The organism is Duncaniella muricolitica, from assembly GCF_910574735.1.
GTDB lineage: Bacteria > Bacteroidota > Bacteroidia > Bacteroidales > Muribaculaceae > Duncaniella > Duncaniella muricolitica.
The window spans coordinates 1-46,683 of the sequence record NZ_CAJTCF010000027.1 but is presented as its reverse complement, the minus strand read 5'-3'; the positions used below and the strand labels follow the sequence as shown (position 1 = coordinate 46,683).

The following is a 46,683-nucleotide window of genomic DNA, read 5'->3' as shown; positions in this document are numbered from 1 at the left end:
TATTCAATAGTTTTGAATACCATAAAGTTACAAAACTTTATGGACATAAAAAAGCCTCAGCTTGTGAAAGTTGAGGCTTTTGCTATTTTTTTTGAGAAATAGTTCTGCAACAACCTCTCCTGTCGCTACATTTACTCCTATGATATATGCACTGATATTTCGGCTTGCTTTTTTATTTGTTTAAGGCGCATGCGACGCGACATTATCGCACCTTTTCGAGCATCACGGGCCGTAACTTTGCGATATAACTTTTTAACACCGTTTTTGTCATGAAAAAGTCAGCTATCCTCCGCCCTGTGTCAAATAAAGCCTATATGCGTTTTGTCGAACGAATCCATATCGTAGTCACAGACTCAGCCAAACGCCGGGCCATGCTTGCCGCACTCGACAGCTATCTTGACGGCAACAGAGATACATATGACAGTGAACTCACGCCCGATTGTGTGATGGTGTTCGGCATGCTGCGTTTTGAGATAGACCTTGCCATGGCACGTTCGGCCAAGGCCCGTATGCGTGCACGCCGCTCCGAAAAGCCTGCCGACACACGCCAAAATCTCTCTCCGAAGAATGTGAAAACCGACAGTAACCACGCAGCCGCCCGGGGTGAAAATGTCGTGGACACAGAGGCCGAAAAAGCTGAATCCAAACTGTCGGCGTTGCTTAAATCGCGTCGTGCCCGCCGTATAGCCGCACGTATGACAAAGCCCAAGACCCGCTGGGGCCGGCTTGGCTAATGATGAACGACATACTGTGACAGCCCCCGTCGGCTAATATTGCAGGTAGATGAACGGCACGATGTCGCTTGAGCGCACCTGAATGGCCACAAAGAGGATGAGTGCGAGCGCGATGGCCTGGACTATGACCGGTGAGGCCATGAATCCGCGCTTGACGGGCGAGGTCACAGATGAGGGCAATATGTGCACAAAGTAGCCCACACACATGGCGAGCACTATGGTCATGTAGCTCTCGATAAACTGTGGCGCGACGGAGAGATGAAAGTCGTGGATAATCTGGTGCCACATCATGCCGACATCCTCCATCGAACGGGCGCGGAAGAGCATGAAGATGGCCGAGACAAGCAGAAAGGTCACTATCATGTTGACAACACGATAGACAGGGGCCATTCTCGACGGCACGCTCACCATCTCCACCTGCCCCGACTCGGTGACTACGGTCTCGGTGACAGTGCCGGCCGGGAGGAGTCCGCGGGTCATCTTGTGGATTACGAGCAGCACTCCGTGAGCAGCACCCCATATCACATACATCCACGACGCTCCGTGCCAGAAGCCGCCTATCACCATAGTGGCAAACTGATTGAAATATGAGCGGGCCTTGGAGCAACGGTTGCCGCCGAGAGGTATGTATACATAGTCGCGCAGCCAGGTGGAGAGCGATATGTGCCAGCGGTGCCAGAACTCGGTGGGATTGGCCGCCTTGAAGGGTGCGTTGAAGTTCTCCTTGAAACGGTAGCCGAGCAGGAGGGCTATGCCTATGGCCATGTCGCTGTAGCCCGAGAAATCGCAATAAAGCTGTATGGTAAACCCGAGCGAAGCCATGAGGTTTTCAAAGCCGCTGTAAAGAGCCGGGTTGTCAAACACGCGGTCGACAAAGTTGCCCGAGATAAAGTCGGCGATGACCATCTTTTTGATGATGCCGAGTATTATGAGATATATGCCCTCGGATGTCATCTCGCGCGTAGCCACGGGGTTGGCCTTGATCTGCGGAAGCATATCCTTGGCCCTCACCACAGGACCAGCCAGCAGGGGCGGGAAAAAGGTGAGGTAAAACAGATAGTCAAGCGGATTGCGGCACGCGTCGGAGTGGCCGCGGTATATGTCGACTATATAACTTATGGAGCGGAATGTAAAGAACGAGATGCCCGCCGGGAGCAGCACGTTGATGGGGTCGATATGGGTGGTGAAGAAGTCGTTGATGGTGGAGATGAGCAGGCCGAAATATTTGAAATAGGCCAGTAACCCGATGTTGACGGTGACGTTGACAGCCACGATGAGACGCATCGCCGCCGTGCGTCCGCGCGTGATGGTGCGTGCCATCTGCATGCACATACCGAGCACATAATCGCTCACGGCCACACCGAGAAGTATCAGGCAACACTCGCCCGAGGCTTTATAGTAGAAGTAGAGCGAGAAGAGTATCGTGAACAGCATCCGGGCCACACGCCACGGGCGCAGCATGCGGTAGACGAGCATGAACACGCTGAAGAGCACGAGAAACAGGCCTGTGTTGAACAGCAGCGGCTGACGGCTGTCATACAGGAGAAGATCGGCGAGACGGTCGGTGTCGACTCCGAGACCGTCAAGCAGGCTGAGGAGGGTATTGTATAGCCCGGTGAGATGTGAAAAGAATGTTTCCATTGAGAGGAATCTCCCCTTAAACTTTTAAACTCTTAACTCTAAACTCTTAATACTTAACGCAGAGCGTCCATGAGGGCGTCGTACAGCAGTCGGCCTTCGATATTGTAGCCCTTGACGGTGTGGTGCACGCGGTCCTTGGCAAAAAGTTTGTTGCTGATCCACGAGGAGCTTGCCCCGCGTCCGCCGGCCACTTCATACCAGTCATAGACGGCGATGCCGTGCTCCTTGCCATAGTCGAGGATTACGTTGCGCAGAGGTGCAATGTTGGGGTTGACCGAGTAGGAACGCGATGTGCGGTTGACGGTGCGACGCTTGCCGTTCTTGCCTTTTACCCTGACCTTTCGGGTCGTGGCCACGCTGCGGTGACACTCCATGGGTGTCGTGAGCAGCAACAGGGCGTCGGGATTGGCGGCACGTATGTTTTTGACAAGCCTGTCAACAGAATTTTTGAACGACGTGGTGTTGAGTTTGCCGAATGCTTCGTTTGTGCCGAGCGAGATAATTATCAGGTCGGGCGAAAGCGGTGCAATGCCGGCTCCGACATTGCCTATGCGGTTGTAGGTCTCATAGGCCGCGCCATTGTTGCCTATGGCGTGATAGAACAGTCCGGGACGGTCGCCCGAGAGCATGGCCCCGTAGACGGTAAGGTCGCCGGCCGACGTGAAGTCGATGGTGACATGGGTCTGGGGCGAGGGGAGCATTATCTGGGTGTAGTCGTGCGAGGGGATGGCACGGAAATCGAGCTTCTCGCCTGAGCCTGAGGTCACGCTTTTGACGGTCAGGCTGCCGTTGTGAAAGAGTGTGAGCGAACGGAACGGATCGTAATCGTCACGGTCGGAGGTGCCTATGGTAATCTCGGCCGAGGCTGTCATGGGACATATCGAGGTGCCGGTAAATCCCATGGTCTGACGCCATGTGGGGCTCATGAGCTTGACGGGATTCCAGGAGTTGCGGCTCTGAAACACATAGTCGTTGGGCTGGTTGGTGCCGCTCATCTTGAGCGGGCTCACGAGTCCGCGTCCGGCGTTGCCGAAGTCATATTGCAGCAGTTCGCGTGTGGTGCCCGAACTGATGTCGGCCTGGACGTGCGAGTCGCCTATATGTACTATCGACACCGGGCGGTCGCCGCTGGCGAGAAAAGCGTTGCGTAGCTGTGACCAGTCGGCCCCGTTGAGTATTATATGGTTGGCGTTGCGGTGTATGAACGACGGGATGGCTATGTCGATGTCGGTGGCCTCGTCGGGTATGACCACCTCACCCGTGAGCATTTCGACGGTCTCGGCGTCGGGCTCCGACGGGTTGACGGCAAAAGCTGCGGGGACGGCAAGAGTCCCTGCAAAAACAGCCGACAGGAGTATTTTGGCTAAAGTGATATTCATTGCAGACTGTGGCGGATGGCTTTATAGAGGGCGTCGGCCAGACGTGCGCCCCCCTTGTGGGTCATGTGTATGTAATCCTTGTTGATGAGACCTTCGTCACACCATTGCACTACGGCATCCTCGCCGCCCATGGCCTCGCGGGTGTCCCAGAAGAGGCAGTGGGCGCGTCGGGCCGCGTCGCGCTGGGCGTTGATCATCGCAGGAGCGGTGGCCATTGACCTTACGACGCCTCCGCGCTTCTCGCCGCGGTCACCCACACCCATCACGAGGATGTCGGCGCGCGGGTAGCATTTGCGCACATGGTTGATGACCTCGACCATGCGGCCCGAGTAGATGGAATAGTCCTTTTGGGTCGAGCTCATGGCATTGATGCCAAACTCAAGGATTATGAGGTTGTAGTCGATTTCGGCGGCCATCTCGCGACACAGCGTAGGATTGATTTTGGTAAGCGTTATGCCTGAGAATCCTCGTGACGACATGCAGTCGAGGCTGACGCCGCTCTCTCCGTCGAGCCATACGCCCAGGCCCACGAGCTTGGGCGAGGAGGTCTTGAGCTCAAAGCGTGAGGTGGTCCCCTCAATCTCTATGCACTGAACGGTGTCGGCAGCGGTGATATTGCGCTCTTCCCACTCCGAGTCGGAGGTTTTAACAGAGATTATGGAATTTTCAGGAGCTATAAACATGAATCGTGTGCGCGACCATGAGCCGGTGTGGGCAAAGGCCTTTGTGCCCTCGTAGGTGGCTGTGGCGTTGCCCGAGGGTATGGAGTATTGCTCGGCCAGGTCGAGATAGCGGGAGTCGGCTTTCTTGTTGGCCATATAGGTCTTCCATCCCGAGCCCCCCTGCTTGACCGAGCGGCGAAATCCGGGGAAGTCGGAGTGCATGCTCACATAGCCCACACCCTCGCCGCCGTATTGGGTCTGGAAGAGCTCGCGGAGGTCTTGCGTGAAGATGTCACCCTCGATGTAGCTGTCACCCACTACCGCTATGCGTGCCAGACGACCGTTGTCGAGAGCGTTTTTGAGCTGTATGAGTCCCACCTGGTCGGTGGTGTAATCCTCGAGAATCACGAGGTCGCCCTCGCGTGGAGCCTTGGCCGCGTGGATTATTGTGTCGATGGGCAGGGAGAGCACCGAGTCGCTTGCCGTCAGAGGATTGCGGGCCTCGGCTTCCTGCATGGCCCTGAGCAGTTCGGGGTCTATCTGCTCCTGCTCGGGATTGGTATGGTCTATGAGGTGTATTTCCTTGAGTATGTCGCTTATCAGCGAGAAGTCTTTGATGCGGCCTCCGCTCCATCTGGAGAGGGGGAGAAAAGAGAGGATGGCTATGAAGGCGATGGCGAGGAGTATGATGAGCGTCGGATTACCTTTTTTCATTGTAGGCGTAAGTATGGAAGGGGGGGATGTGTCAGAATTGTGCTTCGATCGGATTTTCGGTTATGTCGTACAGACAGTTGCAGAGGGCCTGCATCTTGCGCGAGGTCTCGTCCCATTCCTCGTCGAGAGTGGAGTGAGGCATGAGTCCTCCGCCGGCATAGATATTGTAGACCCATCCGTCACGGCCGTCGAGTGTGGCGGGGGCTATGAAAGCGCACCGCAGGTTGACAAACACGTGCAGCCGGCCTTCGGTCCTGACGCCAACTATGCCGCTGTAACATCTGCGCTGGTGTGTCTCGAGAGCGTCGATTTCGGCTATCGCTATCGGTCGCGGCCATCCGGCCACCGCGGGCGTGGGATTGAGGTCGTTGATGATGGCTCCGGCACTTCTGACGGTGCCGCGGCCGGTGATATGGGTGCAGAGATGTGTCACGGTGCCGGTGTGGAGGTCGGCGGGAGCTGTGCGTTCCACTTCGAGACCGTGAGAGGCGAGCACATCGCTTATGAATTTCACCACCAGCAGGTGCTCGTCAAGATTTTTACTGTTCCAGGCGTCATTGCCGTCGCCCGGCAGTGTGCCGGCCAGAGCCATAGAGCGGAGTTCGTCCGAGCCGGGCACGGTCTCGAGCAACAGTTCGGGCGTCGCTCCGAGCCACAGGCCTGTCTCGGGAGTGAAACTCATGTAGCGGAACGCTCCGGGCATGGACGAGAAATACTCGTCGGCCGTAGCGGTGACCGAGGTGGCCGAGAAGAGCGATTTATGACGCGAGAGCACCACTTTGCCACCGTCTTTTCTGAGCCGGCGTGTCATTACACGAAAGGCCTCGTCGTAGCTCACGCGGCGTGTCGAGGTGAGATAGGGACGCTCCTGGCAGCCGTCAAAACGGGCCTCGGGATGGGCGGCCACCCAGTCGATGAGGGCGGCCTCATCCATGTCGGACACGACTCCGGCCATGTAAGGCTCGTCGGAGGCAAAGCGGCTTATGAAGAAACTGTCGGCGGCGGCATCCTCCACGGGTGCGTGCGACTCGCCGCTGTCATCGGGGAGCGACGCCATGAAGCGCGCCCTGTCACAGTCGGGCAGAGCGTAGATGACAAAGGGTATGTTGTGTCGGAGGCACTCGTTGACGGCCTCTTCCTGAAGCGTAGTTATCAGCATTTGTCACAGGGCTCCCCTGCAAGTTCAAAGGGGTAGGCCGTCTTGATTTTTATGTTTGCAAATGTACCTTTGGTTAGCGGGACTGTCTTTTGGATGAGCACCTCGGGGTCCACTTCGGGCGAGTCATACTGCGTGCGGCCCACGTAGCAGTCGGCCTCCTCGCGGTCGATGATGACGCGCTGCACGGTGCCCACCTTGGTGTCCTGTATCTCCTGGGAGATTTCCTCCTGCAAGGCCATGAGCCGGCTCAGACGCTCCTGCTTCACCTCGTCGGGGATGGAGTCGGCATAGTGGCGGGCGGCATAGGTGTCGTCCTCCTCGCAATAGGCAAACGCTCCCATGCGCTCGAAGCGTTGCTCACGCACGAAATCCATCAGTTCGGCAAACTCTTCGTCGCCCTCGCCGGGAAAACCTACCATGAGAGTGGTGCGGAGGTGTATGCCGGGCACACGGCGGCGTATTTCGGCAAGGAGCGCGCGGGTCTCCGCGCCCGTGATGTGGCGGCGCATGTTGGCAAGCACCTTGTCGGAGATGTGCTGGAGTGCTATGTCGAGATAGCGGCAGACGTTGGGACGCGAGGCCATGACGTCGAGCAGCTCCATGGGAAACTCGTTGGGATAGGCGTAGTGGAGACGTATCCACTCGACCCCCTCGACGTCGGCTATGGCGTCGACGAGGCGAGCTATCTCCACGCGGCCGTAGAGGTCGCGGCCGTAGGACGTGAGGTCCTGGGCTATGACGTTGAACTCTCTGACTCCGCGGGCCACAAGCATGCGCACCTCCTCGACAATCTCCTCGACGGGTCGCGACTTGTAGCGGCCGGTTATGAGCGGGATGGCGCAGAAGGCGCAGAAACGGTCACACCCCTCGGCTATCTTGAGATAGGCGTGATGGCGGGGCGTGGTGAGCACGCGGTCATAGGGAAGCGAAGCCGGATGGAGCCGGGCCAGGTCGGTGGCCAGCGCGGGCCAGTCGGTCTTGCCATACCAGCGGTCGACCTCGGGGATTTCGGGAGGCAGCTCGGAGGGATAGCGTTGCGAGAGGCATCCCATTACGTAGAGGCCCTGTATGCGTCCGTCGGCACGCAGTTCGGCCCATTGGAGTATCTCGTTGATTGATTCTTCCTTGGCATCGCCGATGAAGCCGCAGGTGTTGATTACCACGTGCTTCTCGGCATCGGATGACAGAAATGTGTCGTCAGGCTCGACAACGTTGTAGCCAACGCTCTCGAGCATCTTCATCAGACGCTCCGAATCGACAAGATTTTTGGAGCACCCGAGCGATATTACAGCTACGGAGCCCGACATCACTTCTTATCGCCGAAAAGTGATTGAACGAACGAACGTTTGTCAAACACCTGCAGGTCGTCGATTTTCTCGCCCAGGCCGATGTATTTTACAGGTATCTTGAACTGGTCGCTGATGCCTATGACCACACCGCCCTTGGCAGTGCCGTCGAGCTTGGTGATGGCGAGCTCGTTGACCTGAGTCGCGGCCACAAACTGCTTGGCCTGCTCGAAAGCGTTCTGACCTGTTGAGCCGTCGAGCACGAGGAGCACCTCATGGGGTGCGTCGGGCACGAGTTTCTGCATCACGCTCTTGACCTTTGAGAGCTCGTCCATGAGTCCCTTCTTGTTGTGGAGACGGCCGGCGGTGTCGATAATCACGACATCGACATTGTTGGCTATCGCGCTCTGGAGTGTGTCAAAGGCCACTGAAGCCGGGTCGGCCCCGATCTTCTGCTTCACCACGGGCACGTCGGCGCGACGTCCCCACTCCTCGAGCTGCTCGATGGCGGCGGCACGGAAGGTGTCGGCCGCGCCGAGCATCACCTTGTTGCCGGCACGCTTGAACTGTGCGGCCATCTTGCCGATGGTAGTGGTCTTGCCGACACCGTTGACACCCACCACCATAATTACATGGGGGCGGTTGCCGAGGGGCAGTGTGAAGTCCTCGAGCGAGGAGCTCTCGCCGTTCTCGGCGAGCATCTCTGAAATCTCCTCGCAGAGCAGACGGTTGAGCTCGGAGGCTCCGACATATTTGTCGCGGGCCACACGGGCCTGGAGCCGCTCGATGATGCGCAGCGTGGTGTCGACACCCACGTCGGAGGTAACGAATACTTCCTCGAGGTTGTCGAGCACGTCGTCATCGACGGTCGATTTTCCGGCGATGGCGTGAGATATGCGGTCAAAGAATCCGCGCTGAGTCTTCTCGAGACCTTTATCAAGGGTCTCCTGCTTCTCTTTCTTGCGCGAAAACAGGTCAAATAGTCCCATATACTAAGGATGTGAAATTGAAATGCAAAGTTAGACAATTTTCAGCATAATAACAAAGAGATACAAAAGTTTCAAAACGACAAAGAGATACAGCCGTGGCGACGGGTGTATCTCTTTGCCTGTTATTTCGAGGATGTTATAATTTCACGGCACCCTCTTGTCTATCGGAGGAGGAAGTAATATTGTATGGCCGTGGTGCGGGGGGAGGAGAAAGTGACGTCGCCGGGCTTTTTGACCTGACGGCCGGGGGTGTCATCGATGTGTCCGCCATTTCCGGGGGTGTTCCAGAGTATGGAGTAACCTTTGTCGGTGGAGACGATACGCTGCGGGAGGCCGGCCGCCTTGTCGCCGAAGGCCACGCGGGAGCCTTTGAGATTTTTGCGTTTGGAGGGGGGAAGTGTGCCGCAGTAGATGGAGTCGGCCTGCGACTTGCCTATCTGGAAGTCCTGACGCACGTCGTAACGGTCTTTTTTGCCCGAGGGTGTCAGCGATGCCGAGCGGTGCTGCTCGGCGAGGATGAGATTACCGTCATAGTCCCAGAAGGATACATTGCCGTCCTTGGCGTTGACGGCTGCATAGAAGCGGCCGGTGTCAATCTTGAGTTTGCCGCCCCCTTCGGTGCGAGCGAGCGAGTCGGGCAAGGTAGAGTCTCCGAGCTGCAATTTAGGGGTGGAGGTGCCGGGACGGCTGCCTATATACTTTGTCACCTCGACCACTCCGGGGGAGATGACCGTGAGTTCAGTGGTGAGGGTGTCGACTGTGATTTTCGCGCCATAGGGGAGCGAGACTATCTGTGCGTGTGTGAAACATGAGCAGATGAGCAATGCCAGGGTAAGATATAACGGCTTCATATGATAAGAGATTGAATGGTGTAAAATAAGAAGGTTGAATATCGCCTCCTGCGTCACACAGGGGGTCGGTATTCAACCTTCAAAATTAATAAAAAACTCTTATATTTCTCTATTTCTCTATGTCACTATGATTCTTTTTTTTATCAGAGAACTTTTGAGAGAATTTCAGAGACCTTCACGGGGTCATGTCCGGCAAAGGCTATGCGTCCCTGCGGGTCGATGAGCACGATGAAGGGGATGCCGCTGAAGTTGTAGGCAGAGGTCACGTCCTTGAAATTTTCCTTTGCCACGCGCATCTGGGGCCAGGTCATCTTTTCCTGCTCCATGGCGAGCTTCCATGCCTCAGGGTCTTCGTCGACACTCACGGCCACGATGCCGAGACGGTCGCCATACTTCTCATGGAGCTCACGCACGTGGGGGATGGCCATGCGGCAGGGACCGCACCACGAGGCCCAGAAGTCGACCATGGTGTAACGGTCTTTGCCGAACTGGTCGGAGAAGCGTCCCTCCTTGCCCTCGGGGTCGAGCGCGGGGAAGTCGGCATACTGCTGACCGCGCACAAACTTACGCGCCTTGTCAATCACGGCCTTTATCTTGGCCACGCGTGCAGGCGAATTGTTGCCGCTCACCTTGGCCCATATGGCGTCGAGCTCGTCGTTGGAGTACTGAAACGGAGCTGACAGTTTCTGCCCCCATCTGAGCATGCTGATGTGATAGGCCGGATGTTCACTGATAAAATTTTCATCGGCCTCGACCTGAGCTTTGTTGGCAGCATCGTAAGCCTCCTTCAAGCGTGCCTTGCCCTCGTCGCTTTTGTCGCGGTTTTCATCTATATAAAGATTGTAGTGGGCTTGTCGGGCCGCTATGTCATAGGGAAACATCGCCGCCTGATACTGCTCATACTCCTTCTGAGCCTCACCGCCCTTGACGGTGACATTCTTCAGTTGATACAAGCCTGAAGTGCCGAAATAAAAGCTGGGGGGTACGCTGTCGATATGTGCGGCCGAGGTCTCGATAGCCATGTTCTCGACCATGAGGGGAAAGAGTCTGTCATTCACACCATCGACCGCCGAGCCATCAAGCGGAGAGATGCGCACCTCACAAAGCATGGGCATCTCCACAGAGCCTTTGATAACAAACTCACCGTCTCGCTCCACGGCACCGTCAATCTTATACCAATTCTTCTGCTCACGGCCGTCAGCGTTGACCAGCTCGACCTTGGAGCCGGCTTTGAGTCCGGGGAATTTACCTGTGATGGTGAAGCCGTCCTGCGCAAATGCCGAGAGGGCCGTCATAGCGCAACCCAAAGTCAATAATACTGTTTTTGTCATGATTATTCGATTTATTTCAGATTATTTCAGATTATTTCAGATTTTCTTCAAGATATTTGTCAATCTCGGCAGGGAGATTGGTCGAGCATACTATACGCCCCTGCGGATCGAGGAGTATCAGGCGGGGAATAGCCGAAAGAAGATAGTGCCGACCTACGGCTCCGAGCTGGTCCTGAGTCAGACGCAACTGGGTCCACTCCATCTTTTCCTTCTCCATAGCCTTACGCCATGCCGGCTCACTCTCGTCACACGAAATACTGTAGACATTCATCCTGTCGGCATATAGCTCGCGAATCTTACGTACGTGGGGTATGGCGTCGCGACACGGGCCACACCACGAGGCCCAGAAGTCTATAAACGTATATTTTCCTGACTCCACATAGTCGGCAAGATGCTTCACGGCCCCCAGGTCGTCAGTGAGGGCAAAGTCAGAGTAGACGCGTCCGAGACAATAATTTCTGCTCCAGTCGAGCGCGCGGCTGTTGAGATTGATACGAGCTGTGTCGGGACAAGCCTTTACGCTCTCGACCATAGCAACAAGCTCGTCCTCGTGATAGACAAATGTCTTCATCATCTCTTTGAACACGAGCACTGACGAGATGTGATAGTCGGGATGCTCTGTGATAAACCCGCGTTTCATGCGGCTCAGTCGGGCAGCGGTCTCATCTACCCTGGCCTTGTAGACAGCCATTGTGTCGGGGTTATCATTGGTTTCGAAATACTTCTCAGCATGACGGTATTCGGCATTTATAGCCGCATTTTCGGCCTCAGAGCAAGCACCGATATATTCGGCAAACTGACGAGCAGCGTCACCGCCCTGAACCTCGACCATGGTCTCTGGTACATATGAGGCACCGACACTGTCGAGAGGCTGCGTGAAATGCACTTTCATATCGGTGTTCTCGACCATAAGGCGAGGTTGTGTCACAGGGAAATTGCTTTTGCGATATACCGACAATCTGCAAAGAGTCGGCATCTTTACCGTCCCTGTAATTCTAAACGAGCCGTCGGTGCTGACCGTCTCGGCGATTTTTTCAGCATTCTCGCGCTCGACATTCATCAACACCACTCGTATGGAATCATTGACTCCGGGTATGGAGCCGCTAATGACAAAGCGGTCAGCGGCCATTGCCGACAAGCCACAGACTGCAGTGAGGGCAAGTGTCAGCGGTTTAATACAACATTTCATAAATTTTAATAATTATGGAATAAACACTATCGTTGAAAATAAGGACATAAGCCACGAGTATATCGCATACGCGCACGACTTATGTCCTTACATCTAAACCAAAAATTTATCAATCTGTCTTTGCGTCACGACACCAACGGACATTAAGAAGCGAGCCTTGCTCGATCGCACTGCGCTGCACACCGTTGTTGCCGAATATCACTTTGCGGTAATAAGCAGTCTCTTTGCCGCTCTTGTTTTCACCGACTGTGGATGTCCAATAGTAGCCATATTCTTTTATTCTATCGAGGTTCTTATTGATCCATCCGAATGACCTGACTCCGATCATGCATCCGCCCAGGAGCAGTCCAAGCTGAGAGCCGGAGTCTTTGGCCATCAACGCCTCACCCACATTACCTCTGAGACCGTAGGTGTCAACATCGTCAGAACCAAGTGCACGTTCAAGATTTTTCCAGTCCTCATCGGTAGGTATTCTCCATCCGTCAGGCACACAAGCCATAGCATCCTCCCAGGTGAGCAAATTACCGTAAACCGGCATATACTCATTAATTACATAATCCTCTTGACCTTCAAGCGGTGTAGTCCACCACTGCTCATCAAAAAACGTGTATTCATACATTGGCACACCATTACGCGCGTTAGATGTGGTCCAGTCAAGATTGCCGATGCGCACCCAGCCATACTCGTTGCCTTCATCGTCGGTCATAGTGCCGGATGCTGTGGGGGCGGTCACCTTGTCATTGTCATCACTACATGAGGCAAAAGCCACAGGCAGCAAAGCTATAATCAGATATAATATTTTCTTCATAATCGAATCTTAGTTAAATTGGGAATGTAATCAAAACACATATCCGAGGCTCATAATGCCATTACGCACAGCATTGTATTTCTGAATAATCATAGGATAGTCGCCATACATCTCCTCCACTTCCTCAGGTGAATAATCCATGACCATAGGATAGAAGTCGTATTCAAAATCATACTGCATGTCGCAGAATGTATCATACTGAGGAGGATTCCATGAAAAATTCACCTGCAGGAAACCATACTCATAAAGGAGTGTCTCGTCAGTGCCATCCCAGTCGGGAATGACATCTGTCACTCTTGTTCCGGCATACTGGCCGGCCAATTCGCGGTATTCCTCAAAGGCATCGTCTCGATAACTAATCATTGACAACAACATGGTCTTGCGCACACTCTTATAGAAATCATCGGCCTCTTCAATCGACATGTCCATGACATCACCTACATTTATAGCCCGACAACTCATATTGGCAAACGTGCCGGCCGGCTGAAGTTTCAGATAATCATATTTGGCGTACAGCAGTTTTTTGGCAGCAAGCACCGAGAACGGACGCAGTGGCTCTGAGAAATGGTCGAGAATACACTTCTCGACAAACTCGGCCGCGGCTATTTTCTCCTCATCTGTATCAAAGAACTCAAAATCATATAGAGAGACGCCATAGTTGGTTATGTTGTAGTTGAAATCAATTGTCTCTTCATGCCACACGTCATCACCGAAAGCATCCTTGCCGACATAAGTACGACGCAAAATATTGGAGAAAAGCAGATTGACCTTAGTCTTGTCAAAAAATTCCCTGCGTAAATCGGCCTCGGGACCGGTCTCGTCATCTGACACGCGATAGTGATTATCTTCTATGCGGGTAGGCTCAAGCAGTTCCTCGTCATCAGAGCAGGCCACACTTGACAGGCCTATGACTGCAAGAAGTCCGTATATGATAGTTTTCTTCATTATATTCTGTATTTAACCTGTTATTTATAAAAATCACCAGTCCCAATCATCATCATCGTCGTCATCCATATCCGGCTCTTCTGTACGTATGATTTTTCGCACAGGACGCGGATTGTTGCCGAGCGAAGCCTGAAATTCTCTAACCGGACGCGGTATGGGCAGAGTGTAGGCGGCATCATTCTTCTCGAGCCGGAACACTTCTATATGATCTATATCATTATAGTTATAGTAACAATGTCCATGCTCTATGATCTTTGACCAGGGATATGGCTGGCAAACGGTGTAACGACGCAAGTCAAACCAACGGTGTCCCTCAAGGATAAACTCGCGAGCACGCTCCTCGCGTATCAGGTCGATAAGGTCGTTCCCTGTCTGGTCGACAGTCACAGGCGAAGAATAGCGTGTGCGCATGAATGATTCCATAGTGCTGCGGGCAAGAGTCTCATTGCCGTCAAAAGCAGAAGCTTCGGCAAGGGTCAGATAAGCCTCGGGAGTGCGAAATAGGAACGTGCTCGATACATCGGAAGTAGTACTCCTCTTGCTGTACTGACCGTTACGCTTAATAAAGACGGGACCGATACCCAACTCCTCTGATTTGCCTATATACAACGTACCGCGCAAGTCATCATGGGCATATAAATTTACCATATCGTCCGAGACAAGATATGCCGGGCTATAAGGCCCCCAAATACTATATCCGTCACTAAATTCAGCCGCTATGGCGTAACCGCCCATAGAAAAAAGAGTCTCGGGCGAAGAAAGATACACACAATCGTCACCGGGACGCTTGCCTCGGAGCTCGAGGAGACGACTGTTGCAGTCAAGCACCTTGGAAGCGTAGAGAGCAGCATTTTTCCAGTCTTGCATATAGAGGTAGACACGGCTCTTAAGCAGAAGCACAGCAGGATATGTGGCACGGTGGAGAGTCTTGACCGGAGCATTAAGAAGCAACTCCTCTGCAAGAGACAGGTCATTCAGAATACTCTCATAGGTCTGTGCAAGCGAACCACGGCTATACTCCTTGTCTTCGATAATCTCACTGTGCTTCACAGGCACACCCGGAGTGGATGCGGCAGTGGCGGGATCGTAAGGCTGGGCATACATATTTGCAAGGAGGAAGTAATATGCTCCGCGCAGGAAAAATGCCTCACCCTTGATACGGCGTTTATTGGCCACATCATCATCGGAATACTCCGGCTGCTCGTCAATAAGATAGGCGACCATATTGCAGACATTTATCCTGGAGTATATCTTATTCCAATAAGCGTCATCGCCTCCCACGTATTTGTAGAGTTCGTTATAACCAATCTCCTGCTGCCATGTATAGTATGAATACATAGATTGAATATAGCCGTGGGAATCCTCTTTATTAAGCTGAGACTGAATAAGTTCATCGCCCATAAAGTGGAGGCAGTCTATGTCATCTCCGGCACGTCCGCTTGCCGACATACCTTTTGGCTGAAGATAGCCACTGCCGAGAAGCACTTCATCAAGGTCCTGCCATCCTTCTACCTTGGCGAGATCCTGGGAATATTCTGTAAGGAAGTCGGAACAGGATGTGAGCCCGAACATAAGAGCCGAGGCTGTATATATGATAGTTTTCTTAAATATTTTCATTGTTTCGGTCAGGATTTAAAATGTGACATTGAGACCAAACGAATAGCTCGGACGGTTGGAAAGCTGGATTGTGGTAAATCCGCCCTGTGTGGGGGTCTGCCCTTTGAGCTTCTTATCACACCAGGTGTGGAGATTATTGCCGGCTGCATGAATCTCGAGACGCGAAAGTCCGAAACGAGCCACCCATTGTTCGGGTATCTCATAGGAGAGATTGATGGTAGCGAGATTGAGATAATCGGCACTGACCACACGCGCATCGCTGTAATCATACATGTCCCAGTAGTTGTCGGCCAATATCTGGATGTTGTCAGCCTCTCCTTCATTGGAGCCGCCACCGGTCGACCAGTGATTGGAATACTTGAAGTAGCTTGAATGGCCATGGGCAATGATTGCGGGAATATTGGTGTAAGCCTCGTCGCCGGGATTGAGCCAGCGGTAAAGATAATCGCGGCTAAGATTGAGTTCGGGGCGTATTTCACCGGCGGTAGCGATTGTCGCACCATCAGCAGTACCTCCCGCGCTATACATGCCGAAAAGTCGAGTCTTGGCACCGAGGCTATAATTGAACGAAGCGGTGAAATAAAGACGCTTCCAGCGGAGACGGGTGCTGAAGCTACCCGACATGTAAGGCTCGCGTGAACCGGTGGCGACAAGCACATTGGTATATGTGTCATACTTGCTAAGTCCTACGAGATCCTGCATATGATCATACCAGTCGTCAAACATGGGTCCGCCGTCAACAGGACTGAGGCCGAGGAAACGATAGGAATAGAATGTGCCCACAGGCTGTCCCTTGACCACAGCGTTACCGTTGAGGAAGTCGGCCAATTCGTAGGATTCACCTGCGGGGAGGGTCTCCATAGAGTTGATTACACGAGAGAATGAACCTGAGATACTCCACTGCCAGTCGTGAGTCTGGATGGGACGTCCTGTAACAGAGATGCTGTAACCGTCATTGGATATATTGCCTCCGTTCACCACGTACGAACTATAGCCGTTGACCGTCGAGATACTCTTGGTCATGAAGGCGTCTTTGGTACGCTTGAAGTAGAGATCGCCCTCGACTTCGAGACGGTTGTTGAGGAAGGCAAGGTCGATGCCAAAGTTGACACTTGTGGTCTTCTCCCACTTGAGATCGGGGTTGGGATTGCGGCTTACTGTTGAGGTGAACTCACCGAAATAGCTGTCCATCGGGCCCTTCTGGATAATCATCACAGGCGACTGGCTGCTGAGCATATTGCCCTGGAAACCATAGGAGGCCTTGAGAATGAAACGGTCAAGCCATGTCTGCTGCTTGATAAAGCCAAGCTGTGCGGGGTCAAACGAAGCCGATACAGACCATATGGGGAGCAACTTGTCATTGGAACGGTCACCGAAGTTGTTGGAGCCGTCGATACGTGCGTTGGCGTTAAGAAATACCATACGACGCCAACTGTAGCTTGCGGTGGCATAGGCCGACACCATATTGGTCTTTCCGTCGGACAGCGATGGGACATTATTGGAAATCCAGGCCATGTAGTCGGGATATTTTTCCAGATCGATACCTGACACAAAAGTCATGCCGCGATCGGGATAGTAACCACGGTCGGTGCGGTTGTAACCCTTATAATTGGATGACTGAGCTTCAAAACCGAGACCGCCGCTGATGTTGTGTATCTCGTCCTCTCCAAAATACTTGTTGGCGTCGAGTTGCAGACGGGCTGTCCAACTGGTGTTTTTAACATGGTTAGTGGTAAGCTGTCCACCCTGAGGCATAACACTGTTGGATGACGGTTCAGCTCCATATTCACTATTACGCAACTCTGACGCATACCATGTACGCTCACCCCAGTAGTTTTCCATATCTGTGTTGCTGCGGGTGTATGACAATATGGCATATGCGCGCAACCAGTCGGTAAAACGGAATTTAAGGTTGGCGTTGAAAGTGAACGACGACTGGTCCTGATGGTTATAACTGTTTTCGAGCTCGTTGAGTATATTGAAGTTAAATCCATACCCCGAGGTGTTTTGCAGCTTTTTGTAATAATAAGGCTGCCCGAGCGGAGTATAGGCCGGGATAGCACGGCTTGACGAATAGGCATAGTTGACAGGGTTGATGCTCTCCTGGTTGTATTTACGTTCATTGACATTACCGTTGATGCCAAATGATGCTGAAAACCATTTGGAGAAGTTGACATCAAGATTGACCATCGCGCTGTAACGGCGATTGGTAGTGTTATTGATCACATCATCATTATCGGTATAGCCGAGTGAGGCGTAATAGGTGCCGCGCTCGCCGCCACCCGAGACACTTGCGTTGTGCTGCTGCGAGAAGCTGTCATGGGTGAGTAGGTCAAACCAGTCGGTATTGACAGTCTCGATATAAGCAAGCTCGCTATCAAACTGCTCTTGCGTGATTTCCTTATTCCACAGACGATACATCAGTCCTTCGTAACCTACCATTGCCGAACGAAAGTTATACTGGTATCTGTCAGCAAACAGTTCGCGCGAGAGTTGGATGCGCTCCTTTGAGTTCATGACGTCGACATCCTTGTCGGAGTAGTGGGGGCGACGCTTGAAGGTGAAGGTGTTATTGTAGCGTATCTGGGGCTTGCCTTCGCGGCCGCGCTTGGTGGTGATAACGATTACGCCGTTGGCGGCCTTGGTGCCGTAGAGAGCTGTGGCCGAGGCGTCCTTGAGGATGTCGAGACGCTCGATGTCCTGGGGGTTGAGGCCTGCGATGGCGTTACCGATACGGTTGACGTAGTCAGGGTCGTTGAGGTCTTCGGCCGAGATGGGCACGGGGTCGTTGACTACGATACCGTCGACTACCCAGAGGGGCTCGCGGTTACCGATGATGGATGATGTGCCTCGGATACGTATCTTGGGGGCTACGCCGGCCTCGCCCGAGTTGGACATGAACATGAGGTCGGGCACCTGTCCCTCGAGCATCTGGTCGATGGAGATAGCGTCGGGACGGATGATGTCTTCGGCCTTGATGGAGGTGATGGCACTGGTGGATGCGCGCTTGTCGATGACCTGATAGCCGGTGACAACGACGTCGCCGAGCACGTTGGTGTCGTCGTCGAGATAGACGGTCATGGGCTTGCCGCTCCATTTGACTTCGGCGCGCTTCATGCCGATAAAGGAGAAGACGAGTGTGGGATTTTTCTTGCCTTTGGCCGAGATTGTGAACATACCGTTGAGGTCGGTAGCTGTGGCGGTCTTGGGCGAGTCTTTAAACCATACGGATGCTCCGGCGAGGGGGTCGCCCTCCGAGTCCATAACCACGCCATTGATGATGCTTGTGGCCGGCTCGCGGGTGTCGCCGCCGATGGTCACGATGTTGTTGTTAATCTTGTAGCTTTCACCAAGTTTTGCGGCCACTTCCTTGATGACCTGCCCGGCGGTGCCGGTGGTGCGGATGGTGATTGCGGGCCATTTGGCAGCCGTCTCGCTCTTGTAGACGATGTTGAGCCCCGACTGTTTTTCGATTTCCTTCAGCACTTTGTCGGCCGACTGGTTTACGCAGTCGAGCGTGACTTGTGTGTCGGGCGACGAGGCAGCCATAGCTGCGTAGCTGAACAATGTCACGGCTACGCTAAGCATTAATGCTATTAACTTTCTCATGCAATTGCGTTTAATAAATGATTGGTTTATAAAAAATAATGATTGATAATTTCTAAGTACTCTATGTCAGAAATTTAAGGTGCGGATATGTTGATGGTATTTCCCTGTTGCCGTATGGTAAGATCTGTAATGGTCGAGAGAGCTTCGAGTGTCGGGCCGAGGGTGTCGTATTTGTTGAAGCTGCCCGTTATTTCTATCTGCGAGTAGTCGTCGCTGTCATAAATGACTGTCATGCCATACCATCGGGCTATGACGTCCATGACCCGCCGCAGGGGCCAGCCGGTGAAGTCGACCCGGCCGGTGTTCCATGCTTCGTAGGGGGTGAGGTCGACTTCGCTCACCGAGATGTCGCCGGCGTCGCTGATGACGGCTTGCTCTCCGATGGAGAGCATCTGCTCGTTGCCCGACCAGGAGGTGACTCCTACGCTGCCTTTGACGAGCACTACGGAGCAGAGGGTGTCGCTACGGGCCGAGACGTTAAATTCGGTGCCGTAGACTGTGGTGGTGGCTACGGGGGTGTGGACCACGAAGCGGCAGGCGGGATTGCGGGCGATGATGAAGTAGGCTTCGCCTTCGAGATATACGTCGCGGCTGTCGATGTCGAAGCGTTCGGGATAGACGATGCGGGTGTCGCGGCCGAGGTGTATGAGCGAGCCGTCGGGGAGTGTGAGCCAGAACTCTTTGTCGTGATAGGTGGTGACTTTGATTGCCTGAAGCATGTCGGCCACAGTGCGGTCGTCGCTGTCGGCGGTGGTGTGTCCGGGCGTACTGGCGGCGGGCTTACGGGCGTCGGCGGTGCGGACGGAATATTGTTTTTTTCGATTATGGCCCCTGTGAGTCCTCTCTGCTCGCTCTGCTCGATAGCGGCGGTTATCTCGGGGCTTACCTGAGGGTGGCGGATGTCCATCTTCGACTCGTGATGCCAGACTCCTATGCCGGCCAGGATTGCTATCACGGCCGCTATCGACACCCATCTGCGCCAGCCGCCGAGGGTGTGGCGGCGATGTGAACGAGCTGATTTATAGGGGAGGATAACACCTTGGTCATCAATATTTTCGCCGATTACACGCCATGCTGCATCGACGTCAAAGCGGTCCATTGCCTTGAGCTGACGGTCGACGTAGTCTTTGTCGCGGAGGTCACGCACAAAGGCCTGCAACGCGGGGTCGAGGCCGTCGACGTCGACGTCGGCGTCAGGTGCCGACGGACGTCCGGGGGTGTCGTGGCTCCGGGTCAGTCGCTCAAAGAGGCGGTCGGATAATTTTATCGGATCTTCCATTGCTTAATGCTTCTAATGCTAATACATGTTTATTAACCAAAAGTATTACTAAAATATATAAATTTTTTTTATTTTTATTCCTTTTTACGATTGTTAGCCAAAAATTCTAACAAAAGTTTGCCGTTATACAAGATATTTTTTACTTTTGACAGTTGCTTCGGCTAAAATATGGAGAAATATTTCCGGAAATATTATCAGTCTTTGTGCTATTTCGCAATGAATATAGTTCATGACGAGAGCTTGTGCGAGGATATCGTGCAGGAGGTTTTTGTCAAGGCTATATCGTCGCAGGTCAGCTTTGAGTCGGAGCTGCATTTCCGTCAATACATATATATAGCGGTGCGCAACCGGTGTATCAACCATCTCCAGAAGCAGGGCCGCACTGTAGGGCTCGGCGAGGTGGACTCGGAGAGCACTCCCGCAGCCGATGACTGCGACAACGCTATAGTACAGGCCGAGATAATACGCATGATCCACGAGGCTATCGACTCGTTGCCTCCCCGCTATCGCCAGGTGTTCCGCATGGCTTATATCGACAAGATGAAAAGCGAGGAGATAGCCGAGGCTCTCGGCATAAGCGTCAATACGGTCAAGGTGATACGTCAGCGGGCCAAGCCCCGTCTGCGCGAATTGCTCAAGGATATTTATCCTCTGCTGTTCATATTGGCCGGGGAATTACACTTTTAACATTCTTTAATTGGGTGTCGGACGTGTGGAATGCGTCTATATGTGTATATTTACACTATTTATTACCAATTATTATCAATCAGCATAACCTTACCATGACTCGACATCTCATCACGGCCGCGCTGCTTACGGCTGCCGGCATGGCGCAGGGGGCTGTCCCCGCCTGGACCGACCCCGAGGTCAATGAAATCAACCGTCTGCCCATGCACGCATCGTTTTTTGCCTATCGTGCGGGCGAGCAGGGCGACAAGACTCTCTCGGCCAACTATCTGCCGCTCGACGGCACCTGGCGTTTTCATTTCTCACCCGACCGCACCGGCCGCCCCGGCGACGAAGTGGCCGCTACAGGCTATGACGACTCGTCGTGGGGATTCATACAGGTGCCCGGCATGTGGGAACTCAGCGGCTACGGTGAGCCTATGTATCTTAATGTCGGCTATCCCTGGCGCGGAAATTTTGCAAACAATCCTCCCGTCACGCCCGACAAGGAGAATGCCGTGGGCACATATCGCCGCCATGTCACCGTGCCGGCCGACTGGAAGGGCAAGAATATAATAGCTCACTTCGGCTCGGCGACGTCCAATCTTACCGTGTGGGTCAACGGCCGAAAGGTGGGTTATGGCGAGGATAGCAAACTCGCGCAGGAGTATGACCTTACACCTTATATTATACCGGGACACGACAATGTGATTACGCTCCAGATTGACCGCTGGTGTGACGGCACTTATCTCGAGGATCAGGACTTCTTCCGCCTCAGCGGTCTCGCGCGCGAAAATTATATGTACGCGCGCGAGAAAAACCGCATAGCCGACCTGCGTGTCAACGCTGACCTGGTCAACGGCTATCGCGACGGTCTGCTCACCTATGAGGCCGACGTGAAAGGCAACGGACGCATCGATGTCACCCTCACCGCGCCCGACGGCAAGGTGGTGGGCCAGGGGTCGCCCAAAGTGAGCAAAGGCAAGGCCTCAATGACCATTGAGGTGCCGGGCGCGGAGGCTTGGTCGGCCGAGTCGCCGGCTCTCTACACGCTCACCTCCACTTTCACTCCGCGCAAGGGTGAGCCTGAGGTAATAAGTATCAATGTCGGTTTTCGCCACGTCGAAATCAAGGACGGTCAACTGCTTGTCAACGGTCTGCCCATTCTCATCAAGGGTGCCGACCGCCACGAACTTGACCCCGACGGCGGATATGTGGTGTCGGTGGAACGTATGATTCAAGACATACGCCGCATGAAGGAGCTCAACATCAACGCCGTACGCACCAGCCACTATCCCGATGACCCGCGCTGGTATGACCTCTGCGACCGCTATGGCATCTATCTGGTGGCCGAGGCAAATATCGAGTCGCACGGCATGGGCTATGAGGACAAGACTCTTGCCAAACATCCGGCCTTCCGCATCCCCACACTTGAGCGCAACGCCCGCAATGTGGCAGCCAACCGCAATCATCCCTCGGTCATCATCTGGTCGCTCGGCAACGAGGCCGGCTACGGACCTAACTTTGAAGAGGCCTACAAGCTCGTCAAGGAGATGGACCCGACACGCCCCGTGCAGTATGAACGGGCCGGCTTGCAAGGCTTGACCGATATATTCTGCCCCATGTATTATCCCTATGACGCATGCGAGAAATACTCGGCCAATCCCTCCTGCACCAAGCCTCTGATACAGTGTGAGTATGCCCACGCAATGGGTAACTCCCAGGGCGGATTTAAGGAATATTGGGACATTATACGCAAATATCCCAAATATCAGGGCGGCTTCATCTGGGACTTCGTTGACCAGTCGATACGCTGGACGACTCCCGAAGGGAAGACCATATATGCCTACGGCGGCGACTTCAAGAGCACCGACCCGTCCGACCAGAATTTCTGCGACAACGGTCTCATCTCGCCCGACCGAGTGCCTAATCCCCACGCCTATGAGGTGCAGCGCGTCTATCAGGACATACACACCACCCTGCTGCCCGACGGCAAGGTGGAGGTCTATAACGAACGCTTCTTCACCCCGCTCTCTGACGTGGCCATGCAGTGGACACTTCTGCGCGACGGACGCCCCGTGCGCTCGGGCAATATCTCCGACATCAATGCAGGCCCGCAGCAACGCGCTGTCATAGCCGTGCCCTACGGGCCGACCGAAGGCGATGGCGAATGGCTGCTCAACGTTGACTATCGTCTCAAACAGGCCGCTCCGCTGCTCGACGCAGGCACCACCGTGGCCCGCGAGCAACTGCGCCTCTCACCCGCGACTGTCAGGATGGCTTCGCTCTCTGACGCGCCCGTGACTTCCGTAGAACGCAAAGCGGGATTTATCACCGTCACCGGGCCTCAGTTCTCTATCTCCTTCAGCGAGATGGACGGCTATATATCGCGCTATGACGTCGACGGACAACCGATGCTCAAGGACGGTAGCGAGATTACCCCCAACTTCTGGCGCGCTCCGACCGATAACGACTATGGCGCAGGTCTGCAGAAAAAATATCGCGCCTGGCTCAACCCCGGTCTGACTCTCGCCTCCATCGACAGCGAGGAGCTTGACGGCAAAGCTATAGTCAAGGCCGACTACCGCATGCGCAATATCCCCGCCACACTCTCAATCACCTATACTGTCGACGGCAACGGTGCCGTCAAGGTGGTCGAGACTATGACACCCGAGCAGGGAGCCAAAGCCTCCGACATGTTCCGCTTCGGCATGCAGATACCGATGCCGGCCTCTTTTGAGCGTGTCGATTACTACGGACGCGGCCCGGGCGAAAACTATTCCGACCGTCAGCAAGCCTCCGACCTCGGCCGCTACACACAGAGCGTCGACTCGCAGGCTTATCCCTACATCCGCCCGCAGGAGACAGGCACACGCACCGACCTGCGCACATGGGCCGTGCTCGACGCCTCAGGCTCCGGACTGGAATTTACATCCGACCGCCCGTTCTCCGCGTCGGCCATGCACTACACCATCGAGACCCTTGACGGCGGTCCTGAAAAGCCCAACAGCCACTGGGGCGAGATTGACCGCGATGACGTGACCAACGTGCTTGTCGATTATGCTCAGATGGGACTCGGATGTGTCAACAGTTGGGGAGCACTTCCCCTCCCGGCTTACCGCCTCCCCTTCGCGCCCTACACATTCACCTTCACCATCACTCCGGTAAGACACCGTCTTTAGGATTAAGACTATATAAGAACATGGAATAAACAAAAGTCTTTCCCTTGTAACGGGAAAGACTTTTGTTTATTCCATGTCCTTATATATCCTCTTTATTTTTTCCAGAAAGCGGGGGTGAAGAGGAGCAGCACCGTGAAAAGTTCGAGACGGCCGATGAGCATTATCATGGCTAAAATCCATTTGCCTCCATCGGGAATGATGGAGAATGTGCCTCCGTAACCTGTCACTCCGGCACTCAGTCCGGTGTTGCTTATACATGTGAATGTGGAGAAGAATGCGTCAATCAACGGTAGCCCCATAGCTGTAAGTATGATGCCGCCAACGAGGATTATAAGCACGTAGAGACACAGAAATGCGATGACTTTCGACACCGTTTCGTGCGGGATTACCTTGCCGTTGACACGTACGGTGAGGATATTGTTGGGATGGATGCACCGTTCTATCTCGTTGCGGCAGTTCTGCAACATATATATGAGACGGTCAATCTTGGCACCGCCGCTCGTAGAACCGGCACACGCGCCGAAAAACATCAGCACGATGACCATGGCCAGTATGAATGTGCCCCAAGAGCCGAACTCAGGCACCTCAAAACCGGTCGACGAAATCATTGACACTATCTGAAACAACGGGTCGAGCGTGACAGCCTTGACTGATGTAGCCTGGCCGTTGAGCCATATTGTCACCGCAAACACCACATAGCAAAATGCTATGATGCCGAGATAAGTGCGAAACACATCGTTCTGCCACACGGCCCTGAAATCACGGTGCACGGCCCTGTAAATCAATGTAAAGCTGACTCCGCCTATAAACATGAAGAATGTCGCGACGGCTTCGATATAATCGCTGCGCCACAGCCCCAGCCCTTCGTCGGAAGTGGCAAATCCGCCGGTCGACATTATGGAGAACGCGTAACACACGGCGTCAAACTCCTCCATAGGTCCCGCATAGAGCAGCAAGAAAAGTATGACCGTCAGAGTGAAATATATGAGCCACAGGCTCTTGGCTGTCTGAGATATGCGCGGACGCAGCTTGTCGTGAGTAATGCCCGTGACCTCGGCGTTAAACATCTGCATGCCCCCCGAATGATTGAGCATAGGTATGACGGCAAGCGTGAAGAGTATTATACCCATGCCGCCTATCCACTGCATGAGCGACCTCCATATCACCGCGCCGTGGCTAAGATGGGAAATAGAGGTCATGATGGAGGCTCCGGTGGTGGTGAATCCCGACATTGCCTCAAAAAAAGCGTCGGAGACACTCAGCGGCCTGTCGGTCATAAGCATGAACGGCAGCATGCCGAATGTGGAGAAAAACACCCACACCATGGCCGTGAGCAGAAAGCCCTCGCGCTTGCCCATGGATGGCGATGTGGGATGTATGGCAAAAGCCATGACCGAACCGGTGGCAAGCGTCACGGCAAAGGTTATCAGAAAAGCCTTCCAGTCGCTTTCGCCGTATATCAGACACGTCGCGAGCGGCACAAGCAGGAAGGCGGCCTCTATAACAAGAAGCAGCCCCATGATGCGCAACAGCACGGGGATATTGATGACGGGAAAGTAGCTGCGCAGATTGTGGACAGAGCGTCGCATACTCTAATGTATTTACGAGAACAGTTTTTCGACCTTGTGGAGCACACCATCAAGAGTGAACACCACCACGCGGTCGCCGGGATTGATGACCGTGTTGCCCCCCACAAGCTGGCCCTTGCCGTCACGGATGAGTCCGGCAATGGTCATGTAGTGTGAGAGATGCAGGTCTTTGATTGGGGCACGGGTAATTTTGGAGCCCTCCCTGGCGATGATTTCAGCCACCTCGGCATCAGCGAGCGCGAGACACTTGGATGTGGACGAGTCGCGGTCGAGCAACATCTGATAGATACGCGACGAGGCAAGCAGCTTTTTGTTGACCACCGTGCCGATGTTGAGCCCTTCGGCCTCGGAGATAAACTGGAGGTTTTCGACCTCGGCTATAGTCTTCTTGACGCCAAACTCCTTGGCCGACAGACAGGTGAGGATATTTGACTCACTGCTGTCGGATATGGCAATAAAGGCGTCGGTGTCAACTATGCCGGCATCGCGCAGGGCATCGGTGTCGCGCGCGTCGGCATTGATGATAAGCGCGTCGGCACACCGCTCGGAGAGCTTGAGACACCGCTCGCGGTCGGGGTCGAGAATCTTGAAGTTGAACTTGTCGCCGGCCATGTTGCAGAGCTGTATGGCTATGCGGCTTCCACCCATGATGATGACGTCGCGTATGCGTCGCTCAATCTTACCGCAGAGGGGTATGAGATTGGCAACATGCTCGCGTGTGGTCATGAAATAGACTATATCGTCGGCCAGCAGACGGTCGTCACCACCGGGAATGATGGTCTCGTGGTGACGCTTGATGGCTGCCACGTGAAAGTCGTGGGTCGAACGGCCGAGATCCTTAAGATATTTGCCGATGAGGGGAGCGTTGTCACGCAGTTTGACACCGACGAGTATCAGTTCGCCCTCGTGCAGCTCAAACCAGTGGCGCGCCCAGTTGTGATTGAGCGCGGTGATAATCTCCAGAGCCGCGAGATACTCGGGATAAATCATATCGTCGGCTCCTATAGATGCGAAAAACGAGCGGTTGGCCGGGTCTTTGAACTCAAAATTGTCGACACGCGCCACAGTCTTCTCCGCACCGAGGCTCTTGGCGATGGCACACGACACGATGTTGCGCGTCTCAAACGGGGTGACGGCAATGAAGAGGTCACACCCCTCCACACCGGCCTGGCGCAGAGTCTTGAACGATGTCGGACGCCCCTGCACCGTGAGCAGATTGTAGTTGGAGTCGAGCACAGCCAACTTGGAGCTGTCCTCGTCGATAACGGTGATGTCCTGCTCCTCGCGCGAGAGCAATTTGGCCAGATGTGATCCCACCTCACCACAGCCGGCAATGATGATTTTCATCGGTCGGAGGCTTAAGATGGTATTTCAAGTATAGTGTTATAGATTGACTCTTCGTCAAATCCACACAGTTTATGTAGCTGGTCGGGAGTACCCTGAGGTATGAACCGGTCAGGCACGCCAAGCCTTGTCAGCGGCGGCATGGCTTTCACTCCGGCCTTGTCGAGATTCCCGCTCATCCATTCGAGCACCGCCGAGCCGAATCCACCGTTGACAGTGCCGTCCTCGATTGTGATTACAGGGCATTGCTTGCCGAGCACATCTGTGAGCAGGGACGTATCGAGCGGTTTGATAAAGCGCATGTCATAGAGTGCTATGCTCATGCCCGTCTCGCTCTCGGCACGCTTGATGGCACTTAGCGCGTCGTCGGCCACAGGACCGACCGTGAGTATGGCCAGGTCGGCACCGTCTTTCAGCCGCTCACCGGTGCCTACAGCTACAGTCTCGCGAGTGTCGGAAGGTCTGGCAACCGCCCGTCCGCGCGGATAGCGTATGGCCATGGGGCCGGCGATCGTCAGCGATGTATACATGAGCCGGCGCAGCTCGTCGCCGTTGCGCGGGGCGGCAATAGTCATGCCCGGAATGGAGCGCAGATATGCGAGGTCAAACACGCCATGATGCGTGGCACCGTCCTCTCCGACAAGACCGGCCCGGTCGAGGCAGAATGTCACGGGAAGCCCCTCGATGGCCACATCATGTATGATATGGCTGTAGGCTCGCTGCAGAAAAGAGCTGTATATCGCCACAAAGGGCTTCAGACCGTCCTTGGCCATGCCTCCGGCAAATGTCACGGCATGTCCCTCGGAAATGCCTACATCAAACGTGCGTGCCGGATACTTCTCCTGAAGCATGCTCATGGATGTGCCCGAAGGCATGGCGGCGGTGACGCCCACCACACGGTCGTCGGCATCGGCAATCTCTACGAGGGTGCGTCCGAAGATGTCCTGATATTTGGGCGGTTTTTCGGGTGATTCTTTGGGCCGTTCGCCGGTAGCGGGATTGAAGATGCCGGGAGCATGCCATGTCGCGGGGTCTTTCTCGGCCGGGAGAAACCCCTTGCCCTTGACCGTGCGCAGATGGAGTATGCGGGGCCCTTTGAAATTCTTTATGTCGTTGAGCACACGCACCACAGTGGCGATGTCGTGGCCGTCGAAGGGACCGAAATAACGGATGTTAAGCCCTTCGAAAATATTTTGTTCGCGATTAAGCAGCGATTTAAGACTGTTGTTAAACCGCATTATTCTCCCCTTGCCGCTCTCGGTGATGAGATTGAACTTCTTGAGCATGCCCGAGACGTTGTAACGCAGGTCGTTATAGCCCTTTGAAGTGTTGAGATGGGCGAGATAGGAGTTCAACGACCCGACATTACGGTCAATCGACATGTCGTTGTCGTTGAGGATGATGAGAAGATTGGAATTGGAATTGGCGGCGTTGTTGAGTCCCTCGAAAGCCAGACCTCCGCTTATCGAAGCGTCACCTATGACGGCAACGACATTGCGCGGGGGCTCGTCCTTGTGGAGAGCGGCCGCCACAGCCATGCCTAGACCTGCCGAGATGGAGTTGGACGCATGTCCGGCCGTAAAGGTGTCATATTCGCTCTCCTTTGGCGACGGGAATCCCGACAGACCGCCAAGAGTGCGGTTGGTGGTGAATGAGTCGCGCCGTCCGGTGAGAATCTTGTGGCCGTAGGCCTGGTGGCCGACATCCCACACTATGCGGTCGTAAGGTGTGTTGAACACATAATGCAGGGCTACGGTCAGCTCGACCGCACCCATTGACGATGCGAAGTGGCCGGGATGGGAAGAGAGTGAATTAATCAAGAAAGAGCGTAGCTCGGCGCACACCTGAGGCAACTGCTCCGGCGCGAGCTTACGCAGGTCGGCCGGAGAGTCAATGGTGTCGAGAAGCGGTGTGCACGGCGCTGTTGACCCGGGTTGTGCCCCGTTGTTGATGTCAACGTTCGTCTTTTCCTTTTCCATTCTTAATGTATTTCTTGTAGAGAGGAGCCCATACCACGATGCCCGAGGCCACAATGACAAAGAGCACCCACAGCGTGAACGGTTGCGAGGCTATGACCATGTAGCAGAGCACGAGCCATAATGCGGCTATGAAAATGAAGCGTATCTTATATTGTGAGGGCATCCTTTCTTGCAAATTAGCAATTAGTGGTCAGCTATACTGACGAGTATAGCTGACCACTAATTAAGATTAGTATCCTGTATAGGTATGGGGAGTGATTTTGCGAAGCTCGGCTTTGACTTCATCCGACACCTGGAGTGTGTCGATGAAGGCCGAGATGCTTTCGGCGGTCACGGCGGTGTTGGTGCGTGTGAGAGCCTTGAGAGTCTCGTAGGGCTTGGGATAGCCTTCGCGACGTAGTATGGTCTGTATGGCCTCAGCCACCACGCTCCATGTGTTGTCAAGGTCGGCATCGATGGCATCGCGGTTGAGCAGGAGCTTGCCGAGACCCTTCATGGTCGAGGCGATGGCTATGAGGGTGTTGGCCATGGGCACACCGATGTTGCGGAGCACGGTCGAGTCGGTGAGGTCGCGCTGCAGACGTGACACGGGGAGCTTGCCGGCAAGATGCTTGAACAGGGCGTTGGCTATGCCGATGTTGCCTTCGGAGTTCTCGAAATCGATGGGATTGACCTTGTGGGGCATTGCTGACGAACCGACCTCGCCAGCTTTGATTTTCTGCTTGAAATACTCCATGGAGATGTACATCCACATGTCGCGGTCAAGGTCGAGAATAATGTCGTTGATGCGGGCAAGCGCGTCGAAGAGAGCGGCCAGATTGTCGTAGTTGGAAATCTGGGTGGTGTATTCCTCGCGCTCGATGCCGAGCTTCTCGCTCAGGAAGCGCGCGCCAAACTCTCTCCAGTCCTGACCGGGAAAAGCGCAGAGATGGGCGTTGAAGTTGCCGGTGGCACCACCGAACTTACCACTGATGCGCACGGCGTCGAGCATCTCGAGCTGACGGCGCAGACGGTAGGCAAACACTTTTATCTCTTTGCCAAGACGTGTGGGCGAGGCGGGCTGTCCGTGGGTCTTGGCGAGCATGGGTATGTCGTACCACTCGTCGGCACGCGCATCGAGATGATCAATCATCTCCACGAGACGCGGACGATATACGTCGCGGATGGCGTCGGCTATCGACATGGGCACGGCTGTGTTGTTGATGTCCTGCGAGGTGAGGCCGAAGTGTATGAACTCCTTGTAGGCCTCGAGTCCGAGAACGTCGAAACGCTCCTTGAGGAAATATTCCACGGCCTTGACGTCGTGGTTGGTCACGCTCTCGATCTCCTTGATGCGAGCGGCATCCTCGACAGTGAAGTCCTTGTAGATGTCGCGCAGCGCACCAAACACATCATGGCTCACCGTGGCGAGCGGGCCGAGAGGTATCTCGCAGAGAGCTATGAAATACTCTACCTCGACTTTGACACGGTAGCGTATGAGGGCATATTCCGAGAAGTATTCATCAAGTCGTTCGCACTTGTTACGGTATCGCCCGTCCACGGGCGAGATGGCTGTAAGCTCGGTAAGATTCATTGTTGTGGTGCTTTGAATTGCGGTTTTGTTATGATTATTTCTGCAAAGGTAATAAAAAGTGCTGACATGTACATAATCAAGGTGTGCACAGGCTCAAAAAAACAATATTCAACAATATGTTGTAAAACATATTTATTTATTTGGAATCACATCGTAATTGATTGTATCTTTGCGGAGTAAAAATAAGTGTATTTTTTACACTCATCCTTTCATTCATCACCCTCACCGCAAATCATAATCGGAATCTAACACATATTAAATAAAAACAACCAACACCGTGAAGAAACATCTTCTTATGGCTGTCGCATCGGTAGCGGCGATGACGATTGCCTCGTGTGTCTCCGGACACACTGACTCACCTGCAATGATGGCAGGTATCGACCCGGCTAAATTTGTAGCGGAAGTGGACGGCAAGCCCACAGCCCTCTACTGCATCAAGAGCAGTACAGGCATGGAGGTAGCCATAACCAACTATGGCGGCCGCATCGTGGCTCTCGAAGTGCCGGGACGCGACGGCAAGATGCGCGACGTAGTGCTGGGCTTTGACAGCATCCAGGCCTATCTGCCCGAAAACAACCAGACAGACTTTGGCGCGGCTATCGGACGTTATGCCAACCGCATCGACCACGGCCGTCTGCCCATCGACGGCGACACTATCCAACTGCCGGTCAATAACTTCGGCCACACACTCCACGGCGGTCCCACCGGTTGGCAATATCAGGCGTATGCCGCCCAGCAGCCCAACGACTCCACACTTATACTGACAATGGATTCGCCCGACGGCGACAACGGTTTTCCCGGCAACGTGAAAGCCTCCGTGACATATACAGCCCTTCCCGGCAACAAGCTCGACATCGCTTACAGCGCGACCACCGACAAGCCGACCGTGGTCAACCTCACCAACCACTCTTACTTCAACCTCTCGGGCGACGCGACTGTGCCCGTGACCGACCACATGCTCTATGTCTATGCATCGGGCTTCACACCCGTCGACTCGACCTATATGACCACCGGCGAGATACTTCCCGTAGTCGGCACTCCCATGGACTTCACAGTGCCCAAGCGTCTTGGCGCAGACATCGACAAATATGACTATGTACAGCTCAAGAACGGCAACGGATATGACCACAACTGGGTGCTCGACACCGAAGGAAGCATCGACAAGATAGCCGCTACACTCTACAGCCCCGAGAGCGGTGTGGGCATGAGCGTATACACCGACGAGCCCGGCATCCAGGTCTACTCGGGCAACTTCCTCGACGGCACCGTGACCGGCAAGGATGGCGTGGTCTACAACCAGCGCACAGGCATCGCCCTTGAGACCCAGCACTATCCCGACTCGCCCAACAAGGCCGACTGGCCCTCGGTAATGCTCCGACCAGGCGAAACCTACACAAGCCACACCATACTCTCATTCTTCGCACAGTAATCTTGTGGTTTAAAGAGTTTATAAAGTTAAAGAGTCCGGCAAGTTTAACGTCTTGCCAAAAAATTACTAATTGCTAATTAAATAAAGTATGGCTTCACTCGACTGGATTGTCATAGCAATATTTTTCCTGGCGTTGATAGGAATCATCGTCTGGGTAATGAGACAAAAACAAAACAACGCCGCCGACTACTTTCTGGGCGGCAAAGACGCCACATGGATAGCCATCGGCGCATCAATTTTCGCATCCAACATCGGCTCGGAACACCTCATCGGTCTTGCCGGCTCAGGCGCATCGTCGGGCATGGCTATGGCCCACTGGGAAATCCAGGGCTGGATGATACTTCTGCTCGGCTGGGTATTCGTGCCATTCTACACCCGATCGATGGTCTACACCATGCCCGAGTTTCTCGAGCGACGCTTCAACCCTCAGTCACGCACCATCCTCGCCACCATCTCGCTCATCAGTTACGTGCTCACCAAGGTAGCAGTGACAGTCTATGCCGGCGGCCTCGTGTTTCAGCAGGTGTTTGGCATCGAGGAGCTCTGGGGCATTGACTTCTTCTGGATCGCAGCCATCGGTCTGGTGCTTCTCACCGCCCTCTACACCATCTTCGGCGGTATGAAATCAGTGCTTTACACCTCCGTGCTCCAGACCCCCATACTTCTGCTCGGCTCGCTTATCATCCTTGTGCTCGGCCTCAAGGAACTCGGCGGCTGGGACGAGATGATGCGCATATGCTCGAGCGTCAAAGTCAATGAGTATGGCGACACAATGGTCAACCTCATACGCGACAACAACGACCCGCAATATCCCTGGCTCGGCGCGCTCGTAGGCTCGGCAGTAATCGGATTCTGGTACTGGTGTACCGACCAGTTTATCGTGCAGCGCGTACTCTCGGGCAAGGACGAGAAGGAAGCCCGCCGAGGCACCATCTTCGGAGCCTATCTCAAACTTCTTCCCGTGTTTCTCTTCCTCATCCCCGGCATAATAGCGTTTGCCATTCACCAGAACTCCATAGCCGCCGGCGGCGAAGGCTTCCTGCCCATGCTTGCCAACGGCAATGTCAACTCTGACGCCGCCTTCCCCACCCTCGTGGCCAAACTGCTGCCCGCCGGAGTCAAAGGCCTCATCGTGTGTGGCATCCTCGCAGCTCTCATGTCGTCGCTGGCATCGCTGTTCAACTCATCGGCCGCACTCTTCACCATCGACTTCTATCAGCGTTACAAACCCGACACCGACCCCAAGAAACTGGTGCGCATAGGTCAGTCCGCTACCGTAGTCATCGTGATTCTCGGCATCCTCTGGATACCCGTGATGCGCTCCGTGGGCGACGTGCTCTATCTCTATCTCCAGGACGTGCAGTCGGTGCTTGCCCCGGGCATCGCGGCCGCATTCCTCATCGGCATCCTCTGGAAACGCGCTTCGGCCCAGGGTGGCATGTGGGCACTCCTCTCGGGTCTCATCATCGGCCTCACACGTCTCGGTGCCAAGGTATATTACAGCAATGCCGGCATCACCCCGGGTAACGGCGAAGGCTCAATGTTTCAATACATATTCTATGACTGCAACTGGCTGTTCTTCTGCGGATGGATGCTTGTGTTCTGCCTCGCGGTGGGTGTGATAGTATCGCTCTGCACCAAGGCTCCCGAGCCCGAGAAAATCCGCGGTCTGGTGTTCGGCACCTCTACCCCCGAGCAGATAGCCGCCACACGCGCAAGCTGGACTGCATGGGACGTGGTCAACACCATCATAATACTCGGCATCACAGTAGCATTCTATATCTACTTCTGGTAACGTGAACTTCTACAGTGAAAATCCGCGGTTTTATATCGCCGTCGACTGTATAATCTTCGGCTTGGTCGAGGGGCGGCTGTGTCTGCTCCTCACCAAGCGGGATTTCGAGCCCGAGAAGGGCAAGTGGTCGGTGATGGGTGGCTTTGTGCAGGAAGGCGAGAGCGTTGACGACGCCGGCCGCCGCGTGTTGCGCGAACTCACGGGCCTGGAAAACGTGTATATGGAGCAGGTGCACGCCTTCGGCGAGGTCAGACGCGACCCCGGAGAGCGCGTGGTGTCGATAGCCTATTACGCGCTGCTTGGTCCGGGAGAGTATGACCCCGAACTGCTCGCCCGACACAACGCCTGCTGGGTAAGGCTCGACGAACTGCCTCCCCTCGGCTTTGACCATCCCGAGATGGTGAGGATGACGCTGGGAGTAATCCGACGCAAATTCTCGACCGAACCCATAGGATTTAACCTGTTGCCCGAACTGTTCACCCTGTCGCAGCTACAGACGCTCTATGAGACCATACTCGGAGAGCCCATCGACAAGCGCAACTTCCGCAAACGCATAGCCGAGACCGGATGTGTGGAGAAAACCGACCTCATCGACAAGACCGGCTCGCGACGCGGAGCTTCGCTCTATCGGTTCAACCAATCGCTCTACATGAAGAGCCTGAAGTTTAAAGTCTGAGCAAAAAATTACTAATTACTAATTGTTAATTACTAATTAAAACATAAACCAAGTGTTAGAAGAATTAAAAGAAAAGGTGTATCGTGCCAATATGGATCTCGTAAAGCACGGACTCGTCATATTCACCTGGGGCAACGTCTCAGGCATCGACCGCGAGAAAGGACTCGTGGTAATCAAGCCCAGCGGAGTCGACTATGACACCATGACTCCCGACGATATGGTCGTTGTCGACCTCATGACCGGTCAGCGTGTGGAAGGAAACCTCAAACCCTCGTCCGACACCCCCACCCATCTGGTGCTCTATCGCGCCTTCCCCGAGATCGGCGGTGTGGTACACACCCATTCGACCTATGCCACAGCCTGGGCCCAGGCCGGCCTCGACCTGCCCAACATCGGCACCACCCATGCCGACTATTTTCACCACGCCATCCCCTGCACACCCGACATGACCGAGGCCGAGGTCAAGGGCGAGTATGAACTCGAGACCGGCAACGTGATAGTTAAGAGATTTGAAGGGCTGAGCCCCATGCACACACCCGGTGTTCTTGTTAAGAATCACGGTCCCTTCTCATGGGGCAAAGACCCTCATGACGCAGTACACAACGCCGTGGTGATGGAGCAGGTTGCCAAGATGGCTTTCATAGCCTATAGCGTCAACCCGTCGCTCACTATGAACCCGCTTCTCATCGAGAAACACTTCAACCGCAAGCACGGCCCCGGCGCGTATTACGGACAGTGATGAAGAATTGACAATCGCCTGATTTACGGTTATTATATACTTCTGATTATATATTACATACAAAAAACAAATACACTAAAAAACATATTAACAAGCCATGTACGAAAATTATGAAATATGGTGGGTGACAGGTGCCCAGCTTCTTTATGGCGGTGACGCGGTAGTCGCCGTTGACGCTCACAGCAAAGAGATGGTAGAAGGCCTCAATCATTCAGGCAATCTTCCGGTCAAAGTGGTGTATAAAGGCACCGCCAACTCCTCGCGCGAAGTCGAGGACATCATGAAGGCCGCCAACAACGACCCGCGCTGTGCAGGCATCATCACATGGATGCACACCTTCTCGCCCGCCAAGATGTGGATACACGGACTGAAGATTCTCTCCAAACCCCTGCTCCACTTCCACACACAGTATAACGCCGAGATACCCTGGAAGACCATGGACATGGACTTCATGAATCTCAACCAGAGTGCCCACGGCGACCGCGAGTTTGGCCATATCTGTGCCCGCATGCGTGTACGCCGCAAGGTTGTGACCGGCTATTGGAAGGATGAAGGGACACAGAAACACATCGCCGTATGGCAGCGCGTGTGTGTGGGCTGGGCCGACGCTCAGGACATGCGCATCATACGTCTGGGCGACCAGATGAACAATGTGGCCGTGACCGACGGCGACAAAGTGGAGGCCGAGATACGCATGGGCTACCACGTCGACTACATGCCTTTCAGCTCGCTGATGCCCTACTTCGACGCCATACGTGACGAGGATGTCGATGCTCTCGTGGCCGAGTATTTCAAGCTCTACGCCCACGACAAGAAACTCGAGGACAAAGCTACCGAGGAATATCGCAAGGTGTGTAACTCGGCCAAGGCTGAACTCACCCTCCGCGCCATGCTCAAGGACAAGGGAGCCAAGGGCTTCACCACCAACTTTGACGATCTCGGCGACATCAATGTCGACGCCACCGGCCGAGGCTTTGACCAGATACCGGGCCTTGCCTCACAGCGTCTCATGGCCGAGGGCTACGGCTTCGGAGCAGAAGGCGACTGGAAGTCGGCCGCACTCTACCGCACTCTCTGGGTGATGACTCAGGGCATGAAGGGTGGATGCTCGTTCCTCGAGGACTATACCCTCAACTTTGACGGCAAGAAGAGCTCTATACTCCAGGCCCACATGCTCGAGGTGTGCCCGCTCATCGCTGAAGAGCGTCCCCGTCTGGAGGTACACTTCCTCGGCATAGGCATACGCAAGAGCCTCACCGCACGTCTGGTGTTCACCTCCAAGCCCGAGAAGGGCGTGACAGCCACCGTAGTCGACATGGGCAACCGTTTCCGCCTCATCGTCAACGACGTCGAGTGCATCAAGTCAAAATCTCTGCCCAAACTGCCCGTTGCATCGGCACTGTGGATACCCATGCCCAACTTTGAGATTGGAGCCACCGCGTGGATTCTGGCAGGCGGCACACACCACTCGTGCTTCTCCTACGACATCACTCCTGAATATTGGGAAGACTATGCCGAAATCGCCGGCATAGAGATGGTACACATCGACAAAAACACCACCATCGAGGGCTTCAAGCAGTCACTCCGCATGGGCGAGGTATATTATATGCTCAACAAATCGCTCTATCTCTGAGAGTAACATGGACGCTAAGACTACAATCACAAACGGCAAAGCCGTGCTCGGCATCGAGTTTGGCTCGACACGCATCAAGGCGGTGCTCATCGACGAGGACAACCGCCCCATAGCCTCGGGCGTGCACGACTGGGAAAACCAGCTCGCCGACGGAATGTGGACCTACAGCACCGAAGCCATCCTCTATGGTCTGCAGGACTGCTACGCCCATCTGCGCGAAGACGTGCTGCACCGCTATGAGGTCGAGATAGAGACTCTCGCCGCCATCGGCATCAGTGCAATGATGCACGGCTACATGCCGTTTGGCAAAGACGAGGAGATACTCGTGCCCTTCCGCACATGGCGCAACACCAACACCGGACCTGCGGCCGAAAAGCTCTCCGAGCTCTTTGTCTACAACATACCTCTGCGCTGGAGCATCTCTCATCTCTATCAGGCCATACTCAACGGCGAACCCCATGTCAAGGACATCACCTATCTCACCACGCTTGCCGGATATATCCACTGGCAGCTCACCGGCGAGAAGGTGCTCGGCGTAGGCGATGCCTCCGGTATGCTCCCGGTCGACCCGGCCACTAAGAACTATTCGGCCGATATGATCGAAAAGTTTGACTCACTCGTGGCTCCCGAGGGTTATCCATGGAAACTCGAGGATATACTGCCGCGCATACTCGTGGCCGGCAAGGACGCCGGACATCTCACCGAAAAAGGCGCGCGCATGCTCGACGTGTCGGGCCATCTCAAGGCTGGAGTGCCTTTCTGTCCACCCGAGGGTGACGCAGGCACAGGCATGGTGGCGACCAACGCTGTGCTTCAGCGCACCGGCAACGTCTCGGCCGGCACATCGTCATTCTCAATGATAGTGCTTGAGAAAGAGCTCTCGCGCCCCTATGAGATGATTGACATGGTGACAACCCCCGACGGAAGCCTTGTGGCCATGGTGCACTGCAACAACTGCACCTCCGATCTCAACGCATGGGTAAACCTCTTCAAGGAATACCAGCAGCTTCTCGGCGTACCCGTCGACATGAACGAGGTCTTCGGCAAGCTCTACAACAACGCTCTGACCGGCGATCCCGACTGCGGCGGCCTGCTGTCATACAACTACTTCTCGGGCGAACCCGTCACCGGACTCGCCGAGGGGCGTCCGCTCTTCGTGCGCAAGGCCACCGACAAATTCTCGCTTGCCAACTTCATGCGCGCCAACCTCTATGCATCGGTGGCTGTGCTCAAGATAGGCAATGACATACTGTTTAACGAGGAAAAAGTCGAGGTGGACCGCATCACCGGTCACGGCGGACTCTTCAAGACCCCGGGAGTGGGACAGCGTGTGCTGGCCGCGGCTCTCAACTCGCCCATCTCCGTCATGGAGACTGCCGGCGAAGGCGGAGCCTGGGGTATAGCCCTGCTCGCTGCCTATGTGGTCAACAACGCCGAGGGTCGTTCACTTGCCGGCTGGCTCAACGACTGCGTATTTCTTGACAACACAGGAGTAGAGATAGCACCTCTGCCCGAAGATGTAGCCGGATTTGACACCTACATCAAGCGTTATCAGACCGGTCTCGCAATCGAGCACGCCGCCGTTTCCTCTCTGTAATTATAGAGTTAAGGAAGTAATAAGTTAAGAAAGTAATAAGGTTACTTCTCTGTCACACATCAGAGAAGTAACCTTATTACTTACTTTCTTTATATAGAGAGACTATCTCGAAGGCTTCATATCATACGAAAGCATCGACAGAGAGAAGCCCCAGTAAATAAACGCAAGCGAGGTGAGGAAACTTGTCATAGCCATATCCTGAATCCAGCCGGCCTCTATGAAGAAGAATCCGATCAGCAGGAGCAGGATGCCGTTGACAAGCTGTAGCCACCAGTAGCGTCGGCCGCTCTGCTGTACAGAAGCACACAGCGCGCTGATGCCCCAGAATATAAATATGAATGCAAGGAAATAGGGGAAGACCGCCTCGGACAAAACGATGCTGCGAACCATCATAAAACCGATAAACATGTCTATGATACCTCCGGCAAGCCACCAGCCCCAGCCTCGTCCGGCATGAGGACCTGACGACTGCAACAGCTGTATGACTCCGACAAGGATAAGCAGCCATCCGAATATCTGAGAGGCTACGGCATATCCGGCTACCGGCCAGAACCAATAAGTAAAGCCACAAATGACCATCAGAATTCCTGCCAACAGGATTACCCACCAACAGCGGGACTCTCCCATGAACTTTTGAAGTAGATTTTTCATAACCAAGAAGTATTAATAGTTGAAATTTATTGAGCCTCATACCGCAATCTCATTGCTGAGATTCAGTATTATAACACACCGCTCACACTATTTGTTGATACTTCCGGCAATATTTTACGACCGATGCCGGCGTCTCTCTCCCCGACGGCTCCCTCACGAGAGCTGGCCGATGCCGGTGGTGAGAATCATGACTATCGACTTCTTGTCGTGCAATCCTCCAAGACGCCCGTGCAGCAGCGAATCCGCAATGTAGACTTTCTCCTTCCCGCAAAAAGTAATCACCCTTACTCCCTCCATCCTGAAGAACTGCTGATTCAGATAGGAGTATAATAAGACAATGGCCGCATTTCAGATGCGGCCATTGTCTTATTATACTCCTATCTGAATCATTCCCACTCGATGGTTGCCGGTGGCTTGGAGGAGATGTCATAACATACGCGGTTGACACCACGCACCTTGTTGATGATGTCGTTGCTCACGGCAGCCATAAAGTCATAGGGGAGATGAGCCCAGTCGGCGGTCATGGCATCGGTCGATGTCACTGCGCGCAGTGCGATGGCGCGCTCATATGTGCGCTCGTCGCCCATCACGCCGACACTCTGCACAGGCAGAAGTATCGCGCCGGCCTGCCACACCTTGTCATAGAGCCCCCAGTCGCGCAGACCCTGGATGAATATATCGTCGGCATCCTGGAGTATGCGCACCTTCTCGGGGGTAATGTCGCCGAGTATGCGCACTGCTAGACCGGGACCGGGGAATGGATGACGCTTGATGAGATGTTCGGGCATGCCGAGCTGACGGCCTACGGAGCGCACTTCGTCCTTGAAGAGCAGACGCAACGGCTCGCAGAGCTTGAGATTCATCTTCTCGGGGAGTCCGCCCACGTTGTGGTGACTCTTGATTGTTGTGCCGGTGATGGAGAGCGACTCGATACAGTCGGGATAGATAGTACCCTGTGCGAGCCATTTCACATCCTTGATCTTATGGGCCTCTTCGTCAAAGACATCGATAAAGCCTTTGCCGATAATCTTGCGTTTGCGCTCGGGTTCGGTCACGCCTTCAAGTTCGCTGAAAAATTTAGCCGATGCGTCCACACCTATCACGTTAAGGCCGAGGCACTCATAGTCATGGAGCACGTTGCGGAATTCGTTTTTGCGCAGCATGCCATGGTCGACAAATATACAGGTGAGATTCTTGCCGATGGCGCGGTTGAGAAGCACGGCGGCAACCGAAGAGTCAACACCGCCGCTCAGTCCGAGCACCACCTTGTCGTCACCGAGCTGCTCGCGGAGAGCCTTGACGGTCGATTCGATAAATGACTCGGCTGTCCAGTCGCGCTTGCCGCCGCAGATGTCTACGACAAAGTTGCGCAATATCTGGGTGCCGCACTCCGAGTGATAGACCTCGGGATGGAACTGTACGCCCCAGGTCTGCTCGCCCTCTACCTGATAGGCTGCTATGGCCACCTTGTCGGTCGAGGCTATAATCTTGAAATTGTCGGGAATCGAAGTGATGGTGTCGCCATGGCTCATCCACACCTGCGAGCCGACAGGGATGTCGCGCATCAGAGGATTGGCGGTGTCGATGCTCGAGAGGTGGGCACGGCCATATTCACGCGAGGGAGCCGGCTCAACCGAGCCGCCCGATGTGTAGGATATGAACTGCGCTCCATAGCAGATGCCGAGCACGGGCAGATGACCGCGCAGACGGTCGAGCTCGGTGCGGAACGCCTTTTCGTCATACACTGAGAACGGCGACCCCGAAAGCACCACGCCTATGACCGAAGGGTCATCGTATGGAAACTTGTTGTAGGGAACGATTTCGCAATACTCGCCGAGTTCGCGGATGCGGCGGCCTATGAGCTGCGTTGTCTGCGACCCGAAGTCGAGAATAATGATTTTTTCCTGCATAAAGTGACTTATGAACTGATTGATTCTATATTATAATGTGCAAAGTTAGTAATTGTCGGGCTATTTAACACGCTATCACGGCATTTTTTTGTAATTTTGCAGTCCGATTTTAACCATTACCGACAAGCGCATGACCGATATACGCCTCTTTCTCACCGACGTGGACGGCACTCTCACCGACGGTGGCATGTATTACACCTCCACGGGCGACACTATGAAAAAGTTCAACACCCGCGACGGCATGGGTCTACAGCTCCTGCAGCGCGCAGGAGTGAAAGTAGGCATCGTCACAAGCGAGACCACCGAGATTGTGACACGCCGCGCCGAAAAACTAGGACTCGATTTTCTCGTCCAGGGCAAACGTGACGGCGGAAAACTCGCCGCCGCCCTTGACATATGCTCGTCCATGGGCATCACCATGAGTCAGGTGGCATATATCGGCGACGACGTCAACTGTGCCGAACTGCTGCGCAACGCCGGCATAGCCGCATGCCCGGCCGACGCCATGCCGCAGGTGAAACGCATCGACGGCATACGCGTCATGAGCCTGCGCGGAGGCGAAGGCTGCGTGCGCGAATTTATCAACCAACTCCTTGACCAATGAAAGAAGCCAAGATCTCAGTCACCTTCCTGCTGCTCGCGGTCACATTCTGCGTGTGTCTCATCGTGAGCAATCTTATGGAAATCAAGACCGTCCCCCTGGGTCCGCTCACCATCACGGCCGGCGTCATAGTATTTCCCATCTCCTACATACTCAACGACTGCATCGTCGAAGTCTACGGTTTTGCCAAAGCGCGCCTTGTGATATGGCTCGGCTTCGGCATGAACCTCCTCGTGTCGCTGCTGCTGCAGTTAGGCATCCTCCTCCCCGGAGCCGAGTCATGGACAGGCCAGGAAGCCATGGCCATGATATTCGGAGCCGTACCCCGCATCTTTGCAGCCAGCTTCATAGCCTTCCTGTGCGGCTCGATGGTCAATGCCTACGTAATGTCGCGCATGAAGCTCGCCGCCGGAAGCGACGGCCGCGGATTCTCGCTGCGCGCCATCGTGTCATCGCTCTGGGGCGAGGGCGTCGACTCGCTCATTTTCTTCCCAATAGCCTTCGGCGGAGTGCTCGCATGGAGCGAGATTGGAATGCTCATCGCCACACAGACTGTGCTCAAGACTCTCTATGAAGTGCTCATACTCCCCGTGACAATGCGCGCCGTCAAAGCCTTGCGACACTATGAAGGCAACCTCGACACCGAGGCCCCCAAATCATACAAATGGTGGAAAATCAATGAACTCTGACCCCACATCGCTCCCCATGATGCGCGCCTACACAGCCGGGATACGCTGGGTGTGGCTTGACCTCGACGACACACTCATCGACTTTCGGGCCAATTCGCTCGAATCGCTGCGTCTCACCTATGCCGACTGTCATCTCGACCGCTACTTCAGCTCATGCGGACGATGGATAAAGAGCTATCTTCACCACAACCACGACCTGTGGGAACGCTACAACCGTGCCGAAATCACTCAGGACTACCTGCGTATGCACCGCTTTCTCGACCCCATACGGGAGCACGTCCCCGACATGAGCGAAGAAGAGTTCGCCCCCGAGGCCCGCAGCATGGACACCATCTATCTCGACCATCTCGCCCGACAGAAATGCATGATAGACGGAGCCATGGAGCTTGTCAGACACCTGCGCGCGCACGCATATAATATAGGTATACTATCCAACGGATTCACCGACGTGCAACACCGCAAAATCCACACCGCAGGCCTCGACACACTGGTAGACCTCACAGTGCTCAGCGACGACATAGGCATAAACAAACCCGACCCGCGCCTCTATCGCCACGCCATGGAACGCTCAGGCCTCACCGACCCCTCGTGCCACCTCATGATAGGTGACAACCCGGCCACCGACATCGCTGGCGCGCTCCGCTCGGGCTGGCGTGCCATCAGGCTCGACCCCTCGTCACCGTCATTGTCGCTGACCCCCGACGGACTCGTCACCCCCTCGCTCCGCGCCCTTCCGCCCCTCTTCACACGCCAAGAGACACCCGCGTCAACCCTCAAAAACACACAAACCACCTGACAAAGTGAAATTTATGCAAAATATTATCGCATAAGGTTTTGTCAATTCAAAAAAAGTTGCGATATTTGCACCTGCAAAACTCGAGCACCCCTCGGGGATATGCTTTTGAGAAGTATATTAACCAATTATAAATTCACCTTTAGAAATGACTAAAGCCGACATTGTCAACGAGATTTCAAAGTCTACCGGCATCGACAAAGCCAATGTACTTGAGACCATCGAAAAGTTCATGGAGACTGTAAAAGACTCCCTCTCACACGGCGAGAGCGTTTATCTCCGCGGATTTGGCAGCTTCATCACCAAAGTCCGTTCAGAGAAGACCGCCCGCAACATCTCAAAGAACACTACCATCATCATCCCCGAGCACCGCATCCCCGCTTTCAAGCCCGCCAAGGTGTTCATGGAAGAGGTAAAGAACAACCTCGAGTGCTAAATATATTTCAATTGTCAAACATAAACCAATAGCAATCATGCCCAGCGGAAAAAAACGTAAAGGCCACAAGATGGCTACACACAAGCGCAAAAAGCGTCTTCGCAAAAACCGTCACAAGAAAAAGTAATTGACGGCCCGACGCACCCCAAGCAATGCGCAACGAACACGAAGAACAAACTCACAGCCGGGCCGCACACCTTGCGTCAGTCCCCGGCGCGAAGTTTGTTCTTTGCGTTGTTGCATGTAACGTTCCCCCGGCACCGCGGCCAAGCCGCAACGCCGCCACTTAACACCAAACCATCCAAAAATCATTAATGAAAAGTGAACTAATCGTCGACGTCCAGCCATCCGAGGTATCAATAGCCCTGCTGGAAGATTCGCGCCTCGTCTCCCTCCAGAAAGAAGCGCGAAACATCGCCTATGCCGTCGGCGACATATACCTGGCCAAAGTCAAAAAACTGATGCCCGGTCTTAACGCCGCCTTCGTCAACGTAGGCTACGAAAAGGACGCTTTTCTTCACTACCTGGACCTTGGTTCGCAATTCTCCACCTACTCGGCCTTCCTCAAAAACGCCATAACCGACCGAAAGACCGACGCCTCGGTGTCAAAGATGAAACGCCAGCCCGACATCGACAAGCACGGCACCATAACCAACGTGCTTCAGCCAGGGCAGGAACTACTCGTACAGATAGTCAAAGAGCCAATATCATCCAAAGGCCCGCGACTCACCACCGAAATCACATTCACAGGCCGATACATGGTGCTCATCCCGTTCGGCGACAAAATTTCGGTATCCACCAAAATCAAGACCACCGAGGAAAAACTCCGCCTCCGACAGCTCATCGACAGCATCCGGCCCAAAAACTTCGGAATCATCATCCGCACATCGGCCGAAGGCAAAAGCGTACGCGACCTTCACCACGAACTCCGCACACTGCTCCGATGCTGGGAAGAGACCGTAGCCAAAGCACGCACAGCCACAGCCCCCGCCCTCATATTTGAAGAGGAAAGCCGCATCGTAGGCATGCTGCGCGACGTCTTCAGCCCCACATTCGAGAGCATACACGTCAACGACAAGGACACATACAGCCAGATAGCCAAATACGTCGAACTCATCTCGCCCGAAAGCAAAGACATAGTCAAGCTCTACGACAACGACACCCCGATATTCGACCACTTCAACATCACACGGCAGATCAAATCGTCCTTCGGCAAGACCGTCTCGTTCAAGTCAGGAGCATACGTAATCATCGAGCATACCGAGGCACTCCACGTCATTGACGTAAACTCAGGCAACCGCTCAAAAGCCGCACCCGACCAGGAAAGCAACGCCCTCGAAGTCAACCTCCGAGCCGCCGACGAAATCGCACGCCAGCTAAGACTGCGCGACATGGGCGGAATCATAGTAGTCGACTTCATCGACATGAACAAAGCCGAAAACAGGCAGAAACTCTACGAGCACATGCGCGAAGTCATGGCTAACGACCGCGCTCGCCATAACATCCTGCCCCTGAGCAAATTCGGTCTCATGCAGATCACCCGACAGCGTGTACGACCCGCCCTCGACATCATCACTAGCGAAGACTGCCCCTCTTGTCACGGCAAAGGAGAAGTACAGCCGTCACTGCTCTTCACCGACACTCTGCACGAGAAACTCGACTATCTGGTCAACACACTCAAGGTCAAAGACTTTGTCCTGTATGTCCACCCCTACGTAGCAGCCTACCTCAAAAAAGGATTTCCATCTCTCTACCGCAAATGGCAATGGGAATACGGATTCCGGTTCAGGCTCTACCCTGACGAATCACTCGCCTATCTCCAATATCGCGTGCTCGACAGCCAGCGCAACGAGATAGACCTCAAAGAAGAAAAGGACATAGCCTCATCAGCCACCAAAAACAAATCGCGAACCAACAACCGCACCAAGGAAGAATAGCCTCCCCCACGGGCCGCACACACTTACGGCCCGCCAACTATAATCACGCCTCCCCCACCGCCGGGGGAGGCGTTTTTCTCATCCTCCCACCACCACCGAACCCACAGCAAAACTGACATACACCAAATATCGAACTCGAATCATAAAAAATTTCGGCTTAATCCGAAATTCCATGCATCATAGATTAATCTCCGCCCCAATTCGACCTGACATAAGGGGAGCTGCAGAACACCACCTATCTCACCATTTAATCCTATGGCATATGCACCAAAATTTCGACTTAGGCTCAAATTTTCCGAAAAGACGTCCATCTCGTCCATAATTTTATCCCTTCTCCAATCCGCCCCGGCAACATCTCACCACGCAACACACCTCGATTATATTATCTATTGAGCCAATTCGCCCCCAGATTTTACCCCCGATTCCAGGCCAAAACGACCAAAAAACACCTTTTTCGCACTTTTTTTGAAAAAAGTTGCGAAAACATTTGGTCAGTTCAAAAAAACTCCCTACCTTTGCAACGCAAATGAGGGAGAGACCTCATGAGAGATTCAAAAACGAATCACTCAAGCACAAAATAAGATGACTTCGTAGCTCAGTTGGTAGAGCAACTGACTCTTAATCAGTGGGTCGAGAGTTCGAGCCTCTCCGAGGTCACAAGAATCAAGGCAAAGTGCCGCATGAACGCTGTAAATCATTTGATTCACAGCGTTTAATGTTTTAGAGATATTACGAAAAACGCTGATTTAGCAGTATGAGTGATGTGTGAATGAACTTACACCTTCCGCATTATCAAAGTGAATATCAGTGTTTTACGACGTATAACCCCGAAATCTCCGGGGTCACAAGCCAAAATGGCTAAATGTTGAAAAACGCTGAAATCATTTGATTTTCAGCGTTTTTTATTTTTGCTAAAATCACGGAACACGGGTCAAGCCGAAATGGCGGTGCATATGTTAAATTTGGCAGTTAGAAGTGTTAAATTTTTAGGCGTAGAGTTTGACCAGTCGGAATATGAAGAAGTCTCGGTCCTGGACACCACGCATTTGTGAGCGAAAGATCTTGACTTTAGAGTTGAATGCCTCGGCAGAGGCATTGGTCGCACGACGACGGAAGTAGTTCAGGATAGTTGGAGCGTGGTTCTTGAATGTTTTGATTACCGAGCGGAAGTTGTTGTTACCAAGAGCCATTACCTTTTCATACCACCTGTTCATCCGCCCCATGGCTTTTGTCGGTGAGATTTTAGCGTTGAAAATCTTGCGCAGCTCCAT

37 protein-coding genes and 1 tRNA gene are annotated in these 46,683 nt (G+C 54.1%); 15 read left to right on the top strand and 23 right to left on the bottom strand.

Translation table 11 applies throughout. The features are described 5' to 3' along the window. The first annotated feature begins 269 nt into the window (after nt 1-269). On the top strand, nt 270-734 hold the full coding sequence (locus QGT73_RS07660; protein WP_280122057.1) for a hypothetical protein: 465 nt from the start codon (nt 270-272) through the stop codon (nt 732-734). Between the two features lie 33 nt (nt 735-767). Here the strand turns inward: QGT73_RS07660 and QGT73_RS07655 are convergent, their stop codons facing one another. The 14 genes from QGT73_RS07655 to QGT73_RS07590 all read right to left on the bottom strand — a co-directional run bounded on the left by QGT73_RS07655 (nt 768) and on the right by QGT73_RS07590 (nt 19,633). Continuing rightward, nucleotides 768-2,375 carry an MBOAT family O-acyltransferase gene (locus QGT73_RS07655; RefSeq protein ID WP_280122056.1) on the bottom strand — a complete coding sequence of 536 codons (1,608 nt, stop codon included), beginning with the start codon at nt 2,373-2,375 and terminating at the stop codon, nt 768-770. A gap of 53 nt (nt 2,376-2,428) precedes the next feature. Beyond that, entirely contained in the window at nt 2,429-3,754 is a 1,326-nt protein-coding gene (locus QGT73_RS07650) for a GDSL-type esterase/lipase family protein (protein WP_280122055.1), read from the bottom strand. Continuing rightward, on the bottom strand, nt 3,751-5,130 hold the full coding sequence (locus QGT73_RS07645) for an SGNH/GDSL hydrolase family protein (RefSeq protein ID WP_280122054.1): 1,380 nt from the start codon (nt 5,128-5,130) through the stop codon (nt 3,751-3,753). Before QGT73_RS07645 ends, QGT73_RS07650 begins: the two co-directional genes overlap by 4 nt. Before the next feature lie 31 nt (nt 5,131-5,161). Further along, nucleotides 5,162-6,289 (bottom strand): chorismate-binding protein, encoded by a 1,128-nt coding sequence (locus QGT73_RS07640; protein WP_280122053.1) that lies wholly within the window; start codon nt 6,287-6,289, stop codon nt 5,162-5,164. Next, nucleotides 6,283-7,599, bottom strand: a complete 1,317-nt coding sequence (rimO, locus tag QGT73_RS07635) for a 30S ribosomal protein S12 methylthiotransferase RimO (protein ID WP_425278391.1) — start codon at nt 7,597-7,599, stop codon at nt 6,283-6,285. Before rimO ends, QGT73_RS07640 begins: the two co-directional genes overlap by 7 nt. After that, nucleotides 7,596-8,564, bottom strand: a complete 969-nt coding sequence (gene ftsY / locus QGT73_RS07630) for a signal recognition particle-docking protein FtsY (RefSeq protein WP_280122051.1) — start codon at nt 8,562-8,564, stop codon at nt 7,596-7,598. The genes rimO and ftsY overlap by 4 nt, the downstream gene beginning before the upstream one ends. Nucleotides 8,565-8,725: 161 nt before the next feature. After that, nucleotides 8,726-9,415 (bottom strand): hypothetical protein, encoded by a 690-nt coding sequence (locus QGT73_RS07625; RefSeq protein WP_280122050.1) that lies wholly within the window; start codon nt 9,413-9,415, stop codon nt 8,726-8,728. 143 nt (nt 9,416-9,558) lie between these two features. Next, a complete protein-coding gene (locus tag QGT73_RS07620; protein WP_280122049.1) occupies nt 9,559-10,746 on the bottom strand; it encodes a thioredoxin-like domain-containing protein in 1,188 nt (395 codons plus the stop codon). Between the two features lie 31 nt (nt 10,747-10,777). After that, nucleotides 10,778-11,935 (bottom strand): thioredoxin-like domain-containing protein, encoded by a 1,158-nt coding sequence (locus tag QGT73_RS07615; protein ID WP_280122048.1) that lies wholly within the window; start codon nt 11,933-11,935, stop codon nt 10,778-10,780. A gap of 109 nt (nt 11,936-12,044) precedes the next feature. Beyond that, a complete protein-coding gene (locus QGT73_RS07610; RefSeq protein ID WP_280122047.1) occupies nt 12,045-12,743 on the bottom strand; it encodes an FISUMP domain-containing protein in 699 nt (232 codons plus the stop codon). Nucleotides 12,744-12,773: 30 nt separating this feature from the next. After that, on the bottom strand, nt 12,774-13,688 hold the full coding sequence (locus tag QGT73_RS07605) for a hypothetical protein (protein WP_280122046.1): 915 nt from the start codon (nt 13,686-13,688) through the stop codon (nt 12,774-12,776). A 33-nt stretch (nt 13,689-13,721) separates the two neighbouring features. Next, entirely contained in the window at nt 13,722-15,305 is a 1,584-nt protein-coding gene (locus tag QGT73_RS07600; RefSeq protein WP_280122045.1) for a RagB/SusD family nutrient uptake outer membrane protein, read from the bottom strand. A 15-nt stretch (nt 15,306-15,320) separates the two neighbouring features. Next, nucleotides 15,321-18,914: a SusC/RagA family TonB-linked outer membrane protein gene (locus tag QGT73_RS07595; protein ID WP_280122044.1), complete on the bottom strand. Its 3,594-nt coding sequence runs from the start codon at nt 18,912-18,914 to the stop codon at nt 15,321-15,323. Between the two features lie 74 nt (nt 18,915-18,988). Continuing rightward, a complete protein-coding gene (locus QGT73_RS07590) occupies nt 18,989-19,633 on the bottom strand; it encodes a FecR family protein (RefSeq protein ID WP_280122043.1) in 645 nt (214 codons plus the stop codon). Nucleotides 19,634-20,361: 728 nt separating this feature from the next. Here QGT73_RS07590 and QGT73_RS07585 point away from each other — a divergent pair. Next, complete coding sequence (locus QGT73_RS07585) at nt 20,362-20,880, top strand: RNA polymerase sigma factor (protein WP_280122042.1); 519 nt, start codon at nt 20,362-20,364, stop codon at nt 20,878-20,880. A 95-nt stretch (nt 20,881-20,975) separates the two neighbouring features. Further along, nucleotides 20,976-24,041 (top strand): glycoside hydrolase family 2 TIM barrel-domain containing protein, encoded by a 3,066-nt coding sequence (locus tag QGT73_RS07580; protein WP_280122041.1) that lies wholly within the window; start codon nt 20,976-20,978, stop codon nt 24,039-24,041. A gap of 92 nt (nt 24,042-24,133) precedes the next feature. On the opposite strand, the gene QGT73_RS07575 is transcribed toward QGT73_RS07580, so the two are convergent. From QGT73_RS07575 to purB, 5 genes are all read right to left on the bottom strand, one after another. Further along, a complete protein-coding gene (locus tag QGT73_RS07575) occupies nt 24,134-25,630 on the bottom strand; it encodes a TrkH family potassium uptake protein (RefSeq protein ID WP_280122040.1) in 1,497 nt (498 codons plus the stop codon). A 12-nt stretch (nt 25,631-25,642) separates the two neighbouring features. Further along, nucleotides 25,643-26,977 (bottom strand): Trk system potassium transporter TrkA, encoded by a 1,335-nt coding sequence (gene trkA, locus QGT73_RS07570; RefSeq protein WP_280122039.1) that lies wholly within the window; start codon nt 26,975-26,977, stop codon nt 25,643-25,645. A gap of 11 nt (nt 26,978-26,988) precedes the next feature. Next, on the bottom strand, nt 26,989-28,953 hold the full coding sequence (dxs, locus tag QGT73_RS07565; RefSeq protein WP_280122038.1) for a 1-deoxy-D-xylulose-5-phosphate synthase: 1,965 nt from the start codon (nt 28,951-28,953) through the stop codon (nt 26,989-26,991). Continuing rightward, nucleotides 28,928-29,116, bottom strand: a complete 189-nt coding sequence (locus tag QGT73_RS07560; protein ID WP_123617174.1) for a hypothetical protein — start codon at nt 29,114-29,116, stop codon at nt 28,928-28,930. Before QGT73_RS07560 ends, dxs begins: the two co-directional genes overlap by 26 nt. Nucleotides 29,117-29,182: 66 nt before the next feature. Continuing rightward, nucleotides 29,183-30,526, bottom strand: coding sequence for an adenylosuccinate lyase (purB, locus tag QGT73_RS07555; protein WP_280122037.1), 1,344 nt, complete (start codon nt 30,524-30,526; stop codon nt 29,183-29,185). 277 nt (nt 30,527-30,803) lie between these two features. On the opposite strand from purB, the gene QGT73_RS07550 reads away from it, so the two are divergent. From QGT73_RS07550 to QGT73_RS07525, 6 genes are all read left to right on the top strand, one after another. Continuing rightward, nucleotides 30,804-31,955 carry an aldose epimerase family protein gene (locus tag QGT73_RS07550; protein WP_280122036.1) on the top strand — a complete coding sequence of 384 codons (1,152 nt, stop codon included), beginning with the start codon at nt 30,804-30,806 and terminating at the stop codon, nt 31,953-31,955. Nucleotides 31,956-32,043: 88 nt separating this feature from the next. Continuing rightward, nucleotides 32,044-33,750 carry a sodium:solute symporter gene (locus tag QGT73_RS07545; protein ID WP_280122035.1) on the top strand — a complete coding sequence of 569 codons (1,707 nt, stop codon included), beginning with the start codon at nt 32,044-32,046 and terminating at the stop codon, nt 33,748-33,750. Nucleotide 33,751: 1 nt separating this feature from the next. Then, nucleotides 33,752-34,426 carry an NUDIX hydrolase gene (locus QGT73_RS07540; RefSeq protein WP_280122034.1) on the top strand — a complete coding sequence of 225 codons (675 nt, stop codon included), beginning with the start codon at nt 33,752-33,754 and terminating at the stop codon, nt 34,424-34,426. A 52-nt stretch (nt 34,427-34,478) separates the two neighbouring features. Further along, nucleotides 34,479-35,165: an L-ribulose-5-phosphate 4-epimerase gene (locus tag QGT73_RS07535; RefSeq protein WP_280122033.1), complete on the top strand. Its 687-nt coding sequence runs from the start codon at nt 34,479-34,481 to the stop codon at nt 35,163-35,165. A gap of 97 nt (nt 35,166-35,262) precedes the next feature. Continuing rightward, nucleotides 35,263-36,798 (top strand): L-arabinose isomerase, encoded by a 1,536-nt coding sequence (gene araA / locus QGT73_RS07530; RefSeq protein ID WP_280122032.1) that lies wholly within the window; start codon nt 35,263-35,265, stop codon nt 36,796-36,798. 7 nt (nt 36,799-36,805) lie between these two features. Continuing rightward, nucleotides 36,806-38,395 (top strand): xylulokinase, encoded by a 1,590-nt coding sequence (locus QGT73_RS07525; RefSeq protein ID WP_280122031.1) that lies wholly within the window; start codon nt 36,806-36,808, stop codon nt 38,393-38,395. 102 nt (nt 38,396-38,497) lie between these two features. Here the strand turns inward: QGT73_RS07525 and QGT73_RS07520 are convergent, their stop codons facing one another. The 3 genes from QGT73_RS07520 to guaA all read right to left on the bottom strand — a co-directional run bounded on the left by QGT73_RS07520 (nt 38,498) and on the right by guaA (nt 40,956). Continuing rightward, nucleotides 38,498-39,046, bottom strand: a complete 549-nt coding sequence (locus QGT73_RS07520) for an HdeD family acid-resistance protein (protein ID WP_280122030.1) — start codon at nt 39,044-39,046, stop codon at nt 38,498-38,500. A gap of 153 nt (nt 39,047-39,199) precedes the next feature. Continuing rightward, on the bottom strand, nt 39,200-39,343 hold the full coding sequence (locus QGT73_RS07515) for a hypothetical protein (protein WP_280122029.1): 144 nt from the start codon (nt 39,341-39,343) through the stop codon (nt 39,200-39,202). Nucleotides 39,344-39,432: 89 nt separating this feature from the next. Next, entirely contained in the window at nt 39,433-40,956 is a 1,524-nt protein-coding gene (gene guaA, locus QGT73_RS07510) for a glutamine-hydrolyzing GMP synthase (protein WP_280122028.1), read from the bottom strand. Between the two features lie 130 nt (nt 40,957-41,086). Between guaA and QGT73_RS07505 the strand changes: the two genes are divergently transcribed. From QGT73_RS07505 to QGT73_RS07480, 6 genes are all read left to right on the top strand, one after another. Continuing rightward, nucleotides 41,087-41,560, top strand: coding sequence for a KdsC family phosphatase (locus tag QGT73_RS07505; RefSeq protein ID WP_280122027.1), 474 nt, complete (start codon nt 41,087-41,089; stop codon nt 41,558-41,560). Continuing rightward, entirely contained in the window at nt 41,557-42,246 is a 690-nt protein-coding gene (locus QGT73_RS07500; protein WP_280122026.1) for a queuosine precursor transporter, read from the top strand. The genes QGT73_RS07505 and QGT73_RS07500 overlap by 4 nt, the downstream gene beginning before the upstream one ends. Then, nucleotides 42,236-43,042 (top strand): HAD family hydrolase, encoded by an 807-nt coding sequence (locus QGT73_RS07495; protein WP_280122025.1) that lies wholly within the window; start codon nt 42,236-42,238, stop codon nt 43,040-43,042. The genes QGT73_RS07500 and QGT73_RS07495 overlap by 11 nt, the downstream gene beginning before the upstream one ends. 145 nt (nt 43,043-43,187) lie before the next feature. Continuing rightward, nucleotides 43,188-43,475 (top strand): HU family DNA-binding protein, encoded by a 288-nt coding sequence (locus QGT73_RS07490; RefSeq protein WP_123617161.1) that lies wholly within the window; start codon nt 43,188-43,190, stop codon nt 43,473-43,475. A gap of 314 nt (nt 43,476-43,789) precedes the next feature. Then, on the top strand, nt 43,790-45,412 hold the full coding sequence (locus QGT73_RS07485) for an Rne/Rng family ribonuclease (RefSeq protein ID WP_280122024.1): 1,623 nt from the start codon (nt 43,790-43,792) through the stop codon (nt 45,410-45,412). 584 nt (nt 45,413-45,996) lie between these two features. After that, nucleotides 45,997-46,069, top strand: a tRNA-Lys gene (locus QGT73_RS07480). A gap of 329 nt (nt 46,070-46,398) precedes the next feature. Here QGT73_RS07480 and QGT73_RS07475 read toward each other — a convergent pair. Continuing rightward, nucleotides 46,399-46,683: transposase (locus QGT73_RS07475; protein ID WP_280122023.1), on the bottom strand; the 285-nt coding region annotated here is incomplete at its 5' end.

Coding starts and splice junctions, on each gene's coding strand:
- QGT73_RS07640 (WP_280122053.1), bottom strand. CDS start 6,289: ATGCTGATAACTACGCTTCAGGAAGAGGCCGTCAACGAGTGCCTCCGA.
- QGT73_RS07545 (WP_280122035.1), top strand. CDS start 32,044: ATGGCTTCACTCGACTGGATTGTCATAGCAATATTTTTCCTGGCGTTG.
- QGT73_RS07595 (WP_280122044.1), bottom strand. CDS start 18,914: ATGAGAAAGTTAATAGCATTAATGCTTAGCGTAGCCGTGACATTGTTC.
- QGT73_RS07620 (WP_280122049.1), bottom strand. CDS start 10,746: ATGACAAAAACAGTATTATTGACTTTGGGTTGCGCTATGACGGCCCTC.
- QGT73_RS07660 (WP_280122057.1), top strand. CDS start 270: ATGAAAAAGTCAGCTATCCTCCGCCCTGTGTCAAATAAAGCCTATATG.
- QGT73_RS07605 (WP_280122046.1), bottom strand. CDS start 13,688: ATGAAGAAAACTATCATATACGGACTTCTTGCAGTCATAGGCCTGTCA.
- QGT73_RS07485 (WP_280122024.1), top strand. CDS start 43,790: ATGAAAAGTGAACTAATCGTCGACGTCCAGCCATCCGAGGTATCAATA.
- dxs (WP_280122038.1), bottom strand. CDS start 28,953: ATGGAAAAGGAAAAGACGAACGTTGACATCAACAACGGGGCACAACCC.
- QGT73_RS07610 (WP_280122047.1), bottom strand. CDS start 12,743: ATGAAGAAAATATTATATCTGATTATAGCTTTGCTGCCTGTGGCTTTT.
- purB (WP_280122037.1), bottom strand. CDS start 30,526: ATGAATCTTACCGAGCTTACAGCCATCTCGCCCGTGGACGGGCGATAC.
- QGT73_RS07585 (WP_280122042.1), top strand. CDS start 20,362: ATGGAGAAATATTTCCGGAAATATTATCAGTCTTTGTGCTATTTCGCA.
- QGT73_RS07650 (WP_280122055.1), bottom strand. CDS start 3,754: ATGAATATCACTTTAGCCAAAATACTCCTGTCGGCTGTTTTTGCAGGG.
- QGT73_RS07490 (WP_123617161.1), top strand. CDS start 43,188: ATGACTAAAGCCGACATTGTCAACGAGATTTCAAAGTCTACCGGCATC.
- QGT73_RS07645 (WP_280122054.1), bottom strand. CDS start 5,130: ATGAAAAAAGGTAATCCGACGCTCATCATACTCCTCGCCATCGCCTTC.
- QGT73_RS07500 (WP_280122026.1), top strand. CDS start 41,557: ATGAAAGAAGCCAAGATCTCAGTCACCTTCCTGCTGCTCGCGGTCACA.
- trkA (WP_280122039.1), bottom strand. CDS start 26,977: ATGAAAATCATCATTGCCGGCTGTGGTGAGGTGGGATCACATCTGGCC.
- guaA (WP_280122028.1), bottom strand. CDS start 40,956: ATGCAGGAAAAAATCATTATTCTCGACTTCGGGTCGCAGACAACGCAG.
- QGT73_RS07615 (WP_280122048.1), bottom strand. CDS start 11,935: ATGAAATGTTGTATTAAACCGCTGACACTTGCCCTCACTGCAGTCTGT.
- araA (WP_280122032.1), top strand. CDS start 35,263: ATGTACGAAAATTATGAAATATGGTGGGTGACAGGTGCCCAGCTTCTT.
- ftsY (WP_280122051.1), bottom strand. CDS start 8,564: ATGGGACTATTTGACCTGTTTTCGCGCAAGAAAGAGAAGCAGGAGACC.
- QGT73_RS07655 (WP_280122056.1), bottom strand. CDS start 2,375: ATGGAAACATTCTTTTCACATCTCACCGGGCTATACAATACCCTCCTC.
- QGT73_RS07505 (WP_280122027.1), top strand. CDS start 41,087: ATGACCGATATACGCCTCTTTCTCACCGACGTGGACGGCACTCTCACC.
- QGT73_RS07590 (WP_280122043.1), bottom strand. CDS start 19,633: ATGCTTCAGGCAATCAAAGTCACCACCTATCACGACAAAGAGTTCTGG.
- QGT73_RS07525 (WP_280122031.1), top strand. CDS start 36,806: ATGGACGCTAAGACTACAATCACAAACGGCAAAGCCGTGCTCGGCATC.
- QGT73_RS07560 (WP_123617174.1), bottom strand. CDS start 29,116: ATGCCCTCACAATATAAGATACGCTTCATTTTCATAGCCGCATTATGG.
- QGT73_RS07520 (WP_280122030.1), bottom strand. CDS start 39,046: ATGAAAAATCTACTTCAAAAGTTCATGGGAGAGTCCCGCTGTTGGTGG.
- QGT73_RS07580 (WP_280122041.1), top strand. CDS start 20,976: ATGACTCGACATCTCATCACGGCCGCGCTGCTTACGGCTGCCGGCATG.
- QGT73_RS07495 (WP_280122025.1), top strand. CDS start 42,236: ATGAACTCTGACCCCACATCGCTCCCCATGATGCGCGCCTACACAGCC.
- QGT73_RS07575 (WP_280122040.1), bottom strand. CDS start 25,630: ATGCGACGCTCTGTCCACAATCTGCGCAGCTACTTTCCCGTCATCAAT.
- QGT73_RS07515 (WP_280122029.1), bottom strand. CDS start 39,343: ATGGAGGGAGTAAGGGTGATTACTTTTTGCGGGAAGGAGAAAGTCTAC.
- QGT73_RS07600 (WP_280122045.1), bottom strand. CDS start 15,305: ATGAAAATATTTAAGAAAACTATCATATATACAGCCTCGGCTCTTATG.
- QGT73_RS07625 (WP_280122050.1), bottom strand. CDS start 9,415: ATGAAGCCGTTATATCTTACCCTGGCATTGCTCATCTGCTCATGTTTC.